Below are 56254 nucleotides of genomic sequence, written 5' to 3'. Positions count from 1 at the left end.
GTTTGTCTTCCTTTGTACGTCACTGGCATCGGTACGATTTCGGGTGAAGAGGACAGCCTGTTTCCAGGTCAGGCGCTCGGTCGTGGCTCAACCGGCGTCCTGGCCAAGGTCGACGAAGGCTTCGCCCTGCTTCTGCAAGCGGTCGACGGCTTTGCCGAACAGAATCCGACAACCGTCCTGGCAAGACTTGAACTCGACATCTTCGGTTTCAGCCGAGGGGCGGCCGCCGCCCGGCATTTCGCCAACCAGATACTCCTCAAGGACAAGGGACCGCTCGGTGAGCTGCGGCGCACCGGCAAGCTCGGCAAGGCGTCCGGCTTCGATTGGCAAAGCGACGTTCTCATCAACTTCATCGGCCTGATCGACACCGTTGCGGCCGTAGGCGGCTGGTCGGACTGGGGCGATCCCAGCGATGATCAGAACGCTGGCGTCGACCTTTACCTGGCGCCGGATGCGGCCCGCCACGTCGTCCAGCTCGCGGCACGCGACGAGCACCGGCTCAATTTCGCCCTCAACCGGGTGGCGCCGCCCCATCGCGAGATCGTCCTGCCGGGTGCGCATTCGGATCTCGGCGGTGGGTATCCGGCGCAAGCCGTCGAGCGTCTCTATCTGGCGCGGCCGCAGAGCAACTGGGTAGTCCGTGATACGGACCCGTACCGTACACCGGCCTATCATCAGGCCCAACGGGAGACCGAGCGTCTCCAGCGTGCCGACCTGCTCGACCCCAAGGACGCGACCGCTGAGCTGCGAACGGACGTCTGGGAGCTGTTCATGCCCTATGGCGGCGGGCGCGACGATCGGATGAAACACGTCATGGCGGCACCCTATCTGGAGCGGAAGGTGTATGGGCATCTGTCACGTGTGTATTTACGGGTGATGCAGGCGCTGGCCGTGGAGGCGGGCGTTCCGTTAAATCCGATTCAAGAGAAGGATCCAGCATTGGCCCTTCCCGAAGAGCTCGTACCGATCTCGGACAAGCTGATGGCCTGGGCGAAGGCAGGCAGCGGCTCACTGACTGCGCAGGAAGAGCGCCTGTTGCGCCAGCGCTATATCCATCTGTCCGCGAATTGGAACGTGGCCGCGGGCAGCAGTGGTGGCAAGGCCGACGTTATCTTCATCAACGCCCCGGCGGACCCAGAGCGAGTGCGCTACCCCGATAAGCCCCTGGACAACAAACGATGAAAACGACACTACTGGCCTTGGTGCTGCTGTCGATCGCCGCTTGCACTGGCGCAGCGCCTTATCCGAGCGACTTGCCGTACCGCTACTGGCGCCTGGGTTTCCTCGCCCCGGATCACATGGAGGTCTGGGTGGAAACTGCCGAGGTGGAAGATATCGATGGGCAAAGGTTCTTCCATGTGGGCAGTGGCACGGTATCCGTACATGTGCCCACCGATGGTACCGGCAATGCCGCAGGTTGGCGGGTGAGCTGGGGAAAGGGCCGTCACGTCAACGGCGCCGACCTGCCCAAGCGCATCTACATTCGCTGGCAATCACTGGCCGAGCCCCAGACGTACCGGATCATCCTGGAAATCCCCGAGCGTGCCCGGCAGCTGATGACCGAGCGGCTCGACCCGCCCTGTCAGACCAGCGAGTATCGTCATGCGCTAGCGTTTGGACTCGCACCGGGTGGGGTTGTCCGCGGGTGGGTCATGAGCACCTGTGGCAAGCCCGTCGAAGTGCTGCATGCGCAGGCAGAAGTCGAGCCCAAGGGGCCTTATGGCGGGCAATCAGGAGGCGAGTATTACTTTCTCTCCGAAGAGTCCAAGGCCTACATCGAACAGCACGGCATCCCGTACGGGTCATGGTGAACAGGCCCGCTCATACGTCCTGAGCAAGGAATGACAGTCCCTTGAGTGGGGCCGAGGTTCCTCCGGTTAGGCCGGGACACCGCTACGTCGGCGCGCGACTTGGGAAGCAGCCGCTCGCCGTGCGGTTTCACTCCGTGCGGCGAGCGGCAACTGCGGGTTGTCGGCTGCGCTTGCCGCCAAGCAACAGGGGCCAGCAGCCCAGCACTGCAGGAATCCCCAGCCCGAGCCAGGACAGCATGTCCCAGGCCCCGTCGCCGAATAGCGCGACGATCAGTCCCGCTCCGCTCAGCACGGCAATCAGCAAGGGCAGCAGGAAAGTCGAGCGGCGCCAGTTCATGCCGTCACCGCCCGCGCCGTACTCACGCTGCGTCGCCGAACCCACCACAGGTACAGGCCGCTGATCAGCACGAAGATGGTCAGCAGGTCCAGCACGGCCCAGAGAATCTGCATCGGTCGTCCACCGTAGTCGCCGAAATGCAATGGCGAGGACAGCGACAGCGCGTCCATGTACCAGGGGCGCGTACCCACGGCCGTGACCTCCAGTGTCTGCGCGTCGATCAGCACGGGCGTCCAGAGGTGCGACGTGACGTGGCTGTCGCCGACCATGAACACCGCGTAGTGGTGTTCGCTGGAGAAACGCGTGCCGGGGAAGGCGATGAAATCCGGGACCATGCCCGGCGTGGCGCGTCTGGCGATCTCCAGCAGGTCGCTGGCCTGGGCGCGTTGTTGCAACGGCGGGGCGTCGCGGTAGGGCTCGACCATCGCCGCGAGCGATTCGTTGCGCCAGGCGGCGATCAGCAGATCGGCCGTGGCGGTGATCACGCCGGTGACACCGACCACCAGCGCCCACGTCAGCGTGACGATACCGATCAGGTTGTGCAGGTCCAGCCAGCGCGTGCGTCGCGAGCGGTCGTGGCGCACTTCGGCGAAGTCCAGTCGGCGCATGAACGGCGCGTAGAGCACCACGCCCGAAACGATCGCCACGACGAACAGCACGCCCATGAAGGCCAACAGCAGCTTGCCCGGCAGCCCGGCGAACATGTCCACGTGCATGCGCAGGAAGAACATCATGATGCCGCCATTGGCCGCCGGCATTTCGACGGCTTCGCCGGTGCGCGCATCGAGCATGAAGGTGTGCGAGCTGTTCGGCTCGGTCCCGGCCGTTGCCGCCATGATGGCGACGACGCCGTTGGGTTCGTCCGCTTCCCAGCCGAGGTATTGCACGACCTCGTCCGGCCGGTGCCGCTCGGCGGCGAGCACCACCTGCTCCAGATCGAGCCGTGGCGTATCGGCGGGCATCTCGCGCAACTCGGGCGCCTCGCCGAGCAGGTGCTCCAGCTCATGATGAAAGATCAACGGCAGGCCGGTGATCGCCAGCATCAGCAGGAACACCGTGCAGATGAGGCTGGTCCAGGTGTGAACGGCGGACCAGCGTCGGATGGTGGAGCTTTGCATAAGGAAATTCCGTGGCGAGGCATCAGCGGGTTCGCCGGTGATGCCTCGGGTTGATCACCACTTGTAGTTCAGGCTGGCAATGACGTTTCGCTCGTCGCCGTAGTAGCACCAAAAGCCGTCGCAAGTGGACAGGTATTCCTTGTTGAAGACGTTCTTCGCATCGACGGCAACGGTGAGCCCTTCGAGCGCACTGTCGAGACGGCCAAGGTCGTAGTGAGCGGAGGCGTCGTAGACGGTGTAGGAGCCGACGTGCCCCAGGTAAGTGTTGGCGGTGTTGCCGTAGGTATCGCTGACATAGCGCACGCCGGCGCCAAGACCGAAACCCGCCAGCAATCCATTTCGCCAGGTGTAGTCGGCCCAGGCAGTGGCCTGGTTACGTGGCACCTGCTGCATGCGGTTACCTTGGTCGTTGCCCTTGAGGATTTCCGCGTCGAGATAGGTATATGACGCTTGAAGTTGCAGGTTATCGGTCACATCGGCGGTGGCTTCGAGCTCTAGTCCCTGAACCTTCAACTCGCCGATCTGCCGGGTCACGCTCCCTTCGGTGACGCTGACGTTCTCCTGGCGAAGATCGAATACCGCCGCGGTGAACAGCGCGTTGGTCCCGTACGGCTGGTACTTGAGGCCCATCTCGTACTGCCGTCCTTCGGTCGGCTCGAAGGATTGGGTGCTATTGACGTTCGCGCCCTGGGCCGGCTGGAAGGATTCGCTGTAGGAAGCATAGGGAGTCAGGCCGTTATCCAGGACGTAACTGACGCCGACGTTGGCGCTGAAGCTGCGCTCACGTTGAGTGTCGGTCGCACCGTTCGAGTTGTAGAACGTCGTGCCGACATGAATCCAGTCTTCCCGACCGCCGAGCGTGAAGCGCCATTTGTCGAGCGCAATCTGGTCTTGGATGTACAAGCCTGTCTGGCGAACCTTCTGGTTGAAATTCTGCAAGGCAAAGTAGGTGACACCGGAGAGGTCTTGACCGTACTGGGGATCGACCACGCTGATCGGCGGTACGCCCATGCCATACAGCCAGCGGTAATTGGTGTTCGAACGCTGATGATCCAGGCCGAGCAGCAGGGTGTGATCCAGTCGGCCCGTCGTGAAGTCGGCCTGGAAGTTGTTGTCGATGGCGAACTGGCTGATGTCTTCGTCGACGATGCCCGACTCGCGATTCACCATACCGTTGGCGTCGACATCGTTGAACGTCCCCACGTTGACCGCCTGGAATTCCAGATCGCTCTTGGTGTAACGCAGGTTCTGGCGGAACTGCCAGGTCTCGTTCAAACGGTGATCGAAGGCGTAGCCAAGCGCATAGTAAGTCCGGTCGTAGAAGTCCCAGTCCGGCTCGCCAAGGTTCTTGTGATGCGAAATGTCGCCCACCGGAGATGGCAGCTTGGTGCCTTCCAGCGGCAGGAATTGACCTGTGATGCCGGTGTCGTCCCGCGTGAATTGCGACAGGAACGTCAGATGGGTCGTGTCGCTGATGTTCCAGGTCAGGCTCGGAGCGATGTTCAGGCGCTCGTCAGGGATGTGGTCGATCGCCGAATTGCTGTCCCGCACGGTGCCGCTGAGGCGATAAAGCCAGGTTTTGTCTTCGGTCAGTGCGCCCGTGGTATCGAAGCTGAGCTGCTTGTGCTCGTTGCTACCCGCCTGGAACTCGACCTCGTGGCTCGTTTGCGCTTCGGGTCGCCGGCTGACCATGTCCAGCAGCCCGCCGGGTGGGGTCTGGCCATATACCGAAGACGCGGGGCCGCGCAGAACGGCGATGCGTTGCAGGTTCCACGGCTCGATCTTCGGATTGGCGAACGATCCGATCGGCAACGGCAGGCCGTCGAGGAACTGAGTGGGGACGAAGCCGCGAATGCGCAGCCAGTCCGCTCTCGTATCGGAACCATAGCCGCTGCTCATCACGCCCGCGGTGTAACGCAGCGCGTCATTAAGGCTCGGTGTCGACCGGTCGTCCAGCTGTTCGCGAGTAATGATCGAAATCGAACGAGGCACTTCCAGAATGGGCGTGTCGGTCTTGGTGCCGGCTGCGGTGCGGCGAGCGACGTAGCCGTCGGTTCGGCTCCAGGCTGTCTCGACCTCGCTGCTGCCCGTGACGAGCACCTCCGGCAGGACGACCGCCGTATCCGTCACGCCACTGGGCGCGATGCTGTAGGCACCTGTCGACGTTGCTTTCAGCTCCAGCCCCGTCCCGCGCAGGGCCTCGCGCAGTGCGCCTTCGGCATCGAAGCGTCCTTGCACCGGGCGGGCCTGGCGGCCTTCGACTAGTTTCGGGTCGATGCTCAGGACCAGGCCGGCATCGGCGGCGATGCCGGTCAGGGTGCTGGCCAGCGGGGCGGCGGGCAAGGTGTATTCGCGTTGCTCGCCGGCTGGCGCGGCGTACGCGGTCAGCGACTGAGCGGCCAATGCAACGGCGGCGGTCAGCAGGGCGGGGCGGAACAACTGTGTCAGCGTGGGCATTGCAATTCACTCCTGAACAAGAACTGCTCTCATTTCTCCCTTGCCGTTTCGCAGCGCAAAAGTGATAGGGCCGCGTGGAATTTTTTTCAGCGATCGGCCGGCACCAGGCGCAGCCACCAGTCGGTGGTTCGCTCGACCTGCACGGGCAGGCTCAAGGTCAGGGCATTCAGCGCACGCTCGGTATCGGTCAGCGGAAAGGTGCCGGTGATGCGCAGTCGTGCGACGGTGGGGTCGGCGCTCAGGTGACCGGTGTGATAGTCGTCCAGTTGCTCGAGCAGGTCGCCGAGGGGCACATCCTGCACGACCAGCAGGCCGCGGCTCCAGGCGTCGCTGCCCGGCGGCGCAGGCTCGCTCGGCCCGAGGCGGTTGCCGCTCACGATGATCTGCTCGCCGGCCCGGACGATGCGGGTCTGACCCGTGTCGCCCGGCGACGCGGCGACCGCGGCGGCGAGCACCACGAGGCGCGTGCTGCCGGCGTGCGTTCGCACCAGAAAGCGCGTACCGAGCGCTCGGAAGGTGCCCTCGGCGGTTTCGATGATGAAGGGCCGCGGATCGCCACGGGCGGCAGTGTCGACCAGAACCTCGCCTTCGCGCAGGCGGATTCGCCGCTCCTGGTCGGAGTACAGCAGGTCGATGGCGCTCCGGCTGTTGAGTTGCAGGTGGCTGTCGTCGGGCAATCGAAGGCTGTGCTGCTCGCCGCGTCCGGTGTGCACGTCGGCGGTCCAGTGGCCCAGCGGCCAGAGGCGGTCCGTCAGCCCGAGCGCGCCGATCAGCGTCGCCGCGACGGCCAGGCTACGCAGCAACGGCGGTCGCTTGCGGGCCGAGCGCTGCAACACCTGGCGCGTGACCGGCGGCCGTACCGGGTCCAGATGACGATCTATGGTGCCCAGCTGGTTCCAGGCGCGGCGATGACGTTCATCCTCGGCCAGCCAGCGCTCGAGCCGACTGACGATGTCGGGTTCGCCGTCGTCGAGGCGCAGCTTCCAGTCGATGGCCGCTCGCAGTACGGCCTCGGGCACCGGAGCGTCGGAGGTCATGTGGGCGTTCCGTACAACGCGACATAGCACTGCCGCATGCCCTGGGCGAGGTACTGGCGCACGCGGGGTACCGAGACGCCCAGTCGCTCGGCGATTTCGGCGTGGCTCATGCCATCCAGACGGTTGTAGAGAAAGGCGGCGCGGGCGCGGGCGGACAGGCCGTCGAGCAGCCGCTCGACCTGTTCGAGCGCTTCGATCGCGAGGGCTTGCTCCTCGGTGCTGGGGTATTCGCCCTCGGGCACCTGGGCGAGTGCTTCGAGGTAGGCCTGTTCGAGGTCGCTGCGACGGAAGTGATCGATCAGCAGGCCGCGCGCGATGGTCAGCAGCAGCGCGCGCGGCTCGCGCAGGTCGTTCATGCGTTCGCGGCCGAGCAGGCGGACGAAGGCGTCCTGGCTCAGGTCTTCGGCGCGTTGCGGGCAGGGTTGCTTGCGCCGCAGCCAGCCCAGCAGCCAGCCGTGGTGGTCCCGGTAGAGCGTCTCCACCCATTGCCGTTGGGATGAACCTTCAGCCGTCAAAGGCTCTCCTTGCGTGCGCCGCCAGCGATTCAAGAATTATTCGCAATATCATGGCAAGCCGGCTCAGTGGCCGCAATGGGGGCGATCAGATCAGCCCGCCTCGCTCTCGCCGGCGCCAGGTCTCGAGTCGCCTGGCCAGGCTCGTCAGGCTGTCGGCGCCCTGGCGGCGTGCGCGGCTGAAGAGGATCAAGGCGATCTCGGCGGTCACCATCGCGTCGGCGCTGGCATGGTGGCGCTGCGAGACCTGCAGGCGAAAGTGGCGAGCCCAGTCGTCCAGCGTGCCTTTGCCCGGGCGGACGTCCGGGCAGAGCATCGGCGCGAGCTGGGCGACGTCGAGAAAGGGGTGGCGCAGCCTGTAGTCGAGCGAATGGCGCAGCGCGCGGCGTAGCATGCGGCGGTCGAATTCGGCATGGAATGCCAGCAGCGGGCTGTCGCCGACGAACGCCATGAAGTCGAGCAGCGCCTCGGCCGGTTCGCTGCCGGTCTCCAGCTCGCTCGGCGCGATGCCGTGGATCAGCACGCTCGGGCCGACCTTCTGGCCGGGCCGGTTGAGGGTGCGTTCGAACTGCTGGGCGAAGTCGATCGCGCCGCGCTCGATGACCACCGCGCCGATCGACAGCACCACATCGCGGCGCATGTTCAGGCCGCTGGTCTCGAGGTCGAGCACCACCAGGCGCTCCTCGGCGAGCGGGCGGTCCTCCAACGCTGGCGCGCCTGGCAGTTGCCCGCGTCGCTCGAGCTGTCGCGGCGTGAGAGGCGTACCGCGCGTTTTCAGCCACGGCCAATTCATAGCTGGTAGCGCAGGGTCAGGCTGGCTTGCAGGCGCTGGGCCTGGCGGAAGGACTCGCGCAGGATTCGCCGGTCCAGGTGGTTGAGCGTGTCGGGGTCGAGTCGGTTGGTCATTGGTTGTCCAAGCCGCGCCTGGTGCTGATGCTGCTGCATGCGCATCTGCTGGATGAACTGGTAGGCCTCTTCATAGGCGGCACCGTCCTTTTCCTCGATGATGCGGGACGCGACCAACTGGCGCAGCCGCTCGAGCGTGTTGCAGGTCTCGATGCCGTGGGCCAGTGCCAGCAGGCGCGCACCGTCGACGAAGGGCGTGAGACCCTGCACCTTGAGGTCGAGCGTGTCCTTGACGGCGCCCTTGCGGGCGACGACAAAGTCGCGGAAGCGCCCGACCGGGGGGCGCTGGCGCAAGGCGTTCTCGACCATCGAGCGCTGGAACAGGCTGTTTTCCTGAATCTCGGCGATCAGCGCCAGCCGCAGCTTCTCGCAGCCATCGGCCGGCCCCCAGACCGCTCGCAGGTCGAAATAGATGGTGCAGCCGAGCAGGTGCTCGGGCGTCGATTCGCGGACGAAGCCGCGAAAGCGCCGCGTCCATTCCTGGCGCGACAGGCACAGCTCCGGGTTGCCGGCCATGATGCCGCCCTTGCACAGCGTGAAGCCGCAGGCGGCGAGGTCCTGGTTGATGCGCTGGGCCAGCGGCAGCAGGCGCCCGCGGATCATGGCCGCTTCGGCCGCATCGTTCGCCTCGAACATGATGCCGTTGTCCTGGTCGGTCAGCAGCGTCTGCTCGCGCCGGCCCTCGCTGCCGAAGCACAGCCAGGTGAAGGGCACGCCGGGATCGCCCAACGCCTCGATCGCCAGCTCGATGACGCGGCAGACCGTGTGGTCGTTCAGCAGCGTGATGATGTGGGTGATCTGCGTCGACGAGGCACCGTGCGCCAGCATGTTGTCGACCAGCTGGCGGATTTCGCTGCGCAGCGCCGCCAGCGTGGAGATACGGCCGGCATTGCGGATGGTGCGCGCCAGGTGAACCAGGTCGACACGCTGCAACGAGAAGAGGTCACGCTCGGACAGCACGCCGCGCAACTGCCCTTTCTCGACGACGCAGACATGCGCAATGTGCCGCTCCGTCATCGCCATTGCCGCGTCGAACGCGGTGGCGTCGGGCGGCAGGTGGAAGGGGTTTTCGGTCATCAGGTTGGCGATCGGCTGGGTGAGGTCGCATTCGCCATCGGCGATCGCCCGCCGCAGGTCGCGCAGGGTGAAGATGCCGAGCGGATGCAGCGCGTCGTCGACGATGACGATGCTGCCGACGTGCTGCTCGTGCATGGTCTTCACCGCCTGGTTCACCGGCAGCTCGCGAGCGCAGTGGACCGGGCGCTGCAACGCCAGGGCATCGAGCCGGGTGTTGAGCGAATACTGGGCGCCGAGGCTTTCCACCGCGCGCAACTGCACCTGCTGGTTGACCTGGTCGAGCAGGCTGCTGACGCCCCGCAGGGCGAAGTCGCGCAGCGGGCCGGAAATGGCGAAAAGGCGGACGAAGGCCGTCTTGTCCAGCAGCAGGCAGAAGGTGTCTTCGGCGGCGCGATGCTCGGTGCGCGTGGCGCGTTCGCCGATCAGCGCGGCCATCGGGAAGCATTCGCCGGCAGCGATCTCGAAGGTGGTCTCGGTGCCGCGCCGCGCCGAATGCGGGCGTTCGCCGCACACCCGGCCCTGCTTGACGATGTAGAAGTGTTCGACCGGGCCATCGTCGGGTTTGATGATGGCGTCGCCGGCCGCGTAGAAGCGCAGTTGGCAATGCTCCACCAGGAATGCCAGATGGGCGCTTTCCATCTGGTTGAACGGTGGGTACTTGCGCAGGAACTCCATGGTGCCGTGGATGTTCTGCAACACCGCGGTCTTACCGGCTTCGGCGAAGGCGTCCGTCTTGCTCATGCGTGGGTTCCGCTGTCGAGGTGCGGATGGTCCGACGACCCCGGCGGGTCGCACATTGGACCTAAGTCTAGTCGAGCGATCACGGGTGACGGCGCCCGACGATGCCTTTGCCGCGAGCGGGTGCGGCGGTCAGTCGATGCGGCCTTCGAGCGCGTGAACCAGCGCCAGCCAGTCATCCACCGCCTCGAATTCTTCGGTATCGCGTGCGCCGCGGCGGCTGTCGGGCTCGCGCACCGCCAGCAGATGGGCGATGCCGTGCCGCCGGGCGCTGCGCAGCACCGACAGGCTGTCGTCGATGAACAGCGACCGCGCCGGATCGAAGGGGAAGTCCCGTTCCAGCGCATACCAGAACTTGGCGTCTTCCTTGGGAAAGCCATAGTCGTGCGAGCTGATCAATCGATCGAACCAGGGCGCCAGCTCGATGCGCTCCAGCTTGAGCGACAGCGAATCGCGGTGAGCATTGGTGATCAGCGCGACGCGCTTGCCGCTCTGCCGCAGCGCCGCGAGGAAGCGGTCGGCGTCCGGCCTCAGCGCGATCAGGTCGGCGATCTCGCGCTTCATCTCGCGGATCGGCAGGTCCAGCTCCTTCGTCCAGAAATCCAGGCAGTACCAGGTGAGCTTGCCGGCATGGGCATGGAACAGCGGCCCCAGCTCGAGTTCGGCCATGGCGCGGCTGATGCCGTGGCGCTCGGCGTAGCGCTGCGGCAGGTGGTCGAGCCAGAAGTGATTGTCGAAATGCAGGTCGAGCAGGGTGCCGTCCATGTCGAGCAGCACGGTGTCGATGTCGGACCACGGAAGGGCGATGGGCATGGTGGCGTCCGGTCGGGGCGGGCGAAAAGCCGTCACGGCTGACTCATGAAGGCGGGCTATGATAACCCTTCGCGTTTCCTGGAGTCCTTGCCCATGCGTCAGAAGCCCACCGTGCTCGCCCGCGAGATCGTCGCCACCAGCCGCCTGTTCCGTGTCGAGGAGGTGCAGTTGCGTTTTTCCAACGGCACCGAGCGCACCTACGAGCGGCTCGTCGGCAAGGGCAGCGGCTACGGTGCGGTGATGATCGTGGCGCTGGAAGATGCCGAGCACGCCCTGCTGGTCGAGGAATACTGCGGCGGCACGGACAGCTACGAGCTGTCGCTGCCCAAGGGGCTGGTCGAGCCCGGCGAGGACGTGCTCGATGCGGCCAACCGCGAACTCAAGGAAGAAGCCGGATTCGGCGCGCGCGAGCTGGAGCACCTGACCGAGCTGTCGCTGTCGCCGGGGTATATGAGCCAGAGGATCCAGGTGGTGCTGGCGCGCGATCTGTTCGCGGAGCGGCTGCCGGGCGACGAGCCCGAGCCGCTGCGCGTGGACAGGGTCAACCTGCGGGAACTCGCCGCCCTGGCGCGGCATCCGCAATTCAGCGAGGGGCGCGCGCTGGCGGCGCTCTACCTTGCCCGTGACCTGCTGATCCAGCGGGGGGAGTTGGTGCTGTGAGTCATCCCTACCTGAGCCGTGCGATCGATCTGGTGCGCGACGCCGGCGATGCCATCCTGCCGTTCTGGCGCGGCGAGCTGAACGTCGCCGAGAAGGCCGACGCGTCGCCGGTTACCGCGGCCGACATGGCGGCCCATCACCTGCTGGTCGAAGGGCTGACCGCGCTCGACGGCGCCATCCCGGTGCTGTCCGAGGAGGCCTGCGACCTGCCGCTGGCCGAGCGGTCGACGTGGGAGCGCTGGTGGCTGGTCGATCCGCTCGACGGCACCAAGGAGTTCATCGCCGGGAGCGAGGAGTTCACGGTCAATGTCGCCCTCATCGAAGCCGGACAGGTGGTGTTCGGCGTCGTTGGCATTCCGGCGAGCGGCCGTTGCTATTACGGCGGCCAGGCGTTCGGCGCCTGGTCCGCCGAGCGCGATGGCGCCACCCAGCCGCTGCACGTGAGGGCCGACCGGCTCGCTGACTTCACGCTGGTCGCCAGCCGACGGCATTCGAGCCCCGAGCAGGAGCGGTTGGTCGACGGGCTGCGCGCGCACTTTCCCGACCTGCGGATGGCCAACATCGGCAGCTCGCTCAAGTTCTGCCTGCTGGCCGAGGGCAAGGCCGACTGCTATCCGCGCCTGTCGCCGACGTCGCAGTGGGACACCGCGGCGGCCCAGGGTGTGCTGGAAGGCGCGGGCGGCGAGGTGATCGATACCCGCGGCGAGCGCCTGGCGTATGCGGCGCGCGAGACCTACCTCAACCCCGGCTTCCTCGCGCTGCCGCAGGGCGCCAGCTGGCGCGAAACGCTGCTGGCGCTCGCGCGGGGCTGAGGCTCAGGCGTCGTCGCGCTGAACGACGAAGCGCCCATCGAAACGCACGGCTTCTTCATTCGCCGGATTCAGCACCCAGGTACGCAGCGCCAGGCGTGCACGCCCGCGGCGGCGCAGGGTCTGCTCGAAGCGTGACCACTGCTCGTCGCTCGGCCCCTCGCATAGCGCCCGCGCCGTGCCGTCCATGGGATGCGGGTAGCTGACCTCGGCGTGCTGGATGACCACATGGCAGTCGTCGAGCGCGGCGGCGCGCAGGCGCAAGGTCAGCCAGCCCCAACCCGCCAGGACGGCGCCGCTATAAAGGCTGCCGCCGAACATGCTGAGCTGATGGTTGATGTTCGGCTCCAGCGGCAATTCCAGACACAGGCGCCGGCCGTCCCATTCGGTGACGGTCAGCCCCATGGCGCGGGTCAGCGGAATGTCCTGATGCAGTGTCTGCTGGAGAAAATCGAGTTCGGCGGTCATGCCGGCAGGTCCTCGGCTTTTGCGTAGCTACCCAGCATGCAAGCCGGCGCCCCGGATGGCCAGCGATGCGGTTCGTGGCTGGGTAGCCAGGTAGGGTGGGCTTCAGCCCATCACCCGTCATCGGTGGGCCGAAGCCCATCCTACCGTTGAAGTCCCGGACTTCCTGGGTTCACTTGCGCTGGTAGGCGCAATAACCCGGTCGTGGGCCGATCTGCGGGTGGTTGCGGCAGGTGTCGGGCCGGCGGTCGTAGACCGTGCACAGCCGCGTGCGCGCATCGAGGTACAGGCAGTCGCCGTTGGACAGGCGGGTCAGCGTGAAGCGCTCGCGCTTCTGGTTGAAATGCTCGATGACGCCTGCCTTTTCCAGCCGCCGGGCGATCTGCCGCAACGGCTCGCCGCGCTCGAATTCATCCACGACGCCAAGCCGAATGAGGTCGTTCAGCCCCACCTCGGCCGGTAGCGTGCAGCAGGTGGCGCGGCAGTCCCGGCACAGGCCCTTGGCATAACGCGCCCAGGTTTCCAGGCGATCGGGGTCGGACGAGGGGATCACGTTCTGTTTCATGGGTCGGGACGCGGGCAGGGGGCGCGCGATCATAACGACAAGCGGGGGAAATTCCAGCCGATCCGACGAGTCGAAATCTGGACGGACGGTCGCCTGCCTTCGCGGGAAAACCTGCAAAGCTGCCGATCCTCCGCTTTCATTACCGTCAGGCGCGTCTGGAACGCGCCGGACAGCCACTTCTCTCTGCGAGGTCAGCCGATGACGCAGGAACCCACCGTTCCCAGCCCCGACGACGTAGCCGCCTTTCGTGAAGCCATTCTCTGCAAGCTCACCTATTCGATCGGCAAGGACGCCGCACACGCGTCCGATCACGACTGGTTCGAGGCGATCGCGCTGGCCACGCGCGACCAGATCATCGATCACTGGATGGATCACACCCGACAGGCCTATCGAAAGGCGCAGAAGCGGGTCTACTACCTCTCGCTGGAGTTCCTGATCGGGCGGCTCCTGGTCGACAGCCTGAGCAACCTGGGCATGCTGGACGTGGCCCGCCAGGCGCTCGACGGGTTGAACGTGGACATCGACCGCATCCGCCAGATCGAACCGGACGCCGCGCTGGGCAATGGCGGCCTCGGACGGCTGGCGGCCTGCTTCATGGAAAGCATGTCGACCCTGGGCATCGCCGCCTATGGCTACGGCATCCGCTACGAGCACGGCCTGTTCCGCCAGGCCATCGTCGACGGCTGGCAGCACGAGCAGACCGAAACCTGGCTGGAATTCGGCAACCCCTGGGAGTTCGAGCGTCCCGAGGTGAGCTACCTGATCGGCTTCGGCGGCAACGTGGCGGCCAAGCGCTGCGACAACGGTGTTCAGAAGCACTTCTGGCATTGGGCCGAGGGCGTGCGGGCATTCGCCTACGACACGCCGATCGTCGGGTGGCGCGGCGCGAGCGTGAACACCCTGCGGCTGTGGCGCGCCCGGCCGGAGGCGGATTTCCATCTCGAGCGCTTCAATGCGGGCGATCACATCGGCGCGGTGGCCGAGGCGGCGCGCGCCGAGGCGATTTCCCGCGTGCTCTATCCGGCCGACAGCACCGAGGCCGGCCAGGAGCTGCGCTTGCGCCAGGAGTATTTCTTCGTCGCGGCGTCGCTGCAGGACCTGCTGCGCCGCCACCTGAGCCAGCGCGGCACGCTGGACAACCTGCCCGAATTCGCCTCCATCCAGCTCAACGACACGCACCCGGCGATCGCCGTGGCCGAGCTGATGCGCCTGCTGGTCGACGTGCACGGCTACGAATGGATGCAGGCCTGGGACCTGACCGTCGGCACCCTGTCCTACACCAACCACACGCTGCTGCCCGAGGCGCTGGAGACCTGGCCGGTGGGCCTGATGGAGCGCCTGCTGCCGCGCCACATGCAGATCATCTACCTGATCAATGCGCAGCACATCGACGCGCTGCGGGCCAAGGACATCCATGACTTCGACCTGCTGCGCGCGGTGTCGCTGATCGAGGAAGACCACGGCCGCCGCGTGCGCATGGGCAACCTGGCGTTCCTCGGCTCGCACAGCGTCAACGGCGTGTCCGGCCTGCACACGCAACTGATGCGCAAAACCGTGTTCACCGATCTGCACGGGCTGTATCCGGACCGCATCAACAACAAGACCAACGGCATCACCTTCCGCCGCTGGCTCTATCAGGCCAACCCGCAGCTCACCGAACTGGTGGTCGATGCGCTGGGCGCGGGCGTGCTGGATGCGCCTGAGACCGAGCTCAAGCAGCTCGAGCCCTTCGCCGAGCGGGCCGACTTCCGTGCGCGCTTCGCCGATCAGCGACTGGCGAACAAGCGTGCGCTCGCCGCGCTGGTGCAGGACCGGCTGGGTATCGCGCTCGATCCGACCGCGCTGTTCGATGTGCAGGTCAAGCGCATCCACGAGTACAAGCGACAGTTGCTCAACCTGCTGCATACCGTGGCGCTGTACCAGGCGATCCGCTCTGATCCGGGGGCGCCGTGGGTACCGCGCGTGAAGATCTTTGCCGGCAAGGCGGCGGCCAGCTATCACCAGGCCAAGCTGATCATCAAGCTGGCCAACGACATCGCCCGCACGGTAAACGACGACCCGACGGTGCGGGGGCTGCTGAAGGTGGTGTTCCTGCCCAACTATAACGTCAGCCTGGCCGAGCGCATCATCCCGGCGGCCGACCTGTCCGAGCAGATTTCCACCGCCGGCCTCGAGGCGTCCGGCACCAGCAATATGAAGTTCGCCCTCAATGGCGCGCTGACAATCGGCACACTCGATGGGGCCAACGTCGAGATGAGCGAGCAGATCGGCCTGGAGCACATGTTCATCTTCGGCATGACCGCCCAGCAGGTCGAAGCGCGCAAGCGGGCCGGGGAATACAACGCCGAGGCCATCGCCATCGAGTCGCCGCGGTTGAACGAAGTGCTCAACGCGATCCGCAACGGCGCTTTCTCGGCCGACGATCCTGCCCGCTACACCGGGCTGATCGACGGCCTGAAGTGGCATGACACCTTCTTCGTCTGCGCCGACTTCGAGTCGTATTGGCAGGCTCAGCTGGAGGTGGAAGCGCGCTGGCGCGATCCGGACCGGTGGTGGCATTCGGCCGTGCTGAACACGGCGCGCACCGGCTGGTTCTCGTCCGACCGCACCATTCGCGAGTACGCGCGCGATATCTGGAAGGTGCTCGACGCCTGAGCGAAGCAATCGCCGGCACCGCTGAACTCGGCGGCGGGGCAACGGGTCTGAGGGGAGATATCTCCCAACCGGCGCGCTACACTGCGCCGGTTTTCCCTACCCTGGAGCCTTTCCATGTCACGTACGACCCTCAGCCGCTATCTGATCGAACAGACGCGCAGCCATGACACCCCGGCGGATCTTCGCTTCCTGGTCGAGGTCGTGGCGCGGGCCTGCAAGGCGATCAGCCATGCGGTATCCAAGGGGGCGCTCGGCGGTGTGCTGGGCAGCATGGAAACCGAGAACGTGCAGGGCGAAGTGCAGAAGAAGCTGGACGTCATGTCCAACGAGATCCTGCTCGAAGCCAACGAGTGGGGCGGCACGCTCGCCGGCATGGCCTCCGAGGAAATGGACAAGCCGTACCAGATTCCGGGTCGCTTCCCCAAGGGCGCCTACCTGCTGATGTTCGACCCGCTGGACGGCTCGTCGAACATCGACGTCAACGTCTCGGTCGGCACCATCTTCTCGGTGCTGCGCTGCCCGGGCGAATGCTTCAGCCAGAACGACGCACTCGGCGAGGATGCCTTCCTCCAGCCGGGGACCCAGCAGGTCGCCGCCGGCTATGCGATCTATGGCCCGCAGACGATGCTGGTGCTGACGCTGGGCAACGGTGTCAAAGGCTTCACCCTGGACCGCGAGCTGGGCAGCTTCGTGCTGACCCACGAGAACATCCGCGTGCCGGAAAGCACCGCCGAATTCGCCATCAACATGTCCAACCAGCGGCACTGGGAAGCGCCGGTCAAGCGCTATGTCGAGGAGCTGCTGGCGGGCGAAACCGGTCCGCTGGAGAAGAACTACAACATGCGCTGGATCGCCTCGATGGTCGCCGACGTGCACCGCATCCTGACGCGCGGTGGCATCTTCATGTACCCGCGCGACGCACGCGAACCCTCCAAGCCCGGCAAGCTGCGCCTGATGTACGAGGCCAACCCCATGTCGATGCTGATCGAACAGGCGGGCGGCGCGGCCACCAACGGCACCCAGCGCATCATGGACATCCAGCCGCAATCCCTGCATGAGCGGGTGGCCGTCTTCCTCGGCTCGAAGCAGGAAGTCGAACGCGTCACCGCGTACCACAAGGCGTGAGCGACGCACGCCGATGAATCTGCCCTGGCATGACCTTCTGCGCTGGTGGTTCGGCCAGGGCGGCACGGCCGGGCAGGTGTCGGCCGAGAAGCAGCGGTTGTGGTTCGGCTACCGTGCCGAGCAGGATGCCGAGGCGCGCGAGCGCTTCGGCGACCTCGTCGAACGGGCGCTGGCCGGCGAGCTCGACGGCTGGGCCGAGCAGCCCGAGGGCTGGCTGGCGCTGGTGCTGCTGCATGACCAGCTGCCGCGCATGATCTTCCGCAACACGGCTCGCGCTTTCTCGGGCGATGCGCGCGCGCAGCAACTGGTGCGCGACGGGCTGGCCCAGGGCGGCGACATGTTGCTGGCGCCGATCCAGCGCGTGTTCATCTACCTGGTACTCGAGCATGCCGAGCAGCTCGCAGCGCAGGATCAGTCCGTCCAGTGCTTCACCCAGCTGCGTGATATCGCCGATCGAGACGAGCGCGTCATTTTCGACGGCTTTCTCGACTATGCCGTGCGGCACCGCGACGTGATCGCACGGTTCGGTCGATTTCCTCACCGCAACGAGGCCCTCGGCCGCGAGAGCACCGATGCCGAGGCGCGCTTTCTCCGCGAACCAGGCTCGCGTTTCTGATCCCACGACCCGCTAGACTGCCGGCGCACGCGCGCCGGGCTCCGCCGGATGGCCGATCAAGCATGGCGGCGCGTCAATGGAACCACCCCACCGACTATCCACACTAATCACCTGACGGGTCATGCGGCTTGGCTGCGGCCGGCGTCAGGTTGGAGTTGCCTCATGCGTCTGCCTTTGTCCGCCCTGCTCGCGACCGCCCTGCTTGCTGGTTGCAACCCCGTCACCCAGGACAATTTCGCCCGGCTCAAACCCGGCATGCCCCGCGCGGAGGTCGAAGCGCTGCTCGGTGAACCGACCGAGTGCGCCGGTGCGCTGGGCGTATCCAGTTGCCAGTGGGGCGACGAGAGTCGGTTCATCAGCATCCAGTTCGCCGCAGACCAGGTCCTGCTGTTCTCCGGCAAAGGATTGAAATAGCGCGCTCCGATCCGGCTGCCAGCTGCCGGGAGCGTGCGAGGAGAGACCATGCGCACGTTCATCGGTGGTTGCTTTCTGGCCTTGTCGTTAGCCATGGCGGGCTGTGCCAGCTCGCCGCAAATCCCGCCGCTGACGGTTGGCGACGTTGACCTGGAGCGCTACCAAGGCACCTGGTACGAGCTGGCACGGTTGCCGATGTTCTTCCAGCGCAAGTGCGTGCAGTCCCAGGCGGAGTACCGGTTGCGCGACGATGGCCGGATCGCGGTCACCAATAGTTGCCTGACGCTCGACGGCGAGCGGCAGGTCGCCACGGGCGAAGCCTGGCCGCAGGTGCCCGGCGAGACGGACAAGCTGTGGGTGCGCTTCGATAACTGGTTCAGTGAGCTGTTCCCGACGCTGACCCGCGGCGAGTACTGGATTCTCTACCTCGATGAGGGCTACCAGACCGCTGTCGTCGGCCATCCCGATCGCGAGTACCTCTGGTTGCTGTCGCGCACCCCCGAGGTGTCGCCAGAGACCCAGGCCCGGCTGCTCGCCGTCGCCCATGACCGAGGCTACGACGTCAGCGAGCTGATCTGGCGGGCCGAGCTGCCGAAGTAGATCGGCCCTCGATCGGGCCGCACGTCAGCCACCGGGACGAATCGCGCGCGGCCATGCCCCGCGGGCGCATTCCTCGTTATGATGGCGGCCACCTCTGGCCTGGCCGGCAGACATGCATCGAAACGGGAGCGTCCTATGCACAGCCTGCATCCGGAAATCAAACCCTACGCACGCCATGAACTGGCGGTCGAAGCGCCACACCTGATCTATGTCGACGAAAGCGGCAGCCCCGACGGCTTGCCGGTCCTGTTCGTGCACGGCGGGCCTGGTGCCGGTTGCGATGCGCTGAGCCGGCGCTTCTTCGATCCGACCGTCTACCGCATCATCACCTTCGATCAGCGTGGCTGCGGCCGCTCCACACCGCACGCGAGCCTGGAGAACAACACGACCGCCCACCTGATCGCCGACATGGAGCGCATCCGCACGCAGCTCGGCATCGACAAATGGGTGCTGTTCGGTGGTTCCTGGGGGTCGACGCTCTCGCTGGCCTATGCGCAGGCCCACCCGGATCGCGTTCAGGCGCTGATTCTGCGCGGCATCTTTCTTTGCCGGCCGCAGGATTTTCATTGGTTCTACCAGGACGGTGCGAGCCGTCTGTTCCCCGATTATTGGCAGGACTTCATCGCGCCGATCCCGGTGGAGGAGCGCGGCAACCTGATGCAGGCGTTCTACCGCCGGCTCACCGGCAGCGACCAGATCGCCCAGATGAGCGCCGCCAAGGCCTGGTCGGGCTGGGAGGGTCGCACGGCGACGCTGCGGCCGAACACGCAGGTCGTCGAGCGGTTCACCGATCCGCATCGGGCGTTGTCGATCGCTCGCATCGAGTGCCATTACTTCGTCAACGATGCCTTCCTGGAGCCGGACCAGTTGCTGCGCGACATGCCGAAGATCGCCTACCTGCCCGGCGTGATCGTGCACGGCCGCTACGACGTGATCTGCCCGCTGGACAACGCCTGGGCGTTGCACGAGGCCTGGCCGAACAGCGAGCTGCAGATCGTCCGCGACGCCGGCCACTCGGCCTCCGAGCAGGGCATCACCGATGCGCTGGTACGTGCGGCCGAAGCCATCGCCCATCGCTTGCTCGACCTGCCGCCGGCCGACGCCTGATGAAAGCGCTGATTCAGCGCGTCCGCCAGGCGCGCGTGGACGTCGCAGGGGAGACGGTCGGAGCCATCGACCAGGGGCTGCTCGCCTTCGTCGGCGTCGAGCGTGGCGACGACCAGGCCCGTGCCGACAAGCTGCTTCACCGCCTGCTCAACTACCGTGTTTTCAGCGATGAGCAGGACCGCATGAACCGCTCGCTCGTCGATGTGGCCGGTGGCTTGCTGCTGGTCTCGCAATTCACCCTGGCGGCCGACACGCGCAGCGGTTTGCGCCCGAGTTTCTCCAGCGCCGCGCCACCGGCCGACGGCGAGGCGTTGTTCGATTACCTGCTGATGCAGGCGCGCGCACGCCATGCGCCGGTGGCCAGCGGTCGGTTCGGCGCGAACATGCAGGTCCATCTCCTCAACGACGGACCGGTGACCTTTCTGCTGGAAACCTGAGCGGCTGGCTCACAGCAGCAGGCCGACCTGCTGCCGGCGGGGCAGGCGCCGCACGACCAGTTGATGCGAGCGGGTCAGCAGGTCCTGCAATTCGTGCGTTGCCAGGACGGTCGGGTCGCTCAGGCTCACCCAGTGGGCACGCGCCAGGTAAGGCGCCGGCCGGAAGCCCGGACGATCGCAATAGCCGATGAACAGGTCGTCGTCGACCTTGAAGGCCAGCGAACCGCCGTGCGGGAGGTGCAGCGTGGCGAACATCTTGCGGTCGGCAACCTGGAAGACATGCACGCCGCCCCACTGGATGGCCATGCGGGCGCCGGGCAGGCCCAGGCAAAAGGTCTGGATGGCCGATGCGTCCATGAGCGTGGCGATGCCTCCGTTGGCGGGTCAGTAGCGGGATGGCTCCAGGCCTTTGTCATGCAGCCAGGTGATGGCGTATTCGCGCAGCTGCACGGCTTGATAGCGGAGCCAGTGGTCCTTGATGCGGGGAAAGTCCTCGAGCTTGAAGTCGAACGTGCGCAGGGGCTTGCGGCCGGCGAGCGCTTCGGTCAGTACCGCGTGGGCGGCATGCGCATCGGGGTCGTGCAGGGTGTAGAGAAACGCCTCGCGCATGGCGATCTGCTGGGCGAGGTCGAGCCGCTCGATCGGCAGGTAGCGGTCAGGCTCGATATCGTATTTCTCATCGGCTCCGGGGACCGGGTCGCCCGGCATCACCGCGCGAATATCGCCGCTCTGCTGGTCGAGGTAATGCTCGGCAAGGTCCTGGCTGTCGATGGCCTGGCGCAGTCGGTCGAGGTCGATGGTCAGCGGTCGCATGGCAGTCTCCGGTCGCCTGGGTCTTGCTGTGACTCCTGCGCCGGGCACGGAGTGCCGGCCTTTCATCGTCGTCGTTGGGCCGCCAGGCGCGGCGATCAGAACAGCCGGGCGATCAGCGCGGTGACGGCCGTTTCGACGCGCAGGATACGCTCGCCCAGCTGGACGGGCGTCATGCCGGCTTCGACGAGCTTGTCGACTTCGTAGGGAATCCAGCCACCTTCAGGGCCGATCGCCAGCGACACGGCGCCATCCACGCCACGCGGACAAGGCGGAAAGTCGCCGGGATGGCCCACCAGGGCGTGTGTGCCGGCGATCAGCCCCGGCAGGCGGTCTTCGACGAAGGGTTTGAAGCGTTTCTCGAGGATGACGTCCGGCAGGCGGGTGTCGCGGGCCTGTTCGAGGCCCAGGATCAGTTGCTCGCGAATCGCCGCGGGCGCCAGGAAGGGTGTCTGCCAGAAGCTTTTTTCCACCCGGTAGCTGTTGATGAGCACCAGCCGCGCCACGCCCATGCTGGCGATCGTCTGCAGCACGCGACGCAGCATCTTCGGGCGTGGCAAGGCGAGGATGACGGTGAGCGGCAGCTTCGCCGGCGGGTCGCGATCGAAGCTGACGTCGAGTTCGGCGAGTCGGTCATCCAGCCGGAGAATGCGGCCTTCGCCCATCTGCCCGCCGAGCTCACCGACGCGAAGCGTTGCACCTGCTTCGCTGCGGTGCACTTCGATCAAATGGCGCAGGCGGCGGTCCGTCAGCCGTACACGGCCCGGCCCGACGAAGTCATCGGGCCCGAGCAGGAGCAGGTTCACGGCTGGTGGGGTGGCATGGGCGGCTGCGGCCGCTTGCTGTCGTCGTCCCCGGCGAATCGCTCCTCGCTGTCGAGCAGCGACTCGCGCTTGCCGAGCATGCCGCCGCAGATGAGGCCCGCCTCGAACAGCAGCCACATCGGAATGGCGAGCAGCGATTGGGAGAACACGTCGGGCGGGGTCAGCACCATGCCGACGACGAAGCAGCCCACGATCACGTAGGGACGGCTCTTGCGCAGCGTCTCGACGTCGACGATACCCACCCAGATCAGCAGGAAGGTCGCCACAGGAATCTCGAACGCGACGCCGAAGGCGAAGAAGAGTGTCAGGACGAAATCCAGGTACTGCCCGATGTCCGTCATCATCGCCACCCCCTCAGGAGTCACGCTGGCGAAGAAGCCGAACATGATCGGGAATACCACGAAGTAGGCGAAGGCCATGCCGCCGTAGAACAGGAAGATGCTCGAAATCAGCAGCGGCACGGCGATGCGCTTCTCGTGCTTGTACAGGCCGGGCGCGATGAAGCCCCAGATCTGGTGCAGCACGATGGGCATGGACAGAAAGAGCGCCACCATCAAGGTCAGCTTGAACGGCGTGAGGAACGGCGAGGCCACGCCGGTGGCGATCATGGTCGCGCCTTCGGGCAGGTAAGCCCTCAGCGGTGCGGCGACCATCGCGTAGATCTGCTGGGAAAAATAGAACAGCCCGCCGAACAGCAGCAGAATCGCCACGACGCAGCGCAGGATGCGCTTGCGCAGCTCGGTGAGGTGGGCGACCAGGGGCATTTCCTGGTCGTGGCCGGATGCATCGCTCATGATTCGCGCGCTTGGTCTGGTCGGGTGGCGGTGGGTTGCGGTTCGGTCTGGGCCGGAGCCGGAGCCGGAGCCGGAGCCGGAGCGGAAGGCGGTGGCGGTGTCTCCACGGCCGGCTGGACCGACGGGCCTGCGGCGGTGCCGCTGGGTTTCGGGTTCGGCGGCATGACGCTCTGGTTCATTTCCCGTTCGAGTTCGAGGATGCGCTCGTTATGCAGCTGGCGACGGATTTCGTCGGCACCGATCTCGCGCTCGACCTCGGCCTTGATCGCACCGAAGCTGCGCTTGATGCGGCCGATCCAGAGCCCAGCCGTGCGGGCCGCCACCGGCAGGCGCTCAGGACCCAGTACCAGCAGGGCGACGAGCCCGACGAGCAACAGTTCGGTAAAACCGATATCGAACATCAGATCACGCTCTCGTAAGACTTCGGGTCAGCCGTGCCGGCCACTCGCTGGCGCAGTTGGCGACGGCACTGCTGGTCGATCGAACCTCAGTCCTTGCGGGTGGGTTCTTCGACCTTGCGGTGTTCGGCATCGATGGTGTGGGTGCGTTTCTCTTCCACGCCGGGCTTGTCTTCCTCGGTACCCATCGATTTGCGGAAACCCTTGATCGCATCGCCAAGGTCCGAGCCCAGCCCCTTCAGGCGCTTGGTGCCGAACAGCATCACGACGATGAGAAGGATGATCAGAAGTTGCCAGACGCTAATGCCGCCCAAGCCCATGGTGCTATCTCCGAAAGTGAATCAGGTTTGCGGACGCGCGGCCTTTTCCGCATGTCCCGAGAGACCGAAGCGCCGGTCCAGCTCGTCCAGTACCGCCTGGGGATGCTGGCCGAGCGCGGCGAGCATGACCAAAGTATGAAACCAGAGGTCGGCGGTTTCGTAGATCAGCTCGTCGCAATTACCGCTGACGGCTGCATCCTTGGCCGCGAGCAGGGTTTCCACCGACTCCTCGCCGACCTTTTCGAGAATCTTGTTCAGGCCCTTGTGGTACAGGCTGGCCACGTAGGAGGACTCCGGCTCGGCGCCTTTGCGCGCTTCGAGGACCTCGGCCAGGCGAGCGAAGGTGTCATGCATGGCCGCTGCCTCCGTAGATGACGGTCGGGTCCTTGAGCACCGGGTCGACGGTGTGCCAGTCCCCGTCCCGATAAACGCGATAAAAGCAGCTTTCCCGCCCGGTGTGGCAGGCGATCCGGCCCAGTTGCTCGACCATCAGCACCACCACGTCGGCGTCGCAATCGAGCCGCAGCTCGTGCAGCTTCTGCACGTGCCCGGACTCCTCGCCCTTGCGCCACAGCTTGCCACGCGAACGTGACCAATAGATGGCGCGGCCTTCGTCGGCGGTCAGTGCGAGCGCTTCGCGGTTCATCCACGCCATCATCAGGATGCGGCCGCTGCGGTGGTCCTGCGCAATGGCCGGGACCAGTCCTTCGGCGTTCCAGTTGATTTCGTCCAGCCAGCTCATCGTCGATTCTCCCGTGGCGGCCAAGTGTGCCAGCGCCTTCCGGTCATGGCTATTGGCGCAGGACAATGAAAACGCCGGTAACCAGCATGACCCAGGCCGGCCAGGCGGCCAGTGCCGCGGCATTCTCGGCGGTAGCGGCGAGCATGGCCCCGCTGCCCAGCAACAGCGCGCCGACCAGGCGCAGGCCCCAGTCGGAACGGCGGTGCTGCCAGGGCGGCGGAGGGTTGTCGGCATGCGGGCGCGACATGCGTTCGAGCAGGTCGCGCGTCATGTTCGCCAGGTGCGGTATCTGCTCGACCTGGGCATGCACGTTCTTGATCAGCTGCTTGGGGCTCATGCGCTCGCGCATCCAACGCTCGAGGTAGGGCTGGCCGGTCGCCCAGAGATCGAGCTCCGGGTACAACTCACGGCCGAGCCCTTCGATGTTGAGCAGCGTCTTCTGCAGCAGGACGAGCTGCGGCTGGACCTCCATGTTGAAGCGCCGTGCGACCTGGAACAGGCGGATCAACAGCTGGCCGAAGGAAATGTCCTTCAGCGGCTTCTCGAAGATCGGCTCGCAGACCGTGCGGATGGCCGCCTCGAACTCGTTGACCTTGGTCTCCGCCGGCACCCAGCCTGAGTCGATGTGCAACTGGGCGACCTTGCGGTAGTCGCGCTTGAAGAACGCCATGAGGTTGCGCGCCAGGTAGTCCTGGTCCTCGGGCGTGAGGCTGCCGATGATGCCGCAGTCGACCGCGATGTACTGGGGATTCCAGGGCTGCGTGGTGCTGACGAAGATGTTCCCCGGATGCATGTCGGCGTGGAAGAAGCTGTCGCGGAACACCTGGGTGAAGAAGATCTCGACGCCGCGCTCGGCCAGGAGCTTCATGTCGGTCTGCTGGTCGGCGAGCGCCGCCATGTCGGTGACCGGAATGCCGTAGATCCGCTCCATCACCAGCACTTTGGGCCGGCAGTAATCCCAGTAGACCTGGGGCACGTAGAGCAAGCGCGAATCCTCGAAGTTACGCTTGAGCTGGCTGCTGTTGGCTGCTTCGCGCAGCAGGTCGAGCTCGTCATAGATGGTGCGGGCGTAATCGTCGACCACTTCGACCAGGTGCAGGCGCCGCGCTTCGGTGGAGGCGCGCTCGGCCGCCTTGGCGAGCAGGAACAGCCAGGCGATGTCCTGACCGATGATGGGGCGCAGGTTGGGGCGGATCACCTTGACGACGACCTCTTCGCCCGTGCGCAGCCTGGCGGCATGCACCTGCGCCACCGAGGCCGATGCCAGCGGCTTGCTGTCGAAGCGGGCGAACACCGTCTCGACCGGTGCGCCCAGCTGTTCCTCGATCAGTGCCTTGGCCGCCTCGGAGCTGAACGGCGGCACCCTGTCCTGCAGCATCGCCAGCTCGTCGGCGATGTCCGGCGGCATCAGGTCGCGCCGGGTGGACAACAGCTGGCCGAACTTGATGAAGATCGGCCCGAGCCCTTCGAGCGCCAGGCGAATGCGGGCACCGCGCGACAGACGCGGGCGGGCACGGGGAATCCAGCGCCACGGCAACAGCAGGCCGGTCGCCCGCAGCCACCAGGGCATCGGCATGTCGAACAGGATGTCGTCCAGCCGGTATCGGATGACCACCAGAAGGATGCGGAACAGGCGCCGGGTGGCAGAGAACAGCTTCATGCTGGGTCGTGGGGCTCGGAGACGGGGGTTAGGCGGGCGATACGGGCATCCAGGCGGTCCAGGCGCAGCTTCAGCTCGTCCAGCTCCGAAAAGCGGGCTTCCGCTTCCTGTGTTCCGACGAGCGCACGGGCTTCTTCGGCGAGGTATTCGGCCAGGTTCTGCTGCAGGCTGTGGCCGCTCTGCCGCAGCCACCGGCCCTGTTTGCGCACGGCGTCCCCGAGCAGCTGGGTGCCGACCGGTCCGAGCCAGCGGGACAGCTCGTGTTCCCAGTCCAGTTCGAGGCTCTGCAACACCTCGGCCAGCGACATCAGGGCAGCGCTGTCGCCCTCCAGGCGGACGTGAGGTTCGTGCAGGATCGCGGTCTTGTGCGGGCTGACGGCAAGGCGCGCAAGGCTGCTGGCCGGTGCATGCAGGGTGCAGTCCGGCGTGCCATCCCATTGCGCGGCGAGGCGCAGGCCCTGGTCATCGGCCATGACGAACAGGGTCAGGTCCGGCTGCGTGCAGCGCACCTCGATCAGCGTCCCGCTGAGGCGCGCCAGGCGGGACAGGGCCGTCGGGTCCAGGCGCAGGAGGCGGTTGATCCCCTGTTCCGAGCCGGCCAGCAGGGCGGTGCGTAGCATCAGGGCTTGATTCCGCGGTGCAGCGCGACGACGCCGCCGGTCATGTTGTGGTAGGTCACGCGGTCGAAGCCGGCGGTGACCATCATGGCCTTGAGCGTGTCCTGGTCGGGGTGCATGCGGATCGACTCGGCCAGGTAGCGGTAGCTTTCGGAATCGTTGGTGATCAGCTTGCCCATCAGCGGCAGCAGGCTGAACGAATAGGCGTCATAGGCCTTGGCGAACAGGGGGTTGGTGGGCTTGGAGAACTCCAGCACCAGCAGCCGGCCACCCGGCTTGAGGACGCGCAGCATGGAGGCGATGGCGTCTTCCTTGTGCGTGACGTTGCGCAAGCCGAAGGCGATGGTCACGACGTTGAAGTGGTTGTCGGGGAACGGCAGCTTCTCGGCGTCCGCCTGGACGAACCTGATGTTCCCGGCCGCCCCGTTGTCGAGCAGGCGATCGCGGCCGACCTTGAGCATCGAGGCATTGATGTCCGCCAGGACGACTTCGCCGGTGGGGCCGACGAGGCGGGAGAACTGCCGGGTCAGGTCGCCGGTTCCGCCTGCGATGTCCAGGATGCGATTGCCAGGGCGGGCGCCGGACAACTCGATGGTGAAGCGCTTCCACAGGCGGTGGATGCCGCCCGACATCAGGTCGTTCATCAGGTCGTACTTGGCGGCGACCGAGTGGAAGACCTCGGCGACCTTTTCGGCCTTCTGGCTTTCCGGGACGCTCTTGTAGCCGAAGTGAGTGACGGGTTCTTCAGTTGGCGTGTTGCGGGGGTCGCTCATCAGACTTTCACCGGAAGAATGTCGCGGCATTCTAAACCTAAAAAACCGCGGCGGGCTGCAACGGGACGTCGCGCCCGCCAGTGGGCGAGGGCGGCCTGCATGCGCCCGGTCTGATCCGCCCAGCGGCACGGCAGGGCGGCTGGGTGGCGGTGCTAGGGCATCAGGCGGACGGCCGAGACGTCCGGGTCGCGGGACTTGCCGGCGCGTGACAGCGCCTCGAGATAGTCGGCCCATAGCTGTTCGTGATTGCGTGCCAGGTGGTCGAGATAGTCCCAGGAATAGAGGCCGGTGTCGTGCCCGTCGCTGAAGGTCAGCTTGAGCGCGTACTGGCCGGCCGGCTCGATGCGGTCGAGCGAGACGTTCTGCTTGCCGGTCTGCAGCACGGGCCGGCCGTGGCCCTGGACTTCTGCCGAGGGCGAATGCACGCGCAGGAACTCGGCCGTCAATTCGTGCCGTTCGTCCGGCCCGTATTCCAGCGCAAGAATTCGGGAAGCCTTGTGCAGCTTGACGGCGGTGGGGATCCGCATGGTGGTCTCTCAGGAAGGCGGCAGCCGGCGATGGCCCGGCTGCCGAAGGGGTCAGAGGATGTAGCGCGACAGGTCGTCGTCCTGCGCCAGTTCGCCGAGATGGCCATTGACGTACTCGGCGTCGATGCGGATCGGCTCGCCGTTGCGCTCGCCCGCGAGGTCACCGGCACTGAAGGACACTTCCTCCAGCAGCCGCTCGAGCAGCGTGTGCAGGCGCCGCGCACCGATGTTCTCGGTCTTTTCGTTGACCTGCCAGGCGATCTCGGCGAGGCGCTTGATGCCATCGGCGAGGAAGTCGATATGCAGCCCCTCGGTCTTGAGCAGCTCCCGGTACTGCTCCGTGAGCGAGGCGTGCGGTTCGGTGAGGATGCGCTCGAAGTCCTCGGGCGACAGGGCCTTGAGCTCGACGCGAATCGGCAGGCGACCCTGGAGTTCGGGCACCAGGTCGCTGGGCTTGGACAGGTGGAAGGCGCCGGAGGCGATGAACAGGATGTGGTCGGTCTTCACCATGCCGAGCTTGGTGTTGACCGTGCTGCCCTCGATCAGCGGCAGCAGATCGCGCTGCACGCCTTCGCGCGAGACGTCGGCGCCACCGGTGTTGCCACGCTTGGCGACCTTGTCGATCTCGTCGATGAAGACGATGCCGTTCTGCTCGACCGCCTCCAGCGCGCGGGCCTTGAGTTCTTCCTCGTTGACGAGCCGGGCGGCTTCCTCGTCGCGCACCAGCTTGAGCGCGTCCTTGATCTTCAGCTTGCGGGTCTTCTTCTTGCCCTTGCCCATGTTGGCGAAGAGGTTCTGCAACTGGCTGGTCATCTCCTCCATGCCGGGCGGGGCCATGATCTCCACGCCGGCCGGCGTCTCGGCGACCTCGATGTCGATTTCCTTGTCGTCCAGCTGGCCTTCGCGCAGCCGCTTGCGGAACAGCTGGCGGGTGTTCGAATCGCTCGCCTGCACCGGCTCCTCGCTGAAGCCCACAGGCCGCGCGGCGGGCAGCAGGGCATCGAGGATGCGTTCTTCGGCGGCGTCTTCGGCGCGGTAGCGGACGCGGGTCATCTCCTGCTCGCGCAGCATCTTCACCGCGGCATCGGCGAGGTCGCGGATGATCGACTCGACGTCGCGGCCGACGTAGCCGACCTCGGTGAACTTGGTGGCTTCGACCTTGATGAAAGGCGCATTGGCCAGCTTGGCCAGGCGCCGGGCGATTTCGGTCTTGCCGACCCCGGTCGGGCCGATCATCAGGATGTTCTTCGGCGTGACTTCCGGGCGCAGCTCGGCCGGCAGCTGCATGCGCCGCCAGCGGTTGCGCAGGGCGATGGCGACGGCGCGCTTGGCATCGTCCTGGCCGATGATGTGGCGGTTGAGTTCGTGGACGATCTCGCGGGGCGTCATGGACATGTGCGGTACTCCGGGAACGGCCAGCGATCAGATCGCGCTGTCCAGTTCCTCGATGGTCAGGTTCTGATTGGTGAAGACGCAGATGGTGCCGGCAATGTTCAACGCCGTTTCGGCCACCTGGCGCGCCGAGAGCGCATCGTTGTGCTCGAGCAACGCCATGGCGGCGGCCTGGGCGAAGCCGCCGCCGGAGCCCATCGCGATCAGCCCATGCTCGGGTTCGACCACGTCACCCGTGCCGGTGATGATCAGCGACGCGTCCTTGTTGGCGACCGCCAGCATGGCTTCGAGGCGGCTCAGGGTGCGATCGGTTCGCCAGTCCTTCGCCAGCTCGACGGCGGCGCGCACCAGGTGACCCTGGTGTTTTTCCAGCTGGCCTTCGAAGCGTTCGAACAGGGTGAAGGCATCGGCCGTGGCACCTGCGAAGCCGGCCAGCACCTGGCCGTGATAAAGGCGGCGCACCTTTTTGGCGTTGCCCTTCATGACGGTGTTGCCCAGTGAAACCTGGCCATCGCCGCCCATGACGACCTTGCCGTGGCGGCGAATCGAAACGATGGTGGTCAAGGAAATATCTCCACGCTACGGGGGCCGAGCGGCCCGGGTTCGTGGAGATATGGGGGAGCGTGCTGGGGAATTCAACGGTCGGGGAAGCAGGAGGGCGATCCGGTCGCCCTCCTGCTCGACTATCCCCCTTTGCGCTGCTGGAGCAGCAGGTTGGTGTAACCGGCGTCGGCCAGTTTCTTCTGCGCTTCGCTTAGCTGGGCGCGGTCGGCGTAAGGGCCGACCAGCACGCGGTACCAGGTTTCGTCGCGGACGGTACCGGCTTCGACCCGCACGTCCTGGCCCAGGAGCAGGATCTGCGCGCGAACCTTGTCGGCGTCGGCGCGTTTGCGGAAGGAGCCGGCCTGAAGAAAGAAGCGCGTCGTCAGCGGCGCCTTGGCGATGGTCGGCGGCGGTGGCGGCGTTTCCCCGTTGAGTGCGGCTTGGGCGCGCGCCGCATCGATCTTGGCGGCTTCTTCAGGAGTGACCGGCTCGCTCGGCGGCGGCGGAACCGCGTCCGGCGGCACGATCACCTCGGACTCGGGCAGCAAGGTGTAGAAGTCGTACTTGGGCTTGGCTGGCGGCTCGGCGACCGGCTTGGGCTTGGGTTTGGCCGCCGCCTGTTCGGCGGGTCGCTTGATCTCGTCGCCACCGGGTTCGAGGTTGAGCAGGAACACCGCGAAGGCGCCGACCAGCAGGCCGCAGGCCAGCCAGATCCAGCCGGGCACCGGCTTCTTCGCGGGGGCCTGATAGCGGCTGGCGCCGCGTTTGGGTGCGGGTTTCTTCTTCGCCATCGCTGTTCGTTACATCCGTTCGAGGGTTTCGAGCCCCAGCAGCTCGAGGCCCTGCTTGAGCGTTCGGCCGGTCAGGGCGGCGAGCCGCAGGCGGCTCTGCTTTTGCGCTTCCTGTTCGGCGGCGAGAATCGGGCAGTGCTCGTAAAAGCTGGAGAACAGGCCGGCGAGCTCGTACAGGTAGCTGCACAGCAGGTGCGGAACGCCCTTCTCGCCGACCGTGTTGAGCACGTCGCCGAACTGCGCGAGTTTCCCGGCGAGCAGTTGCTCGTGCTCGGCCTGTAGGGCGATTTGGCCACCGAGGACATCCATGCTCGTGCCGGCGCGCCGGAAAATGCTGGCGACGCGGGTGTAGGCATAGAGCAGATAAGGCGCCGTGTTGCCCTCGAAGCTGAGCATCTGCTCGAAGTTGAAGCTGTAGTCGCTGGTGCGATGCTTGGAGAGATCGGCATATTTCACGGCGCCGATGCCGACCGCGCGGGCAATCTGGCGGAGTTCGTCTTCGGCCAGTTCCGGGTTCTTTTCCTTCACCAGGCTGTAGGCACGCTGCTCGGCTTCGTCGAGCAGGTCCACCAGCTTGACGGTGCCGCCGTCGCGGGTTTTGAACGGCCGGCCGTCGACGCCGTTCATGGTGCCGAAGCCCATGTGCTCCAGGCGCATGTCCGGACTCACGAAGCCGGCGCGGCGAGCCACTTCGAACGCCATCTGGAAGTGCAGCGCCTGGCGCTGATCGACGAAATACAGCGCACGATCAGCGTGCAGGACCTGGCTGCGATAGCGCATGGCGGCGAGGTCGGTAGTGGCGTAGAGATAGCCGCCGCCGGCTTTCTGCACGATGACCGGCAGCGGGTTGCCTTCGGCGTTCTTGAATTCGTCGATGAAGACGCACTGCGCGCCGTCGCTTTCGCTGAGCAGCCCCTTGCCGAGCAGGGCGGCGACGATCGTCGGCAGGTCATCGTTGTAGGCGCTCTCGCCCTTGACGTCGGCGGGGGTCAGCCGGACGTTGAGGCGGTCGTAGACCTTCTGGCAGTGCGACAGGGATATATCGTTGAAGCGATGCCAGAGGCGCAGGCACTCGGCGTCGCCGGCCTGCAGGCTGACGACCAGCTGGCGTGCGCGGTCAGCGAAATCGGCGGACTCGTCGAAACGCTTCTTGGCGGCCCGGTAGAACTGCTCCAGGTCGCTCAGCTCGCTTTGCGCGGCGGCGGGTTGTTCCTCGAGGTAGGCCAGCAGCATGCCGAACTGCGTGCCCCAGTCGCCGACGTGGTTCTGGCGAATCACTTCGTCACCGAGAAACTCGAGCACGCGCGCCACGGCGTCGCCGATGATGGTCGAGCGCAGATGGCCGACGTGCATTTCCTTGGCCAGATTGGGCGACGACAGGTCGATCACCACGCGCTCGTGCGCACCGGCCTTGCGCACGCCGAGCCGTTCGTCCGCCAGGGCGGCTTCGAGTCGGTTGGCCAGCGCCTGGCTGTTCTGGAAGAAGTTCAGGAAGCCGGGGCCGGCGATCTCGACCTTGGTGATCTGGTCATCCTGGGGCAGGGCATCGATCAACTGCTGGGCGAGGTCGCGCGGTTTCATGCCGGCCGGCTTGGCGAGCATCATCGCGATGTTGCTGGCGAAGTCGCCGTGGGCCTTGTCCTTGGTGTTCTCCACCTGGATCGCCGGCGTCAGCCCTTCAGGTAACACGCCCTGTTCGGTCAGGCGGTCGAGGGCGTGCTGGATCAGCTGGCGAATCGAATCTTTCATGGTCTGCTCGTGGCCGCTACGGAAGGAGGGCAAGGAAACGCGGCATTATCCGTACCGTCGTCGGGGTTGCCAACCGCTGGCCCTGACTCGGGCTCGAGTCAGAAGAGGTCGATCGGGTCGATGTCCAGCGACCAGCGCACCGCACGCGCGTCCGGCAATTGTTCGATTTGCGGCAGCCACGCGGCGAGCAGCCGGTGCAGCGGCGCGCGTGCGCTCGACTGCACGAGCAGCTGGGCGCGATAGCGACCGGCACGGCGCTCCATGGGGGCCGGCACCGGGCCGAGCAGCTCGACCGGTGTGTCCGTCGCCTGCATGGCGAGCTGCTCGGCCAGCGCGCAGGCCTCGTCGAGGAAGCGCTCGGCCTGGCCCGGGCGATGGGCTTCGGCCCGCAGCAAGGCGAGGTGTGCGAAGGGCGGCAGGCCGGCTGCACGGCGTTCGGCCAGCGCCTGCTCGGCAAAGGCGAAGTAGCCCTGGTCGGTGAGCTGCACCAGCAGCGGATGATCCGCCAGGTGGGTCTGGATCACGACCTTGCCCGCATCGGCGCCCCGCCCGGCGCGCCCGGCGACCTGCACGATCAGCTGCGCCATCCGCTCGCTCGCCCGAAAATCGGCGGAGAACAGTCCGCCGTCGGCATCCAGCACCGCGACCAGCGTGACTTTCGGAAAGTGGTGGCCTTTGGCGAGCATCTGCGTGCCGACCAGCAGGCAGGGCTCGCCGCGGTTGATGGTGGCGAACAGCTCATCGAGCGCGCCCTTGCGCGACGTCGTGTCACGGTCGATGCGCAGCACCGGATACTGCGGAAAAAGCGTGGTCAGCCGCTCTTCGGCGCGCTCCGTGCCGGCGCCGACCGGTCGCAGGTCGACGTGTTGACAGCGCGGACACTGGGTCGGCGGGCGCTCGACGTGGCCGCAGTGATGGCAGCGCAGTTCGTTGGCGCGCTGGTGCAGCGTCATGCGCGCATCGCAGCGCGAGCAGTCGCTGAGCCAGCCGCAGTCATGGCAGAGCAGCGTCGGCGCAAAGCCACGGCGATTGAGGAACACCAGTACCTGATGACCCGCCGCCAGCGTCTGGCCGATGGCCTGTTGCAGCGGCATGGAGAGGCCGGCATCCAGCGGACGGCTCTTGATGTCCAGCCGTAGCAGCCGGGGTGGCTGCGCGCCGCCCGCTCGCTGGGTGAGGCGCAGCAGGGCGTAGCGGCCACTGTGGGCGTTGTGCAGGCTCTCGAGCGAGGGCGTTGCCGAGCCGAGGACCACCGGTAGTTTTTCATACCGCGCGCGGACGATGGCCAGGTCGCGTGCGTGATAGCGAAGCCCTTCCTGCTGTTTATAGGAAGCGTCGTGCTCCTCGTCGACGATGATCACGCCGGGACGCTTGAGGGGCGTGAACAGGGCCGAGCGGGTGCCGATGACGATGTCCACCTCGCCATCGCGCGCGGCCAGCCAGGCGTCCAGTCGCTCCCGGTCGGTAATGCCCGAATGGAGCACGGCGATCCGTGCGTTGAAACGCTGCGCGAAGCGCTCGGCCGTCTGTGGCCCCAGGTTGATCTCGGGAATCAGCACCAGGGCCTGCTTGCCGGCCTGGAGTACCTGATGGATGAGCTGTAGGTAGACCTCCGTCTTGCCGCTGCCGGTGACGCCGGCGAGCAGGAAACCCTGGTAGGTGCCGAAGCGGGCGCGGATCGACTCGACGGCGAGCCGCTGCTCGTCATTGAGCGGCAGTTCCGATTGCAGCAGCCAGCTGCCTTCGTGGCGGCTGGGTTGGGTCCGCCGGACCTCGATGCGCAGCAGGCGCTTTTCCAGCAAGAGGTCGAGGCTGTCCTTGCTGAGCTGAAGCTTGGACAGCAGCGCGTGGTGCACGCCTTGCGGGTGCTGGGCGATCGTGCGGAGGGCCTCGCGTTGGCGCGGCGCGCGCGATAGGCGAGGGTCGTCCAGGCGCGCGCCTTCGGTCATGTGCCAGTAGCGCTCCTGCCGCGCCTCGGCCGGCTCGCCCTGGCGCAGCAGCGTCGGCAATGCCCAGCTGAAGGTGTCGCCGAGGCTGTGCTGGTAGTACTGAGCCGTCCACTGGCAGAGCCACAGCACGGAGGCAGGTAACGGTGGCGTCGGGTCGATCAGCTCGAGTGCCGATTTCAGCTTGTCCGCTGGAACGTCCGTGCTCGTCACGACTTCGACCAGAACGCCGACGACCTCGCGCCGGCCGAAGGGGACGCGTAGCCGCATGCCTGGCTGCAGCGCGCCGGCCGGTACGCCGCGGGGCGCCCGGTAGTCGAACAGCCGGCGCAACGGCGAAGGCAAGGCGAGGCGCAGAAACAGGTCGGGCACGCGAGAGGTCCTGAGTGGCGGGCGCGGAATCTTAGCAGGCCGTGGGCGCCACACATCGGCCAGCGCTTGCCTGGCTTGCAACAGGCAGGTGCTTTGGTATAGTCGCGCCCTTCACGTGCGGTACTCGACATAGGGTCGGGTGGCGGCACGCAAGCCTTGAGGATTCAAACATGAAAGCCGATACGCATCCGACGTACGAAGCCATCGAAGCCACCTGCAGCTGCGGCAACGTCATCAAGACCCGCTCCACGCTGGGCAAGAACATCGCCCTTGACGTCTGCTCCGAGTGCCATCCGTTCTACACCGGCAAGCAGAAGGTTCTGGACACCGGCGGCCGCATCGACCGCTTCAAGCAGCGCTTCGGCGTGTTCGGCGGCAAGTAAGCCCTCCGGACAGAAAGCCAATGAGGTTTTCGTGCTTATCGAAAAAGGCGCCCCTGGTGGGCGCCTTTTTCATGGCGCTGTATTCCATCGGGGACGTGGTCGCCGATACCTCGGAGAGCTGCCGGCCCCCGGCCGCCGCGCAGGTTGTACAGGTGTCCAAGGTGATCGACGGAGACACCCTGCGTCTGGCGAGCGGGCGCAGTCTCAGGCTGATCGGTCTCAATGCGCCGGAGCTCGGAGGTCCCGGCAAATCGGCCCAGCCGTACGCCGAGGCGGCCCGCCGCGCACTCGCCGAGCATGTTCGCCGCAGCGACGGTCGTCTCCGGTTGGTTTCGGGTGCGGAGGCCACGGATCGCTACGGGCGTCTGCTGGGACATGCCTATGATCGCGGCGGCCGCAACCTCGAGGCCGTGATGCTGGCGCAAGGCATGGGGTACTTCGTGGCGATCGCACCCAATACCGCTCTGGTGGCGTGCCATCTGGCCGCGGAGAACGAGGCGCGCCGGACGAGTCGCGGCGTCTGGCAGCGTTCCCCCGTCATCGAGGCGGACAGGATCACCCAGGGCGGGTTTGCCGTGGTGAGGGGGCGGGTCGAGCGCGTCGAGCGCAACCGCGGCGGCGTCTGGCTGGAGTTGCACGGACAGGCCGTCGTCCGTCTTGTCGGCGAACTGGATGGCCTCGACGAACCGGAGCGGCTCGAGAGGCGTCGCGTGGAGGTGCGGGGTTGGATCGTCGAGCGAAAGGCGACCCGGCATGCGCGCTGGATGATCACGGTGTCGCATGCGGCGATGCTGAAAAGCCTGGAATAGTATCCAGATTTTCCAATTCGTGTATTCAATGATGTCGTCCAGTATCGCTCTGGAACGAACGAACCTCGCCCGGTCATTTAAGTGTCGCTTCGCCAAAAGTCGTAGCAAAAGCCCTTGACAGAGCCTTTGGGGTGAACTTGTTCGACCCAGGCATCTTGCGTATTCTCGACCGCCTGTCTGTCCTAGAAAAACATAAGCGGAAACCAACATGACCGATTTGAAGACCGCCGCGCTCCACTATCACGCAGAGCCTCGTCCCGGAAAACTGAGCGTCGAATTGACCAAGCCGACCGCGACGGCGCGTGATCTTTCCCTCGCCTATAGCCCTGGTGTGGCCGAGCCGGTGCGTGAAATCGCGCGTGACCCGGAACTGGCCTTCCAGTACACCGGCAAGGGCAACCTGGTCGCGGTCATCTCCGACGGTACCGCCATCCTCGGCCTGGGCAACCTGGGTCCGCTGGCGTCCAAGCCGGTCATGGAAGGCAAGGGCGTGCTGTTCAAGCGCTTTGCCGGGGTCGATGTCTTCGATATCGAAGTCGATGCGGAAAGCCCTCAAGCCTTCATCGATACGGTCAAGCGCATCTCCATTACCTTCGGTGGCATCAATCTCGAGGACATCAAGGCGCCCGAATGCTTCGAGATCGAGCGCACCCTCATCGAGCAGTGCAACATCCCGGTGTTCCACGATGATCAGCACGGCACCGCCATCGTGACGGCCGCCGGCATGCTCAATGCGCTGGAGATCGCCGGCAAGACGCTGCCCGAAGCCAAGATCGTCTGCCTCGGCGCTGGTGCGGCAGCTACCTCCTGCATGAAGCTGCTGGTCAGCATGGGCGCGAAGATCGAGAACATCTTCATGCTCGACCGCAAGGGTGTCATTCATGCGGGACGCGACGACCTGAACCAGTACAAGGCGATCTTTGCGCACGAGACCGACAAGCGCACGCTGTCCGACGCGCTGGACGGCGCGGACGTGTTCGTCGGCCTGTCGGGCGCGAACCTGCTGAGCCCGGAAGATCTGAAGCGCATGGCGGCCAACCCGGTCGTCTTCGCCTGCTCGAATCCCGATCCGGAGATCAGCCCGGAGCTGGCGCATCAGACGCGCTCCGACGTGATCATGGCGACTGGTCGTTCGGATTACCCGAACCAGGTCAACAACGTGCTCGGCTTCCCGTTCATCTTCCGCGGTGCGCTGGACGTGCGGGCCACCCGGATCAACGAAGAGATGAAGATCGCCGCCGCCAATGCGCTGCGCGAACTGGCCAAGCTGCCTGTTCCGGCGGAAGTCAGCGCCGCCTATGGCGTGGACACGTTGGAGTTCGGTCGCGAGTACATCATTCCGAAGCCGATGGACCCGCGTCTCATCACGCTCGTGTCTGACGCCGTGGCGAAGGCCGCCATCGAAAGTGGTGTCGCGACCTTGCCCTATCCGGCCAACTACCCGCTGCAATCCGTGGCCGACGTGTTCAAGCGCTGATCCGGCCATGAGCTGACGCTACGCGCAGGTCTGGAGCCGTCCACCAGGCGCGATAGCAAAAAAAATCCGACGCCTTCTGACGTCGGATTTTTTATTTCTGCGGCCCGGTTTGGCCGGACGTGTCAATCGAGATCGCCGTTTACCTCAGAACAGGTCCATTGGCGTCGCTTCGGAAGCGGGCAGGGGACTGCCCGGGGCGCCGAAGCCCGGTCCGAACTCACTCATCGGCGGCGGCGTGTCCTCGCGCTTGAACAATTCGAAGTAGGCATTGGGCGTGGTTGGCGACGCCGCACGGCCGCTGACCGGATCGATCCGGATGGTGACCAGGCCGTCAGGTTCGGCCGGCAAATGCTGAGGTTCGCCTTCGAGCACTGTTCCCATGTACTTCATCCAGATCGGCAGCGCGACTGTGCCGCCATATTCGTGGCGGCCGAGCGATTGGGGTTGGTCGTAGCCGGCCCAGACCGTGGTGACGATGTCGGCGTTGTAGCCGGAGAACCAGCTGTCGAAGGATTCGTTGGTGGTGCCGGTCTTCCCGGCCAGATCGCTGCGGCCAAGCGCCAGCGCTCGGCGGCCGGTGCCCCGCTTGATCACGTCCTGAAGCATGCTGGTCATGATGAACGCGGTGCGTCCGTCGATGACGCGTTCGGCTTCCAGCGGAGCCTGTTCGCCATTCTGCGAGGCTTCGACGGGAACGCTAGCCACCGGGTCTTCGCTCGGCTCGGCGCGAAGGAAGTCTGCCGGCTGGCTGCCGGGCACGGTCGGTGGGTTGGCTTCGTAAAGCACGTTGCCGTCCCGGTCCTCGATTCGTTCGATGAGGTAGGGCTCGATGCGGTAGCCGCCGTTGGCGAAGACGGCCCAGCCTGCGGCGACCTGCATGGGCGACAAGGTGGCCGTGCCAAGCGCAAGGGAAAGGTTGGGGGGCAGATCGCTGCGTTCGAAGCCGAATTGGCTGATGTAGTCGATGGCGTAGCGAATGCCGATCGCTTGCAGGACGCGAATGGAGACGAGGTTGCGCGACTTATACAGCGCCTCGCGGAGCCTGATCGGCCCGAGGAACGTATTGTTGTCATTCTTCGGGCGCCAGACTTCGTCGATCTCTTCGTTGACGAAGACGATCGGCGCGTCGTTCACCATGCTCGCTGCGGTGAAGCCCGCGTCGAGCGCCGCGCTGTAGACGAAGGGCTTGAAGCTCGAGCCGGGTTGCCGCTTGGCTTGTATCGCCCTGTTGTACTTGCTCTGTTCGAACGAGAAGCCACCCACCAGGGCCTCGATGGAGCCATCGGTAGGATCGAGCGACACCAGCGCGCTCTGTGCCGCTGGGAGTTGCGTGAAGTGAGCGGTGTCGTCCTGGAAGCGTATCCGTATCAGGTCGCCCACCTGGGCGACGTCGCCCGGGCCTTGCGGCACGGGGCCGAGGCTGTTGATCGACTTGAACGGGCGAGCCCAGCGCATGGTCTCCCAGGGCACCGGATGTTCGCGTCCGTCGCGCGTCATCACCATGATGCCGCTCTTCTCGACCTGCGTGACGATGGCGGGATGCAGCCCCGAGAGCGATCGCGTCTGCTCCAGTCGTTCCAGCCATTGCTCGCGCGACAGGTCAGGAAGCCGGGCTTCCGGCCCGCGGTAGCCATGTCGGTGATCGTATTCGATCAGGCCCTGATCGACGGCCTGGTTGGCGGCCTTCTGATTGTCGCTCACGACGGTGGTGTAGACCCGGTATCCCTCGGTATAGGCGCCGCTGCCGTAGCGTCCGACCAGCTCGGATCGCACCATCTCGGCTATATAAGGTGCGTGCACTTCGGGCGCCGAGACGTGATAGCTGGCGTCGACCTCCTCGCTGATTGCCTTTTCATAGCGGCTCTGGTCGATGTAGCCGAGCCTGAGCATACGGCCGAGAATCCAGTCTCGACGTTCCTTGGCGCGTTCGGCGTTCGCCAGCGGGTTGAAGGCGGAGGGCGCCTTGGGCAGGCCGGCGATCATCGCGAGCTGGGCGAGGTTCAGCTCGTCGATCGACTTGCCGTAGTAGACCTGTGCCGCTGCCTCGATGCCATAGGCCCGGTTGCCAAGATAAATCTTGTTGACGTACAGCTCGAGGATCTCTTCCTTGGTCAGCTCGCGCTCGATCTGTAGCGCGAGGAGGATTTCCGTCAGCTTTCTCGAAAAGCTCCGCTCGTTACTCAGGAAGAAGTTCTTGGCGACCTGCATCGTGATGGTGCTGCCGCCTGTCTGGATTTCGCCAGTCTTCAATAATTGCGTGGCAGCGCGCATCAGGCTGCTGACGTCGACGCCATAATGGTTCGCGAAGTTGTCGTCCTCGGCGGCCAGCAGTGCGTGAATGAAATCTTCAGGGATTTCGTCGTAGCTGATCGGCGAGCGCCGCATCTCGCCGAATTCCGCGATGAGCTTGCCGTCCTGGCTGAATACCCGAAGCGGAATCTGCAGCTGGATGTTTCGCAGCGATTCGACCGATGGGAGTGTCGGGCTGAGATAGAGAAAGGCCCCGCTCACGCTGAGCAGAACGCCGCAAGCCAGTGCGACCAGGGACCAGAGGATGAACTTCACAAAAGACATCAGCTATACAGATCCAGCGGAAAGGGATTAATTCGCTGCGAAGGCAGAAAGGAAAAACCGGTCACATTATATGCGGTTTTTCCATGGGGGAGGTCTTGGCGCTTCTGTCAAGAGTGTTATCTAATGTGGAAAAACAACATTAATCCGTAAGTGTCGGACAGAAATAGGAAATCGATCGTGCTAGGGCTCTTCACTAAGAAAGCGAATACGCTGCTTGGGATCGATATCAGTTCGACCTCAGTCAAGCTCCTGGAATTAAGCCGGACCGGCAATCGCTACCGAGTCGAGGCTTATGCCGTGGAGCCGCTGCCGCCGAATTCCGTGGTCGAGAAGAATATTTCCGACATGGAAGGTGTTGGTCAGGCGCTGAGTCGAGTGGTGGCAAAGGCCAAGACCGGCGTGAAGTCCGCAGCAGTGGCCGTTGCGGGCTCGGCTGTGATCACCAAGACCATCGAGATGGAGGCAGGCCTGACCGACGACGAGCTGGAGAACCAGCTTCGTATCGAGGCCGATCAGTACATTCCCTATCCGCTGGAAGAGGTCGCTATCGACTTCGAGGTCCAGGGTCTGTCTGCGCGCAATGCCGATCGGGCTGAGGTGCTTCTCGCTGCCTGTCGCCGAGAGAACGTGGAGGTCCGCGAAGGTGCGCTTGCCCTGGCCGGGCTGACGGCGAAGGTGGTGGACGTCGAGGCGTATGCACTGGAGCGCGCCTACGGCCTGCTCGAGGCCCAGTTGGGTGGGGGTTCGGAGCTGACCGTCGCGATCGTCGATGTCGGTGCGACGATGACTACGCTCAGCGTGCTGCACGCTGGCCGCACCATCTATACCCGCGAGCAGCTCTTCGGCGGCCGCCAGTTGACCGAGGAAATCCAGCGGCGCTACGGATTGTCCGTGGAGGAAGCGGGTCTCGCCAAGAAGCAGGGTGGTCTTCCAGACGACTACGACAGCGAGGTTTTGCAGCCGTTCCGCGAGGCAGTCGTCCAGCAGGTTTCGCGGTCGCTTCAGTTCTTCTTCGCGGCCGGTCAGTTCAACGATGTGGACTACATCTTGCTTGCAGGCGGTACCGCGTCAATTCCGGGACTGGATCGGCTGATTCAGCAAAAGCTCGGTACCCAGACTTTAGTCGCCAATCCCTTTGCCGATATGGCGTTGAGCAACAAGGTGAATGCAGGCGCGCTGGCCAGCGACGCCCCGGCTTTGATGATTGCGTGTGGGCTGGCCATGAGGAGCTTCGACTGATGGCGCGTATCAACCTGCTCCCCTGGCGGGAGCAACTGCGTGAAGAGCGCAAGCAGCGGTTCATCCTCGCACTGGGCGCCGTGCTGGCGGGGGCGGTAGGGCTGGTGTTCCTCGGTGGGCAGTACCTCGAAGGTTCGATCGAGGGCCAGAACGCACGCAATGACTTTATTCGCAAAGAAATCGCGGTGCTCGATGCCCGGATCGCCGAGATCAAGGAGCTCAGGGAGCGCCGTCAGCAGTTGCTCGAGCGCATGAAAATCATCCAGGACCTTCAAGGGAACCGACCGATCATCGCGCGGATGTTCGACCAGATGGTGCGTACGTTGCCGGACGGCGTTTATTTCACTGATCTGAAAATGGACGGCAAGACCGTTTCGATCGTGGGCGCGGCGGAATCCAACAATCGCGTTTCCAACCTGATGCGTAACCTCGACGCCTCCGAGTGGCTCGAGTCGCCCAACCTGAACGAAGTCAAGGCAGTCACCTCCGGCGCGGTGGATCAAGCCAACGTGTTCCAGCTGACCGTGCAGCAGACGCAGCCCGGCGCCGAGGATGCAGGAGACAAGCAATGAGCCTGGCTGATTCCCTGGAAAGTCTCCGCAAAGTCGATCTCGCGGATCTTGACCTCAACAACCTGGGTTCCTGGCCGATACCGGTCAAGGTGATCACCTGTGTCCTGCTGCTCATCGGCGTGCTGGTGCTGGGCTACAACGTGCACCTCAAGGACAAGCAGGCTCGGCTCGAGCAATCGCAGTCCGAAGAGCAGACGCTGAAGCAGGACTTCGAGCGCAAAGCGTTCCAGGCGGCCAATCTCGAAGCCTACAAGGCTCAGATGGCGGAAATGGAAACCTCCTTTGGTGCGCTCCTGCGGCAGCTGCCCAGCGATACCGAGGTGCCGGGGCTGCTCGAGGACATCACCCGTACCGGTCTGGGTAGCGGCCTGGAATTCGAAGAAATCAAGCTCAAGCCCGAAGTGGTGCAGCAGTTCTACATTGAATTGCCGATCGAGATTCGGGCGGTGGGCAACTACCACGACCTGGCGACCTTCGTGAGCGGCGTTGCCAGTCTCCCCCGGATCGTGACGCTGCACGACTTCCATATCGAGCCCGTCAGTGACGACAGCAGCTCCAAACTGCGCATGAGCATTCTCGCCAAGACATACCGGTATAACGACAAGGGGCTTCAGAAGTGAAGAACATCCACTTGATTGCCTTGTGTCTCGCCGGTGCCCTGGGCGGCTGCTCGGGTGGCGGAGACTTCGCTGACCTCCAGGCGTACATGGACGAGGTCAGGGCCAAGCCGAAGGGTTCGATCGAGCCCCTGCCCGCATTCCAGCCTTACGAAGCGTTCACCTATAGCGCCTCGGCGATGCGCAGTCCGTTTCAGCCTCCCATCAAGATCGACCTGGCGCGCAAGCAAAAGGGATCCGAGGAGATCCGCCCTGATGAGACGCGGATCAAGCAGTTCCTCGAAGGCTTCAATATAGAAAGCTTCACCATGGTCGGAACGCTATCCAACGATGGCTCCACCTATGGATTGCTCCAGGGTGGCGGTGGAGTGCACCGCGTCAAGGTCGGTGACTACCTCGGGCGCAACCATGGGCGCATCGTCGAGATCGGCGAGGCGGCGATCGAAGTCGTCGAGATCGTGCCGGACGGCGATGGCGGTTGGCTCGAGCGCCCGAGGACCATCGCCTTGAAGGAGCGCTCATGATGACTGGCGCTATCACCGACACCTACATGCAGCCTGCACAACGGAAGCAATTCATGAAGAGCTCCCTTTCTCGTTTCGGTATTTCGCTGCTGGCGATGATGATTTCGCCCGCACTCTTCGCTGCCAATCTGAAGGCGCTGGACGTCGCGTCGCTGCCCGGTGACCGGGTGGAGTTGAAGCTTTCCTTCGACGAACCCGTCGCTGCGCCGCGCGGCTATACGATCGAGCAGCCCGCGCGCATCGCTCTGGACTTGCCCGGCGTATCCAATCAGCTAGGGGTGAAGAACCGCGAGCTCGGCGTTGGAAATGCACGTAGCGTAACCGTCGTCGAAGCCAAGGATCGCACCCGGATGATCGTCAACATGACGTCGTTGGTGCCTTATTCGACGCGCGTCCAAGGCAATGAACTCTACGTCGTGCTGGGCGAGTCCCCGGCGGGCACAGCATCTGTCGCCGCGACTGCACAGGTGCCGACGGCGGTAACGGCGCCTGCTCCGGTGCCACACCCACTCGCCAGCAATACCATCCAGGACATCGATTTTCAGCGAGGCGAGGATGGCGCCGGCAATGTGGTGATTTCGCTGTCCGACCCATCGCTCAATCCGGTCATCGAAGAGAAGGGGGGGCAAATTCAGGTTCGCTTCCCCGACGCGACCCTGCCCGAAGCGCTAAGGGTGCGCCTGGATGTGCAGGACTTCGCGACTCCGGTTCGGTTCGTGAAATCGCAGATGGAGGGCGGCGCGGTAAACATCAGTATCCAGCCGACTGGCGACTACGATTACCTGGCCTATCAGACCGACAATCGCTTGACCATCAGTGTCAAGCCGATCGCGAAGGACGAATTGGAACAGCGCAAGGCTGAGCGCTTCGCCTACAGCGGAGAGAAGCTGTCGCTCAATTTCCAGGACATCGATGTTCGCTCGGTTCTGCAGCTGATTGCCGACTTCACCAACCTCAACCTGGTCGCCAGCGATACGGTGGAGGGCAACATCACCCTGCGGCTGCAAAACGTTCCTTGGGACCAGGCGCTCGACCTGGTCCTGAAAACCAAGGGGCTGGATAAGCGTCAAGTGGGTAATGTCCTGCTCGTCGCGCCTGCCGACGAGATCGCAGCGCGGGAACGTCAGGAGCTCGAAGCCAAGCGGCAGCTCGCCGAGCTGGCGCCGCTACGCCGGGAAGTGGTCCAGGTGAACTATGCCAAGGCCTCGGATATTGCTGCCTTGTTCCAGTCCGTTACGAGTGCCGAGGGCGTGCCGGATGATCGCGGCTCCATCGCTGTCGACGACCGCACCAACAACATCATCGCTTACCAGACGCAGGATCGCCTCGACGAGTTGCGGCGTATCGTGGCGCAGCTGGACATTCCGGTTCGCCAGGTCATGATCGAGGCGCGCATCGTCGAGGCGAACGTCGACTACGACAAGAGTCTCGGTGTCCGCTGGGGCGGTACGCGAGTCGGCGGCGACACCACCATCTATGGTCTGGATGACAATGGTGATGAGGCGGGCAACACCGGTGACGATCTGAGCGCGAATACGCCCTTCGTCGACCTGGGTGCGCTTGATGCTACCTCTGGTATCGGTATCGCATACCTGACTGACAATGTGCTGCTCGATCTCGAGCTGAGCGCGATGGAAGCATCGGGCAATGGCGAAATCGTTTCCCAGCCCAAGGTCATGACGTCGGACAAGGAGACCGCGAAGATCTTGCGTGGCTCGGAGATCCCCTACCAGGAGGCGTCGTCGAGCGGCGCGACCAGCACCTCGTTCAAGGAAGCTGCCCTGTCGCTCGAAGTCACCCCGCAGATCACGCCGGATAATCGGGTGATCATGGAAGTGAAGGTCACCAAGGATGCCCCGAATTACCAGAGGGCAATCAATGGCGTCCCGCCGATCGACAAGAACGAGGTGAACGCCAAGGTTCTGGTCGACAATGGCGAGACAGTGGTCATCGGCGGTGTCTTCTCGAATACGCAAAGCAAGGCGGTCGATAAGGTTCCGTTCCTGGGCGATGTGCCTTACGTCGGTCGGCTGTTCCGGCGCGACAGGGTTACCGATGAGAAGACCGAGCTTCTGATTTTCCTCACGCCCTCTATAATCGACCACCAAGCTATCGCGGTGAGCCGTTGACTGAGTGCAAAACCTGATTCTCGTAGGCCCGATGGGTGCTGGCAAAAGCACCATCGGGCGCCTGCTCGCCAAGGAGCTCCGGCTACCGTTCAAGGATTCCGACAAGGAAATCGAGCAGCGGACGGGAGCCAACATCCCGTGGATCTTCGATGTCGAGGGTGAGCAGGGCTTCCGCGAGCGCGAGCATGCCGTGATCGCCGAACTATGCCAGTGCTCCGGCTTGGTGCTGGCTACCGGCGGCGGCGCCGTCTTGCGTGAGGACAACCGTCAGGCGATGAAAGCTGGCGGGCGAGTCATCTATCTGCACACTTCGGTCGATCAGCAGCTCGATCGCACTGCACGTGATCGCAACCGGCCCTTGCTTCAGGCGCCCAATCCCGGCCAGGTGCTGGCCAATTTGATGGCGGTCCGCGACCCGCTCTATCGCCTGATCGCCGATGTCATCATCGAAACGGACGAGCGTCCTCCGCGGTTGGTCGTTCTGGAAATTCTCGATCGCCTGCAAGGTCTCGCGGCGTCGCGTGAAACCCCGGGGGCGGCTGCGCTATCCTAGCGCTCTTTCTGTCGGGGGCTTTATGCAGACTCTGAAGGTCGATCTGGCCGAACGTGGCTATCCCATTTATATCGGCGAGGGCATCCTTGCCCAGGCTGATCTGCTTCGGCGGCATATCGGCGGACGCCAGGTGGCGATCGTAACCAACGAGACGATTGCGCCTCTGTATCTCGAGCGCCTGCTCCAGAGTCTGGACGGATTCTCCGTTATCTCCATCGTTCTGCCGGACGGCGAGGCGCACAAGGATTGGCCTACCCTTCAGCTTATTTTCGATGGCCTGCTTCAGGCGCGGCATGACCGCCGCACCACCTTGATTGCGCTGGGCGGTGGTGTCATCGGTGACATGACCGGGTTCGCCGCTGCCTGTTATCAGCGGGGGGTCGATTTCATCCAGGTACCCACCACGCTGTTATCCCAGGTCGATTCGTCGGTCGGCGGCAAGACCGGCATCAACCATCCCCTCGGCAAGAACATGGTTGGTGCTTTCTATCAGCCCAAGGCCGTGCTCATCGACTCGACGACACTCAGTACCTTGCCCCCGCGGGAGTTGTCAGCCGGACTGGCTGAGGTAATCAAGTACGGCCTGATCTGCGATGAGGCGTTTTTCAGCTGGCTCGAACAGAACGTGAATGCGCTTCGGCAACTCGATCCGGCGGCAATCGAGCACGCGGTGTATCAGTCTTGCGCTGCCAAGGCCCGGATCGTCTCGGCCGATGAGCGTGAGGGTGGTATTCGGGCGATTCTCAATCTGGGGCATACCTTTGGCCATGCGATCGAGGCCCATCAGGGCTATGGTGCCTGGCTTCATGGCGAGGCGGTTGCAGCCGGAACGGTGATGGCTCTGGATTTGTCATGCCGGTCGGGCTGGCTGACCGAGCCGGAACGCGATCGTGCCATCCGCTTGCTGGCGTCGGCTGGTTTGCCGGTAACGCCGCCAAGTGACATGACGGCGCAGGATTTCGCCCGCTTCATGTCGGTCGACAAGAAGGTCCTCGATGGGCAGCTGCGGCTCATCCTCCTGCGGCGGATTGGCGAAGCGATCGTCACTGGCGATTTTCAGCAGGGCCTGCTCGAGCAGACGCTGCGAGCCGACTATCAGGCATTGAAGGAGCAAGCACGTGCATGATGCCAAGAGCGAGCTGAGCGCTGACGACCAGTATCTGGAGCATTTTGGTTTTTCCCACGACCCGTTCGCGGCACGCACGCCTGGCTTCAAGTTTTACCCGGCCCAGCGCAAACCCGTTTTGGGACAGCTTCATCACCTTGCCCGCTACAGTCAGTTGCTGCTCGCGGTCACCGGTCCGTCTGGAAGCGGCAAGACCTTGTTGCGCCAGGCATTGGTAGCCAGCACCAACAAGCAGTCGGTTCGTACGGTCGTCATCTCAGCGCAAGCCGGTGCTTTGTCCGAATCGATTCTTCAGCAGGTCGCTCAGGGGCTGGATGCCGGCGGCTCGTCGATGGCCACTGTGCTGGCGCAAGTCGTCCAGCTGGGCCTGACCGGACAGGAGGTCTACATCCTGGTCGATGACGCCGACCGGCTTGCCGAGTCAGGGCTGGATGCCGCGTTGCGCCTCGCGGAAGGGAGTCCTGACGGGCGTCCTCATGTCTTCCTGTTCGGGCAGCCGGCACTGGCTTCTCGCCTGGAAGCCTTGGCGGGCGATGAGGAGCGCTTCCACGCCATCGAATTGCAGCCCTACACGCTAGAGGAGAGCCGAGATTATCTGGCGGCGCGGCTTGAGGCTGCTGGGCATGGCATCGAGCTCTTCAGCGAGGAGCAGATCGAGGATATCCATGATCAGGCCGAGGGATGGCCGGGCAGGCTCAATGCTGCTGCGAAAGCCGTGCTGATCGAAAAGGCCGAGGCGGAGCGTTCGCAAGGGCGGAAAGGGTCCGCCAGCGGATTCGCCCTTCCTCGAAAGCATCTGGCGGCAGCGGCGGCTGTTCTTCTCGTGGTCGTGCTTGCATGGCTGTTCAGCACGAACGAACCGGAGGAGCCGGCCGAAATCGCGGGGGTGCCGCTCTCTCTAGACGAGGCAGCCGCGCCAGGGGCGGAGCCGGCCTCTGCTCCGGAGCTTGCATCCGGTGCGCCTATCGAGTTCGAGGGCGGTGACCAGCCCATCCCGCTTCCTCTGGTCGGTGATGCCCAGCCGGTGATTCGCGAGCCATTGGCCGCCTCAGCGGGCGGTGAAGATGAAACGCAGCAACCCCTGGATGGCGACAGCGCCTCCTCGACAGAACCGATTGCGCCTATGCCTACAGCGGTGCAACCAAGGCCCGCGGCGCCGCCTCGTGACGAGATCGCGATCAGCGAACCGGAAGCTGCGCCTGCCGAGCCAGCGCCGGAGCCGGCACGGGAAGAGCGTGCGACGCCCAAGGCCGCTCCAGCTGCTTCGGCGGCCTCAGGGACCGTCGGTGCCGCAGGCTGGTATGCCGAGCGGCCGGCGTCACGCTTCGTCGTGCAGTTGCTGGGTACACGCACGGAGCGTAACGCACAGGCGCTGGTTGCCAAGCATGGCGGCCAATTCCGCTATTACACCAAGCAGCACGAGGGTAAGCCGCTCTACGTCGTCACCTATGGAGATTTCACGTCGCGCGCCGCCGCCCAGGCGGCGATTGCCGAGTTGCCGCAAGCTCTTCGCTCCGGAAAGCCATGGGTGCGCACCGTCGGTGATATCCAGCGCGAAATGACCGGCGCCCGCTAGGCCCCGGCCCCATGACACCGCCTTCTGCAGGCGGTGTCGCGCCGTGCGAAAAAGGATTGTTTTCTCGACAAACCGCTATGTAAACTGCTCACCCTTTTGCCCGCGTAAAAGGTGGGGATTGCCCCTGCGCCGTTGCTAACGGCTTGAATTGCAAAGACTTTAAGTGGTGGAGCGCCTATGAGAGCAGGTTTGTATCGTCCTGAAGAGTTCAAGGATAACTGCGGCTTCGGCCTGATTGCCCACATGCAGGGCGAAGCAAGCCATCACCTGCTACAGACCGCAATTCAATCGCTCACCTGCATGACCCACCGCGGCGGCATCAATGCCGACGGCAAGACCGGAGATGGCTGTGGTCTGCTGATGCAGAAACCCGATGCCTTTCTGCGTGCCGTGGCTCAGGAGACCTTCGGTACGACGCTCCCCGAGCGCTACGCGGTCGGCATGATGTTTCTCAGTCGTGAGGCCGACAAGGCCAACGCTGCACGCGACGCCATCAATGAGCAGATCGCCGCGCAAGGGCTGACGCTCGTCGGCTGGCGCGAAGTGCCGATCGACACGCGCGTACTCGGCCGCCTGGCGCTGGATCGGCTGCCGCGCATCGAGCAGGTATTCGTCGCTGGCGAAGGGCTGTCGACGCGTGATTTCGGGATCAAGCTGTTCTTCACCCGTCGCCGTGCCGAAGTCGCCTTGCAGGCTGACGGTGACTTCTATGTGTGCAGCCTTTCGGAGACGGATATCGTCTACAAGGGCCTGATGATGCCCGCCGACCTGGCGCAGTTCTACCCGGACCTCGGGGACGAGCGATTGGCCACGGCGATTTGCGTCTTCCACCAGCGCTTCTCCACCAACACCCTGCCCAAGTGGCCACTCGCCCAGCCGTTCCGGTTCCTCGCTCACAACGGTGAAATCAACACCATCACCGGAAACCGCAACTGGGCGCAGGCCCGCCGTACCAAGTTCACCAACGAACACCTTCCTGACCTGCAGAGCCTCGACCCGCTGGTCAATCGGACGGGGTCGGACTCGTCGAGCATGGACAACATGCTCGAGCTGCTGGTCACCGGCGGCATGGATCTGTTCCGCGGCCTGCGGATGATCATCCCGCCGGCGTGGCAGAACGTCGAAACCATGGATCCTGACCTGCGCGCGTTCTATGAGTTCAATTCCATGCACATGGAGCCGTGGGATGGCCCGGCGGGCGTGGTGTTGACCGATGGACGCTATGCGGTATGCCTGCTCGATCGGAATGGCTTGCGCCCGGCGCGCTGGGTGACCACCACCAACGGTTACATCACCCTGGCGTCCGAAGTCGGCGTCTGGGACTACAAGCCCGAGGAGGTCCTCGCCAAGGGCCGCGTTGGCCCGGGCCAGATCCTTGCGGTCGATACCCAGACCGGCGAAGTGCTGCATACCAGCGATATCGACAATCGCCTGAAGTCGGAGCAGCCCTACAAGAAGTGGCTGCGCCAGAACGCGCTGCGCATCCAGGCGACGCTCGAGGACCACGATCACGGGTCCCCGTTCTACGACCCGGACCAGCTCAAGCAATACATGAAGATGTTCCAGGTCAGCTTCGAGGAGCGCGACCAGGTGCTGCGCCCGCTCGCCGAACAAGGCCAGGAGGCGGTGGGTTCGATGGGCGATGACACGCCGATGGCCGTGCTGTCGCGCCGGGTCCGCTCGCCGTATGACTATTTCCGCCAGCAATTCGCGCAAGTCACCAATCCCCCGATCGATCCGCTGCGCGAGGCGATCGTCATGTCCCTCGAGACTTGCCTCGGTGCCGAGCGCAATGTGTTCGAGGAAACCGCCGACCATGCCAATCGCGCCATTCTGACCAGTCCGATCATCTCGCCGGCCAAGTGGCGGACGATCATGACGCTGGAACGCCCCGGGTTCGAGCGGCAGCTGATCGACCTGAACTACGACGAGCAGCTCGGGCTGGAAGCGGCGGTACGAAACATCGCCGACCAGGCCGAGGAAGCCGTGCGTGCTGGCAAGGTTCTGCTGGTGCTCAGCGACCGCCATATCGCGCCTGGAAAGCTGCCCGTGCATGCATCGCTCGCGGTCGGCGCGGTCCACCACCGCTTGGTGGAGAAGGGGCTGCGCTGTGATTGCAACATCCTGGTCGAGACGGCTACCGCCCGCGATGCGCACCATTTCGCCGTGCTCATCGGCTTCGGCGCGACGGCGGTCTACCCCTTCCTGGCTTACGAGGTACTGGGCGACCTGATCCGTACCGGCGAGGTGCTGGGCGATCTGTATGAAGTGTTCAAGCATTACCGCAAGGGCATTTCCAAAGGACTGCTGAAGATCCTGTCGAAGATGGGTATCTCGACGGTCGCCTCGTATCGTGGCGCCCAGTTGTTCGAAGTCGTCGGCCTGTCCGAATCGGTGGTCGAGCTCTGTTTCCGTGGCGTCGCCAGTCGAATCCAGGGCGCACGCTTCGTGGACCTGGAGAACGAACAGAAGCTGCTGGCGGTCGAGGCCTGGAACAACCGTCGCCCGATCCAGCAGGGCGGGCTGCTCAAGTTCGTCTACGGGGGCGAATACCACGCCTACAACCCGGACGTGGTGAGCGCCCTGCAGGTCGCCGTGCAGCAGGGCGATTACCATCGCTTCAAGGAATACACCGCGCTGGTCGACCAGCGACCGGTCGCGATGGTGCGCGACCTTCTCAAGATCAAGCTGGCCGACAAGCCGCTGGCACTGGAAGAGGTCGAGCCGCTCGAGCAGATTCTCAAGCGCTTCGATTCGGCGGGCATTTCGCTCGGCGCCTTGTCCCCCGAAGCGCACGAGGCCATCGCCGAGGCGATGAACCGGATCGGCGCACGCTCCAACTCGGGCGAAGGCGGCGAAGATCCGGCACGCTACGGCACGGTACGCAGCTCCAAGATCAAGCAGGTCGCGACCGGCCGATTCGGCGTGACGCCCGAATACCTGGTCAATGCCGAGGTGCTGCAAATCAAGGTCGCCCAGGGCGCCAAGCCCGGCGAAGGCGGACAGCTGCCGGGCGGCAAGGTGAATGGGCTCATCGCGCGGCTGCGCTATGCGGTCCCCGGCGTCACCCTGATTTCGCCGCCGCCGCACCATGACATCTATTCGATCGAGGACTTGGCGCAGCTCATCTATGACCTCAAGCAGGTCAACCCGGGCGCGCTGGTCTCGGTCAAGCTGGTCGCCGAACCCGGCGTAGGCACCATCGCGGCAGGCGTGGCCAAGGCCTATGCCGATCTGATCACCATCTCCGGCTATGACGGTGGCACCGGGGCATCGCCGCTCAGCTCGATCCGCTATGCCGGCTCGCCGTGGGAGCTGGGCCTGGCGGAAACGCACCAGACCCTGCGCGGCAACGATCTGCGGGGCAAGGTCAGGGTGCAGACCGATGGCGGCCTGAAGACCGGTCTCGACGTCATCAAGGCCGCCATTCTCGGCGCCGAGAGCTTCGGTTTCGGTACGGCTCCGATGATCGCCCTGGGCTGCAAGTACCTGCGCATCTGCCACCTGAACAACTGTGCGACCGGTATCGCCACCCAGAACGACAAGCTGCGCAAGGAACACTTCATCGGCACCGTCGATATGGTGGTCAACTTCTTCACCTTCGTTGCGAGCGAAACCCGCGAGTGGCTCGCGCGGCTCGGCGTGCGCAGCCTGCAGGAGCTGATCGGGCGGACCGATCTGCTCGAAGTGCTGCCGGGCGACACCGAAAAGCAGGCGCACCTGGACCTCACGCCGCTGCTGGGCAGCGATCACATCCCGGCGGACAAGCCGCAGTTTTGCCAGGTCGAGAAGAACCCGCCGTTCGATCAGGGGTTGCTCGCCGAGGAAATGGTCAAGCTGGCGAAGCCGGCGATCGATGGCCGCCTGGGTGGGGAGTTCTCGCTCGGCATCTGCAACTGCGACCGCTCGATCGGTGCTCGCGTATCCGGCGAAATCGCGCGGGTGCATGGCAACCAGGGCATGGCCGACGCGCCGATCACCTTCAACTTCAAGGGCACGGCGGGCCAGAGCTTCGGTGTCTGGAACGCGGGCGGCCTGACGCTGCGCCTGGAAGGCGATGCCAACGACTACGTCGGCAAGGGTATGACCGGCGGCAAGCTGATCATCACCCCGCCCAAGGGCAGCGTCTTCGAGTCACGCGATTCGGCGATCGTCGGCAACACCTGCCTGTACGGGGCCACCGGCGGCAAGCTGTTCGCGGCCGGTACCGCCGGCGAGCGATTCGGCGTGCGCAACTCCGGCGCACACGCGGTCGTCGAGGGTACGGGCGATCACTGCTGCGAATACATGACCGGCGGTTTCATCTGCGTACTCGGCAAGACTGGTCACAACTTCGGCTCCGGCATGACCGGCGGCTTCGCCTATGTGCTCGACCTCGACAACACCTTCGTCGATCGTCTGAACAACGAGCTGGTCGGTATTCAGCGCATCACCGGTGAAGCGATGGAGGCCTATCGCAGCCATTTGCAAGAGGTGCTGACCGAGTACGTCACCGAGACCGCGAGCGAGTGGGGCAGCGAGCTGCTGGAGAATCTTGACGACTACCTACGTCGGTTCTGGCTGGTCAAGCCGAAGGCGGCAAGCCTGGCTTCGCTGCTCTCGACCACGCGCGCCAACCCACAATAACTCTGCCGCTTCGAGTGGCAGCCGCCTGGCTGCCGCTCCCCGTGATTGACCTGCAGCCGCGTCTGCCTTAGCGGCTGCTGCAACGAGGTTTGATATGACTGAACGTCTGAACAACGACTTCCAGTTCATCGAGGTCGGCCGCAAGGATCCGAAGAAGAAGCTTCTGCGCCAGCGCAAGAAGGAGTTCGTCGAAATCTACGAGCCCTTCAAGCCGCAGCAGGCGTCCGAGCAGGCGCATCGCTGCCTGGGCTGCGGCAATCCCTACTGCGAATGGAAGTGCCCGGTTCATAACTACATCCCAAACTGGCTGAAGCTGGTGTCGGAAGGCAACATCCTCGCGGCCGCCGAACTGGCTCACCAGACCAACACCCTGCCGGAAGTCTGCGGCCGGGTATGCCCACAGGATCGGCTCTGCGAAGGCGCCTGCACTCTGAACGATGGGTTCGGCGCGGTCACCATCGGCTCGGTCGAGAAGTACATCGCCGACACGGCCTTCGCGATGGGCTGGCGCCCCGACATGTCGAAGGTCAAGCCGACCGGCAAGAAGGTGGCGATCATCGGTGCGGGCCCGGCCGGGCTGGGCTGCGCTGACGTGCTGGTGCGCAACGGCGTGACCCCGGTGGTATTCGATCGCAACCCCGAGATCGGCGGCCTGCTGACCTTCGGTATCCCCGAGTTCAAGCTCGAGAAGACCGTCCTGAGCCGCCGGCGTGAGATTTTCACCGGCATGGGCATCGAGTTCCGCCTGAACACCGAGGTCGGCAAGGACGTATCGGTCGACGATCTGCTCGCCGAGTACGACGCGGTCTTCATGGGCATGGGTACCTACACCTACATGAAGGGTGGCTTCGCGGGCGAAGACCTGCCGGGCGTCTACGATGCGCTCGATTTCCTGATCGCCAACGTCAACCGCAACCTTGGCTTCGAGAAGGCACCGGAAGACTTCATCGACATGAAGGGCAAGAAGGTGGTGGTGCTGGGCGGTGGCGACACCGCGATGGACTGCAACCGGACCTCGATTCGCCAGGGCGCCAAGAGCGTCACCTGTGCCTATCGTCGCGACGCGGCAAACATGCCGGGATCGCGCCGTGAAGTGAAGAACGCCAAGGAAGAGGGCGTGAAGTTCCTGTTCAACCGCCAGCCGATCGAAATCGTTGGCGATGGCAAGGTCGAGGGCGTCAAGGTCGTCGAGACGCGCCTGGGCGAGCCCGATGCGCGCGGGCGTCGCAGCCCCGAGCCGATCCCCGGCTCCGAGGAAATCCTGCCCGCCGATGCCGTGGTCATAGCGTTCGGCTTCCGTCCCAGTCCGGCGCCCTGGTTCGAGCAGCTGGGCATCAGGACCGACAACCAGGGGCGCGTCATTGCGCCGGAAATCGGCGAATTCAAGCACCAGACCAGCAATCCGAAGATATTCGCCGGCGGCGACATGGTGCGCGGATCGGATCTGGTGGTCACCGCGATTTTCGAAGGGCGGGAGGCCGCCAACGGCATCCTCGACTACCTCGGCGTGTAAGCGCCGGGTTACCTGACCCTAATCAAGCCCATAGATGAAAGGCACGGCACCCGCCGTGCCTTTTTTTTGGTGCTTTGCGACAATGCCGCCACTTTTTCGCCCGGAACCCAGCCATGATCGCCCCTCTGAAGAACGACCGATTCCTGCGCGCGCTGCTCAAGCAACCTGTCGATGTGACCCCGGTCTGGATGATGCGCCAAGCCGGGCGCTACCTGCCCGAGTACCGCGCCAGCCGCGAGCGGGCCGGGGATTTCATGGGGCTGTGCATGAACCCGGAGATGGCCTGCGAAGTGACGCTGCAGCCGCTGGACCGTTATCCGCTGGACGCCGCCATTCTCTTTTCCGACATTCTCACCGTGCCGGATGCCATGGGGCTGGGCCTGTATTTCGAGACCGGAGAAGGCCCGCGCTTTCGCAAGGCCGTGCGCAACCGCGCCGACATCGATGCGCTGCCGGTACCCGACCCCGAGCAGGACCTCGGCTACGTCATGAATGCGTTGCGCACCATCCGCCGCGAACTCAATGGGCGGGTGCCGCTGATCGGCTTTTCCGGCAGCCCCTGGACGCTGGCGACCTACATGGTCGAAGGCGGCTCATCGAAGGACTTCCGCCTGTCCAAGGCGATGCTCTACGACGATCCCGCCGCCATGCACGCCCTGCTGGACAAGCTCGCCCAGGCCGTCACGGCCTATCTCAATGGCCAGATACGGGCCGGCGCCCAGGCGGTGCAGATCTTCGATACCTGGGGCGGCAACCTGTCGGCCGCGGCCTATCAGGAGTTCTCCCTCGCCTACATGCAGCGCATCGTCAGCGGACTGATTCGCGAGCAGGACGGGCGCCGAATCCCGGTCATCCTGTTCACCAAGAACGGCGGGTTGTGGCTCGAACGCATGGCCGAAGCCGGTGCCGACGCCCTCGGCCTCGATTGGACGTGCGACATCGGCGAGGCTCGCCGGCGGGTCGGTAACAAGGTGGCGCTGCAAGGCAACATGGACCCGTCCGTGCTCTACGCCAAGCCTGCCGCGATCCGCGCCGAAGTGGCGCGCATCTTGGAGGCCTATGGCGCGGGCAATGGGCATGTCTTCAACCTCGGACATGGCATCACGCCGCAGGTCGACCCCGCCCACGCCGGCGCCTTCATCGAGGCGGTACACGAGCTGTCGGCGCGCTACCACGCGTGAGGCGGCAGCCGCGCAGAGCGTCAGGGCTGCTTGTAGTGTCCCGGTGTATCGCCGCGCGAGTCGATGTGAACCTTCGTTACCCGAACGTCGGTGATCTGGTTGGCCTGGGCGAAATGCAGGATGTCCTCCGGCTTGGCGTCGCGTGACGGCACGCCGGAGGGATCGCCGATCTCGCCGTGGTGCTTCTCCAGCAGCAGGCGCACGGCTTCATGCTGCGGCAGCGTTTCTTCGGTGGCGTCGACCACCTCGGCCATCGGGTCGTTGCGAAAGATGTAGTTGATCTCGAATTTGTGGTCGCGCGTGGTCATCAAGGTCTCCGGCAGCGGCTGGCGTGACGACGCCCGGCGGGCTCGTCGATCGCCTCTATCGAAGATGGACTCTCGGGCGGCCGCCGATGTTCCGGTCGCCGCACGCAGCTAGCGGCACGGCGACCAGGGAGAGGTGGCGCGGCCCGGGGAGGGAAGAGGCCGCAGCGGCAGACGGCGCGATCACGCCGGCTGGCGGCGGATCGGAATCGCGGCGGGCGCACCGTGCGGGTGCGCGCCGGTTCAGTCGTTGAGTCGACGCAGCAGCAGGGCAGGCGCACGCATCAGCAGGCCGAGGAACAGCCGGGCGTGCATCGCCGCGAGCTCCAGGCAGCCCTGGACCGACACACTCGATCCAGCGGGCCGGATCGCGGACGTCGGCAGCCATACCATCGGTTGGTTCTCCCAATGCAGGCGCACCAGGATTTCCATGTCGAAACCTGTGCGAGCCGCGAGATCGATGCGATTGGCGAATGCCAAGGTCGTCGCCAGCGGATACACCCGTAGACTGCAACGGACGTCCCGGATGGAGG

The 56254-nt window shown here is 64.9% G+C and carries 55 protein-coding genes (2 of these 55 running past the window's edge); 25 read left to right on the top strand and 30 right to left on the bottom strand.

Translation table 11 applies throughout. From position 1 onward, the window contains the following. Positions 1–1182: the 3' portion of a PAAR domain-containing protein gene (locus D7325_RS06815; protein ID WP_120994798.1), read on the top strand. It extends 714 nt beyond the left edge of the window; the window shows 1182 of its 1896 coding nt (coding positions 715–1896); its start codon lies off the left edge, out of view; it ends in the stop codon at positions 1180–1182. Beyond that, positions 1179–1811, top strand: coding sequence for a DUF2931 family protein (locus D7325_RS06810; RefSeq protein WP_120994797.1), 633 nt, complete (start codon positions 1179–1181; stop codon positions 1809–1811). The genes D7325_RS06815 and D7325_RS06810 overlap by 4 nt, the downstream gene beginning before the upstream one ends. Before the next feature lie 127 nt (positions 1812–1938). Here D7325_RS06810 and D7325_RS06805 read toward each other — a convergent pair whose 3' ends face one another. From D7325_RS06805 to yrfG, 8 genes are all read right to left on the bottom strand, one after another. After that, on the bottom strand, positions 1939–2148 hold the full coding sequence (locus D7325_RS06805; RefSeq protein WP_120994796.1) for a hypothetical protein: 210 nt from the start codon (positions 2146–2148) through the stop codon (positions 1939–1941). Beyond that, on the bottom strand, positions 2145–3266 hold the full coding sequence (locus D7325_RS06800) for a PepSY-associated TM helix domain-containing protein (RefSeq protein ID WP_120994795.1): 1122 nt from the start codon (positions 3264–3266) through the stop codon (positions 2145–2147). Before D7325_RS06800 ends, D7325_RS06805 begins: the two co-directional genes overlap by 4 nt. Positions 3267–3320: 54 nt before the next feature. Then, on the bottom strand, positions 3321–5723 hold the full coding sequence (locus D7325_RS06795; protein WP_120994794.1) for a TonB-dependent siderophore receptor: 2403 nt from the start codon (positions 5721–5723) through the stop codon (positions 3321–3323). An 86-nt stretch (positions 5724–5809) separates the two neighbouring features. After that, the gene (locus tag D7325_RS06790) at positions 5810–6760 is read right to left on the bottom strand and encodes a FecR family protein (protein WP_120994793.1); all 951 of its coding nucleotides are present in this window, start codon (positions 6758–6760) and stop codon (positions 5810–5812) included. Next, entirely contained in the window at positions 6757–7275 is a 519-nt protein-coding gene (locus tag D7325_RS06785; RefSeq protein ID WP_120994792.1) for an RNA polymerase sigma factor, read from the bottom strand. Before D7325_RS06785 ends, D7325_RS06790 begins: the two co-directional genes overlap by 4 nt. A gap of 85 nt (positions 7276–7360) precedes the next feature. Then, entirely contained in the window at positions 7361–8065 is a 705-nt protein-coding gene (locus tag D7325_RS06780; RefSeq protein ID WP_120994791.1) for a 3'-5' exonuclease, read from the bottom strand. After that, positions 8062–9996 (bottom strand): putative nucleotidyltransferase substrate binding domain-containing protein, encoded by a 1935-nt coding sequence (locus D7325_RS06775; RefSeq protein ID WP_120994790.1) that lies wholly within the window; start codon positions 9994–9996, stop codon positions 8062–8064. The genes D7325_RS06780 and D7325_RS06775 overlap by 4 nt, the downstream gene beginning before the upstream one ends. A gap of 129 nt (positions 9997–10125) precedes the next feature. Next, positions 10126–10806, bottom strand: coding sequence for a GMP/IMP nucleotidase (gene yrfG, locus D7325_RS06770; protein ID WP_120994789.1), 681 nt, complete (start codon positions 10804–10806; stop codon positions 10126–10128). Between the two features lie 93 nt (positions 10807–10899). On the opposite strand from yrfG, the gene nudE reads away from it, so the two are divergent. Further along, positions 10900–11466: an ADP compounds hydrolase NudE gene (gene nudE, locus D7325_RS06765; protein WP_120994788.1), complete on the top strand. Its 567-nt coding sequence runs from the start codon at positions 10900–10902 to the stop codon at positions 11464–11466. Further along, positions 11463–12278, top strand: coding sequence for a 3'(2'),5'-bisphosphate nucleotidase CysQ (cysQ, locus tag D7325_RS06760; protein WP_120994787.1), 816 nt, complete (start codon positions 11463–11465; stop codon positions 12276–12278). Before nudE ends, cysQ begins: the two co-directional genes overlap by 4 nt. Before the next feature lie 3 nt (positions 12279–12281). Here the strand turns inward: cysQ and D7325_RS06755 are convergent, their stop codons facing one another. Together D7325_RS06755 and D7325_RS06750 are read right to left on the bottom strand one after the other, a co-directional pair. Continuing rightward, on the bottom strand, positions 12282–12743 hold the full coding sequence (locus tag D7325_RS06755) for a YiiD C-terminal domain-containing protein (protein WP_120994786.1): 462 nt from the start codon (positions 12741–12743) through the stop codon (positions 12282–12284). Positions 12744–12912: 169 nt separating this feature from the next. Further along, complete coding sequence (locus D7325_RS06750) at positions 12913–13305, bottom strand: YkgJ family cysteine cluster protein (RefSeq protein WP_120995106.1); 393 nt, start codon at positions 13303–13305, stop codon at positions 12913–12915. Positions 13306–13503: 198 nt separating this feature from the next. Between D7325_RS06750 and D7325_RS06745 the strand changes: the two genes are divergently transcribed. The 7 genes from D7325_RS06745 (at position 13504) to dtd (ending at position 20259) form a co-directional block, all read left to right on the top strand. Continuing rightward, a complete protein-coding gene (locus D7325_RS06745) occupies positions 13504–15960 on the top strand; it encodes a glycogen/starch/alpha-glucan phosphorylase (protein WP_120994785.1) in 2457 nt (818 codons plus the stop codon). A gap of 114 nt (positions 15961–16074) precedes the next feature. Next, positions 16075–17085, top strand: a complete 1011-nt coding sequence (locus D7325_RS06740) for a class 1 fructose-bisphosphatase (RefSeq protein ID WP_120994784.1) — start codon at positions 16075–16077, stop codon at positions 17083–17085. Between the two features lie 13 nt (positions 17086–17098). After that, positions 17099–17701: a DUF924 family protein gene (locus D7325_RS06735; RefSeq protein WP_120994783.1), complete on the top strand. Its 603-nt coding sequence runs from the start codon at positions 17099–17101 to the stop codon at positions 17699–17701. A gap of 162 nt (positions 17702–17863) precedes the next feature. After that, positions 17864–18115 carry an outer membrane protein assembly factor BamE domain-containing protein gene (bamE, locus tag D7325_RS06730; protein WP_120994782.1) on the top strand — a complete coding sequence of 84 codons (252 nt, stop codon included), beginning with the start codon at positions 17864–17866 and terminating at the stop codon, positions 18113–18115. Between the two features lie 48 nt (positions 18116–18163). Then, the gene (locus tag D7325_RS06725; RefSeq protein WP_120994781.1) at positions 18164–18715 is read left to right on the top strand and encodes a lipocalin family protein; all 552 of its coding nucleotides are present in this window, start codon (positions 18164–18166) and stop codon (positions 18713–18715) included. A 135-nt stretch (positions 18716–18850) separates the two neighbouring features. Further along, complete coding sequence (gene pip, locus D7325_RS06720; protein WP_120994780.1) at positions 18851–19822, top strand: prolyl aminopeptidase; 972 nt, start codon at positions 18851–18853, stop codon at positions 19820–19822. Further along, positions 19822–20259: a D-aminoacyl-tRNA deacylase gene (dtd, locus tag D7325_RS06715; protein ID WP_120994779.1), complete on the top strand. Its 438-nt coding sequence runs from the start codon at positions 19822–19824 to the stop codon at positions 20257–20259. Before pip ends, dtd begins: the two co-directional genes overlap by 1 nt. A 9-nt stretch (positions 20260–20268) precedes the next feature. Here the strand turns inward: dtd and D7325_RS06710 are convergent, their stop codons facing one another. The 17 genes from D7325_RS06710 to D7325_RS06630 form a co-directional block, all read right to left on the bottom strand. Next, the gene (locus tag D7325_RS06710; RefSeq protein ID WP_120994778.1) at positions 20269–20616 is read right to left on the bottom strand and encodes an MmcQ/YjbR family DNA-binding protein; all 348 of its coding nucleotides are present in this window, start codon (positions 20614–20616) and stop codon (positions 20269–20271) included. Positions 20617–20643: 27 nt separating this feature from the next. Continuing rightward, positions 20644–21072 carry a UPF0158 family protein gene (locus D7325_RS06705; protein ID WP_120994777.1) on the bottom strand — a complete coding sequence of 143 codons (429 nt, stop codon included), beginning with the start codon at positions 21070–21072 and terminating at the stop codon, positions 20644–20646. 95 nt (positions 21073–21167) lie between these two features. After that, positions 21168–21875, bottom strand: coding sequence for a 16S rRNA (uracil(1498)-N(3))-methyltransferase (locus tag D7325_RS06700; RefSeq protein WP_120994776.1), 708 nt, complete (start codon positions 21873–21875; stop codon positions 21168–21170). Then, positions 21872–22687 (bottom strand): twin-arginine translocase subunit TatC, encoded by an 816-nt coding sequence (gene tatC / locus D7325_RS06695; RefSeq protein ID WP_245962034.1) that lies wholly within the window; start codon positions 22685–22687, stop codon positions 21872–21874. The genes D7325_RS06700 and tatC overlap by 4 nt, the downstream gene beginning before the upstream one ends. Next, positions 22684–23088, bottom strand: coding sequence for a Sec-independent protein translocase protein TatB (tatB, locus tag D7325_RS06690; RefSeq protein WP_120994775.1), 405 nt, complete (start codon positions 23086–23088; stop codon positions 22684–22686). Before tatB ends, tatC begins: the two co-directional genes overlap by 4 nt. Positions 23089–23174: 86 nt before the next feature. Further along, complete coding sequence (gene tatA, locus D7325_RS06685) at positions 23175–23405, bottom strand: twin-arginine translocase TatA/TatE family subunit (protein ID WP_120994774.1); 231 nt, start codon at positions 23403–23405, stop codon at positions 23175–23177. A gap of 21 nt (positions 23406–23426) precedes the next feature. Then, positions 23427–23759, bottom strand: coding sequence for a phosphoribosyl-ATP diphosphatase (locus D7325_RS06680; protein WP_120994773.1), 333 nt, complete (start codon positions 23757–23759; stop codon positions 23427–23429). Next, positions 23752–24147: a phosphoribosyl-AMP cyclohydrolase gene (gene hisI / locus D7325_RS06675; protein WP_120994772.1), complete on the bottom strand. Its 396-nt coding sequence runs from the start codon at positions 24145–24147 to the stop codon at positions 23752–23754. Before hisI ends, D7325_RS06680 begins: the two co-directional genes overlap by 8 nt. A gap of 49 nt (positions 24148–24196) precedes the next feature. Continuing rightward, positions 24197–25807, bottom strand: a complete 1611-nt coding sequence (ubiB, locus tag D7325_RS06670) for a ubiquinone biosynthesis regulatory protein kinase UbiB (protein WP_120994771.1) — start codon at positions 25805–25807, stop codon at positions 24197–24199. After that, positions 25804–26427, bottom strand: coding sequence for a ubiquinone biosynthesis accessory factor UbiJ (locus tag D7325_RS06665; RefSeq protein ID WP_120994770.1), 624 nt, complete (start codon positions 26425–26427; stop codon positions 25804–25806). Before D7325_RS06665 ends, ubiB begins: the two co-directional genes overlap by 4 nt. After that, entirely contained in the window at positions 26427–27197 is a 771-nt protein-coding gene (ubiE, locus tag D7325_RS06660; RefSeq protein WP_120994769.1) for a bifunctional demethylmenaquinone methyltransferase/2-methoxy-6-polyprenyl-1,4-benzoquinol methylase UbiE, read from the bottom strand. Before ubiE ends, D7325_RS06665 begins: the two co-directional genes overlap by 1 nt. 152 nt (positions 27198–27349) lie before the next feature. Continuing rightward, positions 27350–27724 (bottom strand): gamma-butyrobetaine hydroxylase family protein, encoded by a 375-nt coding sequence (locus D7325_RS06655; RefSeq protein WP_120994768.1) that lies wholly within the window; start codon positions 27722–27724, stop codon positions 27350–27352. A 51-nt stretch (positions 27725–27775) separates the two neighbouring features. Then, positions 27776–29119 (bottom strand): ATP-dependent protease ATPase subunit HslU, encoded by a 1344-nt coding sequence (gene hslU / locus D7325_RS06650; protein WP_120994767.1) that lies wholly within the window; start codon positions 29117–29119, stop codon positions 27776–27778. A gap of 27 nt (positions 29120–29146) precedes the next feature. Continuing rightward, entirely contained in the window at positions 29147–29680 is a 534-nt protein-coding gene (gene hslV, locus D7325_RS06645) for an ATP-dependent protease subunit HslV (protein ID WP_120994766.1), read from the bottom strand. A gap of 119 nt (positions 29681–29799) precedes the next feature. Beyond that, positions 29800–30450 carry an SPOR domain-containing protein gene (locus D7325_RS06640; protein ID WP_120994765.1) on the bottom strand — a complete coding sequence of 217 codons (651 nt, stop codon included), beginning with the start codon at positions 30448–30450 and terminating at the stop codon, positions 29800–29802. Between the two features lie 9 nt (positions 30451–30459). After that, entirely contained in the window at positions 30460–32199 is a 1740-nt protein-coding gene (gene argS / locus D7325_RS06635; RefSeq protein WP_120994764.1) for an arginine--tRNA ligase, read from the bottom strand. A 98-nt stretch (positions 32200–32297) separates the two neighbouring features. Then, a complete protein-coding gene (locus D7325_RS06630; protein ID WP_120994763.1) occupies positions 32298–34517 on the bottom strand; it encodes a primosomal protein N' in 2220 nt (739 codons plus the stop codon). Between the two features lie 170 nt (positions 34518–34687). Between D7325_RS06630 and rpmE the strand changes: the two genes are divergently transcribed. From rpmE to D7325_RS06615, 3 genes are all read left to right on the top strand, one after another. Continuing rightward, the gene (gene rpmE / locus D7325_RS06625) at positions 34688–34900 is read left to right on the top strand and encodes a 50S ribosomal protein L31 (protein WP_120994762.1); all 213 of its coding nucleotides are present in this window, start codon (positions 34688–34690) and stop codon (positions 34898–34900) included. Between the two features lie 56 nt (positions 34901–34956). Continuing rightward, the gene (locus tag D7325_RS06620) at positions 34957–35709 is read left to right on the top strand and encodes a thermonuclease family protein (protein WP_245962033.1); all 753 of its coding nucleotides are present in this window, start codon (positions 34957–34959) and stop codon (positions 35707–35709) included. Between the two features lie 208 nt (positions 35710–35917). Beyond that, positions 35918–37186: a malic enzyme-like NAD(P)-binding protein gene (locus D7325_RS06615; protein ID WP_120994760.1), complete on the top strand. Its 1269-nt coding sequence runs from the start codon at positions 35918–35920 to the stop codon at positions 37184–37186. Positions 37187–37330: 144 nt separating this feature from the next. On the opposite strand, the gene D7325_RS06610 is transcribed toward D7325_RS06615, so the two are convergent. Next, positions 37331–39760 carry a penicillin-binding protein 1A gene (locus D7325_RS06610; protein WP_120994759.1) on the bottom strand — a complete coding sequence of 810 codons (2430 nt, stop codon included), beginning with the start codon at positions 39758–39760 and terminating at the stop codon, positions 37331–37333. A 177-nt stretch (positions 39761–39937) separates the two neighbouring features. Here D7325_RS06610 and D7325_RS06605 point away from each other — a divergent pair, with 177 nt between their 5' ends. The 11 genes from D7325_RS06605 (at position 39938) to hemE (ending at position 55416) form a co-directional block, all read left to right on the top strand. Further along, positions 39938–40999, top strand: coding sequence for a pilus assembly protein PilM (locus D7325_RS06605; RefSeq protein ID WP_120994758.1), 1062 nt, complete (start codon positions 39938–39940; stop codon positions 40997–40999). Beyond that, entirely contained in the window at positions 40999–41571 is a 573-nt protein-coding gene (locus D7325_RS06600) for a PilN domain-containing protein (RefSeq protein WP_120994757.1), read from the top strand. Before D7325_RS06605 ends, D7325_RS06600 begins: the two co-directional genes overlap by 1 nt. Next, complete coding sequence (gene pilO, locus D7325_RS06595) at positions 41568–42191, top strand: type 4a pilus biogenesis protein PilO (protein WP_120994756.1); 624 nt, start codon at positions 41568–41570, stop codon at positions 42189–42191. Before D7325_RS06600 ends, pilO begins: the two co-directional genes overlap by 4 nt. Before the next feature lie 5 nt (positions 42192–42196). Then, positions 42197–42712 (top strand): pilus assembly protein PilP, encoded by a 516-nt coding sequence (locus D7325_RS06590; protein ID WP_245962051.1) that lies wholly within the window; start codon positions 42197–42199, stop codon positions 42710–42712. Between the two features lie 53 nt (positions 42713–42765). Next, complete coding sequence (locus D7325_RS06585; protein WP_120995104.1) at positions 42766–44841, top strand: type IV pilus secretin PilQ; 2076 nt, start codon at positions 42766–42768, stop codon at positions 44839–44841. A gap of 4 nt (positions 44842–44845) precedes the next feature. Next, positions 44846–45394 (top strand): shikimate kinase AroK, encoded by a 549-nt coding sequence (aroK, locus tag D7325_RS06580; protein WP_120994755.1) that lies wholly within the window; start codon positions 44846–44848, stop codon positions 45392–45394. A gap of 22 nt (positions 45395–45416) precedes the next feature. After that, the gene (gene aroB / locus D7325_RS06575) at positions 45417–46520 is read left to right on the top strand and encodes a 3-dehydroquinate synthase (RefSeq protein ID WP_120994754.1); all 1104 of its coding nucleotides are present in this window, start codon (positions 45417–45419) and stop codon (positions 46518–46520) included. Then, a complete protein-coding gene (locus tag D7325_RS06570) occupies positions 46513–48096 on the top strand; it encodes an SPOR domain-containing protein (RefSeq protein WP_245962032.1) in 1584 nt (527 codons plus the stop codon). The genes aroB and D7325_RS06570 overlap by 8 nt, the downstream gene beginning before the upstream one ends. A gap of 177 nt (positions 48097–48273) precedes the next feature. Continuing rightward, positions 48274–52722, top strand: coding sequence for a glutamate synthase large subunit (gene gltB, locus D7325_RS06565; RefSeq protein WP_120994753.1), 4449 nt, complete (start codon positions 48274–48276; stop codon positions 52720–52722). 94 nt (positions 52723–52816) lie between these two features. Beyond that, the gene (locus D7325_RS06560; protein ID WP_120994752.1) at positions 52817–54235 is read left to right on the top strand and encodes an FAD-dependent oxidoreductase; all 1419 of its coding nucleotides are present in this window, start codon (positions 52817–52819) and stop codon (positions 54233–54235) included. Between the two features lie 116 nt (positions 54236–54351). After that, complete coding sequence (hemE, locus tag D7325_RS06555) at positions 54352–55416, top strand: uroporphyrinogen decarboxylase (RefSeq protein WP_120995102.1); 1065 nt, start codon at positions 54352–54354, stop codon at positions 55414–55416. Positions 55417–55436: 20 nt separating this feature from the next. Here hemE and D7325_RS06550 read toward each other — a convergent pair whose 3' ends face one another. Then, positions 55437–55724, bottom strand: coding sequence for a hypothetical protein (locus D7325_RS06550; RefSeq protein WP_120994751.1), 288 nt, complete (start codon positions 55722–55724; stop codon positions 55437–55439). 240 nt (positions 55725–55964) lie between these two features. Next, positions 55965–56254: the 3' end of a glycosyltransferase family 2 protein gene (locus tag D7325_RS06545; protein ID WP_120994750.1), read on the bottom strand. 505 nt of this gene lie beyond the right edge of the window; 290 of the gene's 795 nt are visible here — the last part of the coding sequence; its start codon lies beyond the right edge, outside the window; the stop codon is at positions 55965–55967.

The sequence above is a fragment of the Stutzerimonas urumqiensis genome (assembly GCF_003640395.1).
GTDB classification, from domain to species: Bacteria; Pseudomonadota; Gammaproteobacteria; order Pseudomonadales; family Pseudomonadaceae; genus Stutzerimonas; species Stutzerimonas urumqiensis.
This window is presented reverse-complemented; position numbering and strand designations above follow the sequence as displayed.

Excerpts from the sequence above, each read along its gene's own strand:
- D7325_RS06725 (WP_120994781.1), top strand. The coding sequence starts at position 18,164 with ATGCGCACGTTCATCGGTGGTTGCTTTCTGGCCTTGTCGTTAGCCATG.
- ubiB (WP_120994771.1), bottom strand. The coding sequence starts at position 25,807 with ATGAAGCTGTTCTCTGCCACCCGGCGCCTGTTCCGCATCCTTCTGGTG.
- D7325_RS06755 (WP_120994786.1), bottom strand. The coding sequence starts at position 12,743 with ATGACCGCCGAACTCGATTTTCTCCAGCAGACACTGCATCAGGACATT.
- tatB (WP_120994775.1), bottom strand. The coding sequence starts at position 23,088 with ATGTTCGATATCGGTTTTACCGAACTGTTGCTCGTCGGGCTCGTCGCC.
- hslU (WP_120994767.1), bottom strand. The coding sequence starts at position 29,119 with ATGTCCATGACGCCCCGCGAGATCGTCCACGAACTCAACCGCCACATC.
- D7325_RS06810 (WP_120994797.1), top strand. The coding sequence starts at position 1,179 with ATGAAAACGACACTACTGGCCTTGGTGCTGCTGTCGATCGCCGCTTGC.
- D7325_RS06615 (WP_120994760.1), top strand. The coding sequence starts at position 35,918 with ATGACCGATTTGAAGACCGCCGCGCTCCACTATCACGCAGAGCCTCGT.
- D7325_RS06585 (WP_120995104.1), top strand. The coding sequence starts at position 42,766 with ATGAAGAGCTCCCTTTCTCGTTTCGGTATTTCGCTGCTGGCGATGATG.
- D7325_RS06680 (WP_120994773.1), bottom strand. The coding sequence starts at position 23,759 with ATGCATGACACCTTCGCTCGCCTGGCCGAGGTCCTCGAAGCGCGCAAA.
- D7325_RS06600 (WP_120994757.1), top strand. The coding sequence starts at position 40,999 with ATGGCGCGTATCAACCTGCTCCCCTGGCGGGAGCAACTGCGTGAAGAG.
- D7325_RS06735 (WP_120994783.1), top strand. The coding sequence starts at position 17,099 with ATGAATCTGCCCTGGCATGACCTTCTGCGCTGGTGGTTCGGCCAGGGC.
- yrfG (WP_120994789.1), bottom strand. The coding sequence starts at position 10,806 with ATGCCCATCGCCCTTCCGTGGTCCGACATCGACACCGTGCTGCTCGAC.
- D7325_RS06560 (WP_120994752.1), top strand. The coding sequence starts at position 52,817 with ATGACTGAACGTCTGAACAACGACTTCCAGTTCATCGAGGTCGGCCGC.
- D7325_RS06750 (WP_120995106.1), bottom strand. The coding sequence starts at position 13,305 with ATGAAACAGAACGTGATCCCCTCGTCCGACCCCGATCGCCTGGAAACC.
- D7325_RS06665 (WP_120994770.1), bottom strand. The coding sequence starts at position 26,427 with ATGCTACGCACCGCCCTGCTGGCCGGCTCGGAACAGGGGATCAACCGC.
- pip (WP_120994780.1), top strand. The coding sequence starts at position 18,851 with ATGCACAGCCTGCATCCGGAAATCAAACCCTACGCACGCCATGAACTG.
- tatA (WP_120994774.1), bottom strand. The coding sequence starts at position 23,405 with ATGGGCTTGGGCGGCATTAGCGTCTGGCAACTTCTGATCATCCTTCTC.
- D7325_RS06610 (WP_120994759.1), bottom strand. The coding sequence starts at position 39,760 with ATGTCTTTTGTGAAGTTCATCCTCTGGTCCCTGGTCGCACTGGCTTGC.
- D7325_RS06655 (WP_120994768.1), bottom strand. The coding sequence starts at position 27,724 with ATGCGGATCCCCACCGCCGTCAAGCTGCACAAGGCTTCCCGAATTCTT.
- nudE (WP_120994788.1), top strand. The coding sequence starts at position 10,900 with ATGCGTCAGAAGCCCACCGTGCTCGCCCGCGAGATCGTCGCCACCAGC.
- rpmE (WP_120994762.1), top strand. The coding sequence starts at position 34,688 with ATGAAAGCCGATACGCATCCGACGTACGAAGCCATCGAAGCCACCTGC.
- pilO (WP_120994756.1), top strand. The coding sequence starts at position 41,568 with ATGAGCCTGGCTGATTCCCTGGAAAGTCTCCGCAAAGTCGATCTCGCG.
- tatC (WP_245962034.1), bottom strand. The coding sequence starts at position 22,687 with ATGAGCGATGCATCCGGCCACGACCAGGAAATGCCCCTGGTCGCCCAC.
- D7325_RS06745 (WP_120994785.1), top strand. The coding sequence starts at position 13,504 with ATGACGCAGGAACCCACCGTTCCCAGCCCCGACGACGTAGCCGCCTTT.
- D7325_RS06710 (WP_120994778.1), bottom strand. The coding sequence starts at position 20,616 with ATGGACGCATCGGCCATCCAGACCTTTTGCCTGGGCCTGCCCGGCGCC.
- D7325_RS06740 (WP_120994784.1), top strand. The coding sequence starts at position 16,075 with ATGTCACGTACGACCCTCAGCCGCTATCTGATCGAACAGACGCGCAGC.
- D7325_RS06790 (WP_120994793.1), bottom strand. The coding sequence starts at position 6,760 with ATGACCTCCGACGCTCCGGTGCCCGAGGCCGTACTGCGAGCGGCCATC.
- argS (WP_120994764.1), bottom strand. The coding sequence starts at position 32,199 with ATGAAAGATTCGATTCGCCAGCTGATCCAGCACGCCCTCGACCGCCTG.
- D7325_RS06640 (WP_120994765.1), bottom strand. The coding sequence starts at position 30,450 with ATGGCGAAGAAGAAACCCGCACCCAAACGCGGCGCCAGCCGCTATCAG.
- ubiE (WP_120994769.1), bottom strand. The coding sequence starts at position 27,197 with ATGAGCGACCCCCGCAACACGCCAACTGAAGAACCCGTCACTCACTTC.
- D7325_RS06550 (WP_120994751.1), bottom strand. The coding sequence starts at position 55,724 with ATGACCACGCGCGACCACAAATTCGAGATCAACTACATCTTTCGCAAC.
- D7325_RS06775 (WP_120994790.1), bottom strand. The coding sequence starts at position 9,996 with ATGAGCAAGACGGACGCCTTCGCCGAAGCCGGTAAGACCGCGGTGTTG.
- D7325_RS06800 (WP_120994795.1), bottom strand. The coding sequence starts at position 3,266 with ATGCAAAGCTCCACCATCCGACGCTGGTCCGCCGTTCACACCTGGACC.
- aroB (WP_120994754.1), top strand. The coding sequence starts at position 45,417 with ATGCAGACTCTGAAGGTCGATCTGGCCGAACGTGGCTATCCCATTTAT.
- gltB (WP_120994753.1), top strand. The coding sequence starts at position 48,274 with ATGAGAGCAGGTTTGTATCGTCCTGAAGAGTTCAAGGATAACTGCGGC.
- D7325_RS06805 (WP_120994796.1), bottom strand. The coding sequence starts at position 2,148 with ATGAACTGGCGCCGCTCGACTTTCCTGCTGCCCTTGCTGATTGCCGTG.
- hisI (WP_120994772.1), bottom strand. The coding sequence starts at position 24,147 with ATGAGCTGGCTGGACGAAATCAACTGGAACGCCGAAGGACTGGTCCCG.
- bamE (WP_120994782.1), top strand. The coding sequence starts at position 17,864 with ATGCGTCTGCCTTTGTCCGCCCTGCTCGCGACCGCCCTGCTTGCTGGT.
- D7325_RS06795 (WP_120994794.1), bottom strand. The coding sequence starts at position 5,723 with ATGCCCACGCTGACACAGTTGTTCCGCCCCGCCCTGCTGACCGCCGCC.
- D7325_RS06705 (WP_120994777.1), bottom strand. The coding sequence starts at position 21,072 with ATGCGACCGCTGACCATCGACCTCGACCGACTGCGCCAGGCCATCGAC.
- dtd (WP_120994779.1), top strand. The coding sequence starts at position 19,822 with ATGAAAGCGCTGATTCAGCGCGTCCGCCAGGCGCGCGTGGACGTCGCA.
- D7325_RS06780 (WP_120994791.1), bottom strand. The coding sequence starts at position 8,065 with ATGAATTGGCCGTGGCTGAAAACGCGCGGTACGCCTCTCACGCCGCGA.